Source organism: Lancefieldella parvula DSM 20469, from assembly GCF_000024225.1.
Lineage (GTDB): Bacteria > Actinomycetota > Coriobacteriia > Coriobacteriales > Atopobiaceae > Lancefieldella > Lancefieldella parvula.
The window spans coordinates 634,386-690,184 of record NC_013203.1; the positions used below are offsets into that span (position 1 = coordinate 634,386).

Annotated in this window: 66 protein-coding genes and 6 tRNA genes (2 of these 72 cut by a window edge); 62 read left to right on the forward strand and 10 right to left on the reverse strand. The window is 44.6% G+C overall.

What is annotated here, in order from left to right:
• The 4 genes from APAR_RS02825 to APAR_RS02840 all read right to left on the reverse strand — a co-directional run.
• Positions 1-400, reverse strand: the beginning of a protein-coding gene (locus tag APAR_RS02825; protein ID WP_012808636.1) for a hypothetical protein. It extends 518 nt beyond the left edge of the window; only the first 400 of its 918 coding nucleotides appear in the window; it begins with the start codon at positions 398-400; the stop codon falls past the left edge of the window.
• A gap of 121 nt (positions 401-521) precedes the next feature.
• Positions 522-1,550, reverse strand: a complete 1,029-nt coding sequence (locus APAR_RS07105) for an exonuclease domain-containing protein (protein ID WP_012808637.1) — start codon at positions 1,548-1,550, stop codon at positions 522-524.
• A gap of 45 nt (positions 1,551-1,595) precedes the next feature.
• A complete protein-coding gene (locus tag APAR_RS02835) occupies positions 1,596-1,796 on the reverse strand; it encodes a hypothetical protein (protein WP_012808638.1) in 201 nt (66 codons plus the stop codon).
• A gap of 108 nt (positions 1,797-1,904) precedes the next feature.
• Positions 1,905-2,537, reverse strand: a complete 633-nt coding sequence (locus APAR_RS02840) for a LexA family protein (protein ID WP_012808639.1) — start codon at positions 2,535-2,537, stop codon at positions 1,905-1,907.
• 151 nt (positions 2,538-2,688) lie between these two features.
• Between APAR_RS02840 and APAR_RS02845 the strand changes: the two genes are divergently transcribed.
• The 45 genes from APAR_RS02845 (at position 2,689) to APAR_RS03055 (ending at position 30,639) form a co-directional block, all read left to right on the forward strand.
• The gene (locus APAR_RS02845) at positions 2,689-2,892 is read left to right on the forward strand and encodes a helix-turn-helix domain-containing protein (protein WP_169302135.1); all 204 of its coding nucleotides are present in this window, start codon (positions 2,689-2,691) and stop codon (positions 2,890-2,892) included.
• A gap of 318 nt (positions 2,893-3,210) precedes the next feature.
• Positions 3,211-3,465: a hypothetical protein gene (locus tag APAR_RS02850; RefSeq protein ID WP_041654054.1), complete on the forward strand. Its 255-nt coding sequence runs from the start codon at positions 3,211-3,213 to the stop codon at positions 3,463-3,465.
• Positions 3,466-3,727: 262 nt separating this feature from the next.
• Positions 3,728-4,537 (forward strand): BRO family protein, encoded by an 810-nt coding sequence (locus tag APAR_RS02855; RefSeq protein ID WP_012808642.1) that lies wholly within the window; start codon positions 3,728-3,730, stop codon positions 4,535-4,537.
• 5 nt (positions 4,538-4,542) lie between these two features.
• Entirely contained in the window at positions 4,543-4,728 is a 186-nt protein-coding gene (locus APAR_RS07505; protein ID WP_081433511.1) for a helix-turn-helix domain-containing protein, read from the forward strand.
• Positions 4,729-4,731: 3 nt separating this feature from the next.
• Positions 4,732-4,926, forward strand: a complete 195-nt coding sequence (locus APAR_RS02860; RefSeq protein ID WP_012808643.1) for a hypothetical protein — start codon at positions 4,732-4,734, stop codon at positions 4,924-4,926.
• Positions 4,913-5,284, forward strand: coding sequence for a 4-phosphopantoate--beta-alanine ligase (locus APAR_RS02865; protein ID WP_143714118.1), 372 nt, complete (start codon positions 4,913-4,915; stop codon positions 5,282-5,284). The genes APAR_RS02860 and APAR_RS02865 overlap by 14 nt, the downstream gene beginning before the upstream one ends.
• Complete coding sequence (locus tag APAR_RS02870; protein WP_012808645.1) at positions 5,274-5,774, forward strand: hypothetical protein; 501 nt, start codon at positions 5,274-5,276, stop codon at positions 5,772-5,774. Before APAR_RS02865 ends, APAR_RS02870 begins: the two co-directional genes overlap by 11 nt.
• Positions 5,767-6,096 (forward strand): hypothetical protein, encoded by a 330-nt coding sequence (locus tag APAR_RS02875; RefSeq protein ID WP_012808646.1) that lies wholly within the window; start codon positions 5,767-5,769, stop codon positions 6,094-6,096. Before APAR_RS02870 ends, APAR_RS02875 begins: the two co-directional genes overlap by 8 nt.
• Before the next feature lie 31 nt (positions 6,097-6,127).
• On the forward strand, positions 6,128-6,418 hold the full coding sequence (locus tag APAR_RS07450) for a hypothetical protein (protein ID WP_143714119.1): 291 nt from the start codon (positions 6,128-6,130) through the stop codon (positions 6,416-6,418).
• The gene (locus tag APAR_RS02885; protein ID WP_012808648.1) at positions 6,411-6,953 is read left to right on the forward strand and encodes a class I SAM-dependent methyltransferase; all 543 of its coding nucleotides are present in this window, start codon (positions 6,411-6,413) and stop codon (positions 6,951-6,953) included. Before APAR_RS07450 ends, APAR_RS02885 begins: the two co-directional genes overlap by 8 nt.
• Positions 6,954-6,963: 10 nt before the next feature.
• The gene (locus APAR_RS02890) at positions 6,964-7,155 is read left to right on the forward strand and encodes a hypothetical protein (protein ID WP_012808649.1); all 192 of its coding nucleotides are present in this window, start codon (positions 6,964-6,966) and stop codon (positions 7,153-7,155) included.
• Between the two features lie 168 nt (positions 7,156-7,323).
• Positions 7,324-7,764, forward strand: coding sequence for a DUF4406 domain-containing protein (locus tag APAR_RS02895; protein WP_012808650.1), 441 nt, complete (start codon positions 7,324-7,326; stop codon positions 7,762-7,764).
• Between the two features lie 158 nt (positions 7,765-7,922).
• The gene (locus APAR_RS02900; protein WP_012808651.1) at positions 7,923-8,114 is read left to right on the forward strand and encodes a hypothetical protein; all 192 of its coding nucleotides are present in this window, start codon (positions 7,923-7,925) and stop codon (positions 8,112-8,114) included.
• Complete coding sequence (locus APAR_RS07365; protein ID WP_012808652.1) at positions 8,114-8,290, forward strand: hypothetical protein; 177 nt, start codon at positions 8,114-8,116, stop codon at positions 8,288-8,290. Before APAR_RS02900 ends, APAR_RS07365 begins: the two co-directional genes overlap by 1 nt.
• Positions 8,290-8,517, forward strand: a complete 228-nt coding sequence (locus tag APAR_RS02905; protein WP_012808653.1) for a hypothetical protein — start codon at positions 8,290-8,292, stop codon at positions 8,515-8,517. The genes APAR_RS07365 and APAR_RS02905 overlap by 1 nt, the downstream gene beginning before the upstream one ends.
• Before the next feature lie 20 nt (positions 8,518-8,537).
• A complete protein-coding gene (locus APAR_RS02910; protein WP_245526066.1) occupies positions 8,538-9,689 on the forward strand; it encodes a tyrosine-type recombinase/integrase in 1,152 nt (383 codons plus the stop codon).
• Between the two features lie 165 nt (positions 9,690-9,854).
• On the forward strand, positions 9,855-10,160 hold the full coding sequence (locus tag APAR_RS02915) for a hypothetical protein (protein ID WP_012808655.1): 306 nt from the start codon (positions 9,855-9,857) through the stop codon (positions 10,158-10,160).
• Positions 10,147-10,392, forward strand: coding sequence for a hypothetical protein (locus APAR_RS02920; RefSeq protein ID WP_012808656.1), 246 nt, complete (start codon positions 10,147-10,149; stop codon positions 10,390-10,392). The genes APAR_RS02915 and APAR_RS02920 overlap by 14 nt, the downstream gene beginning before the upstream one ends.
• Positions 10,393-10,401: 9 nt before the next feature.
• Positions 10,402-10,824 (forward strand): single-stranded DNA-binding protein, encoded by a 423-nt coding sequence (locus APAR_RS02925; protein WP_012808657.1) that lies wholly within the window; start codon positions 10,402-10,404, stop codon positions 10,822-10,824.
• A 451-nt stretch (positions 10,825-11,275) separates the two neighbouring features.
• On the forward strand, positions 11,276-11,755 hold the full coding sequence (locus APAR_RS02930) for a hypothetical protein (protein ID WP_012808658.1): 480 nt from the start codon (positions 11,276-11,278) through the stop codon (positions 11,753-11,755).
• 357 nt (positions 11,756-12,112) lie between these two features.
• Positions 12,113-12,295, forward strand: coding sequence for a hypothetical protein (locus APAR_RS02935; protein ID WP_012808660.1), 183 nt, complete (start codon positions 12,113-12,115; stop codon positions 12,293-12,295).
• Positions 12,296-12,426: 131 nt separating this feature from the next.
• Positions 12,427-12,735, forward strand: coding sequence for an HNH endonuclease (locus tag APAR_RS02940; RefSeq protein ID WP_012808661.1), 309 nt, complete (start codon positions 12,427-12,429; stop codon positions 12,733-12,735).
• A 105-nt stretch (positions 12,736-12,840) separates the two neighbouring features.
• Positions 12,841-13,086, forward strand: coding sequence for a hypothetical protein (locus tag APAR_RS02945; protein ID WP_012808662.1), 246 nt, complete (start codon positions 12,841-12,843; stop codon positions 13,084-13,086).
• Positions 13,086-14,576: an ATP-binding protein gene (locus APAR_RS02950; protein ID WP_012808663.1), complete on the forward strand. Its 1,491-nt coding sequence runs from the start codon at positions 13,086-13,088 to the stop codon at positions 14,574-14,576. Before APAR_RS02945 ends, APAR_RS02950 begins: the two co-directional genes overlap by 1 nt.
• Positions 14,573-16,039 carry a phage portal protein gene (locus tag APAR_RS02955; RefSeq protein WP_012808664.1) on the forward strand — a complete coding sequence of 489 codons (1,467 nt, stop codon included), beginning with the start codon at positions 14,573-14,575 and terminating at the stop codon, positions 16,037-16,039. Before APAR_RS02950 ends, APAR_RS02955 begins: the two co-directional genes overlap by 4 nt.
• Positions 16,020-17,204, forward strand: a complete 1,185-nt coding sequence (locus APAR_RS02960) for a VG15 protein (protein WP_012808665.1) — start codon at positions 16,020-16,022, stop codon at positions 17,202-17,204. The genes APAR_RS02955 and APAR_RS02960 overlap by 20 nt, the downstream gene beginning before the upstream one ends.
• A 195-nt stretch (positions 17,205-17,399) precedes the next feature.
• The gene (locus APAR_RS02965) at positions 17,400-17,852 is read left to right on the forward strand and encodes a hypothetical protein (protein ID WP_012808666.1); all 453 of its coding nucleotides are present in this window, start codon (positions 17,400-17,402) and stop codon (positions 17,850-17,852) included.
• Between the two features lie 15 nt (positions 17,853-17,867).
• Entirely contained in the window at positions 17,868-18,752 is an 885-nt protein-coding gene (locus APAR_RS02970; protein ID WP_012808667.1) for a phage major capsid protein, read from the forward strand.
• Between the two features lie 15 nt (positions 18,753-18,767).
• Entirely contained in the window at positions 18,768-19,187 is a 420-nt protein-coding gene (locus APAR_RS07110) for a Gp19/Gp15/Gp42 family protein (protein ID WP_012808668.1), read from the forward strand.
• Entirely contained in the window at positions 19,174-19,512 is a 339-nt protein-coding gene (locus APAR_RS02980; RefSeq protein ID WP_012808669.1) for a hypothetical protein, read from the forward strand. The genes APAR_RS07110 and APAR_RS02980 overlap by 14 nt, the downstream gene beginning before the upstream one ends.
• A complete protein-coding gene (locus tag APAR_RS02985) occupies positions 19,505-19,801 on the forward strand; it encodes a hypothetical protein (RefSeq protein ID WP_012808670.1) in 297 nt (98 codons plus the stop codon). Before APAR_RS02980 ends, APAR_RS02985 begins: the two co-directional genes overlap by 8 nt.
• Positions 19,798-20,148: a hypothetical protein gene (locus tag APAR_RS02990; protein WP_012808671.1), complete on the forward strand. Its 351-nt coding sequence runs from the start codon at positions 19,798-19,800 to the stop codon at positions 20,146-20,148. Before APAR_RS02985 ends, APAR_RS02990 begins: the two co-directional genes overlap by 4 nt.
• An 8-nt stretch (positions 20,149-20,156) precedes the next feature.
• Positions 20,157-20,798 (forward strand): hypothetical protein, encoded by a 642-nt coding sequence (locus APAR_RS02995; RefSeq protein WP_012808672.1) that lies wholly within the window; start codon positions 20,157-20,159, stop codon positions 20,796-20,798.
• Positions 20,799-20,820: 22 nt separating this feature from the next.
• Positions 20,821-21,222 carry a hypothetical protein gene (locus tag APAR_RS03000; protein WP_012808673.1) on the forward strand — a complete coding sequence of 134 codons (402 nt, stop codon included), beginning with the start codon at positions 20,821-20,823 and terminating at the stop codon, positions 21,220-21,222.
• A gap of 131 nt (positions 21,223-21,353) precedes the next feature.
• On the forward strand, positions 21,354-21,596 hold the full coding sequence (locus APAR_RS03005) for a hypothetical protein (protein ID WP_012808674.1): 243 nt from the start codon (positions 21,354-21,356) through the stop codon (positions 21,594-21,596).
• Between the two features lie 10 nt (positions 21,597-21,606).
• The gene (locus tag APAR_RS03010) at positions 21,607-24,486 is read left to right on the forward strand and encodes a tape measure protein (protein ID WP_012808675.1); all 2,880 of its coding nucleotides are present in this window, start codon (positions 21,607-21,609) and stop codon (positions 24,484-24,486) included.
• The gene (locus APAR_RS07115) at positions 24,479-25,309 is read left to right on the forward strand and encodes a hypothetical protein (RefSeq protein WP_012808676.1); all 831 of its coding nucleotides are present in this window, start codon (positions 24,479-24,481) and stop codon (positions 25,307-25,309) included. Before APAR_RS03010 ends, APAR_RS07115 begins: the two co-directional genes overlap by 8 nt.
• Positions 25,297-26,862 carry a hypothetical protein gene (locus APAR_RS07120; protein ID WP_012808677.1) on the forward strand — a complete coding sequence of 522 codons (1,566 nt, stop codon included), beginning with the start codon at positions 25,297-25,299 and terminating at the stop codon, positions 26,860-26,862. Before APAR_RS07115 ends, APAR_RS07120 begins: the two co-directional genes overlap by 13 nt.
• Positions 26,862-27,086 (forward strand): hypothetical protein, encoded by a 225-nt coding sequence (locus APAR_RS03025; RefSeq protein WP_012808678.1) that lies wholly within the window; start codon positions 26,862-26,864, stop codon positions 27,084-27,086. Before APAR_RS07120 ends, APAR_RS03025 begins: the two co-directional genes overlap by 1 nt.
• Position 27,087: 1 nt before the next feature.
• Complete coding sequence (locus APAR_RS07125) at positions 27,088-27,894, forward strand: hypothetical protein (RefSeq protein WP_012808679.1); 807 nt, start codon at positions 27,088-27,090, stop codon at positions 27,892-27,894.
• Between the two features lie 11 nt (positions 27,895-27,905).
• Positions 27,906-28,235 (forward strand): hypothetical protein, encoded by a 330-nt coding sequence (locus APAR_RS03035; protein ID WP_012808680.1) that lies wholly within the window; start codon positions 27,906-27,908, stop codon positions 28,233-28,235.
• A gap of 40 nt (positions 28,236-28,275) precedes the next feature.
• On the forward strand, positions 28,276-28,578 hold the full coding sequence (locus tag APAR_RS03040) for a phage holin (RefSeq protein ID WP_012808681.1): 303 nt from the start codon (positions 28,276-28,278) through the stop codon (positions 28,576-28,578).
• Positions 28,579-28,580: 2 nt separating this feature from the next.
• Positions 28,581-29,633, forward strand: coding sequence for an N-acetylmuramoyl-L-alanine amidase family protein (locus APAR_RS03045; protein WP_012808682.1), 1,053 nt, complete (start codon positions 28,581-28,583; stop codon positions 29,631-29,633).
• 214 nt (positions 29,634-29,847) lie between these two features.
• Positions 29,848-30,159 carry a hypothetical protein gene (locus tag APAR_RS03050; RefSeq protein ID WP_012808683.1) on the forward strand — a complete coding sequence of 104 codons (312 nt, stop codon included), beginning with the start codon at positions 29,848-29,850 and terminating at the stop codon, positions 30,157-30,159.
• A 51-nt stretch (positions 30,160-30,210) separates the two neighbouring features.
• A complete protein-coding gene (locus APAR_RS03055; RefSeq protein ID WP_012808684.1) occupies positions 30,211-30,639 on the forward strand; it encodes a helix-turn-helix domain-containing protein in 429 nt (142 codons plus the stop codon).
• A gap of 357 nt (positions 30,640-30,996) precedes the next feature.
• Here APAR_RS03055 and APAR_RS03060 read toward each other — a convergent pair.
• Positions 30,997-31,073 (reverse strand) — tRNA-Arg (locus tag APAR_RS03060).
• 145 nt (positions 31,074-31,218) lie between these two features.
• Between APAR_RS03060 and APAR_RS03065 the strand changes: the two genes are divergently transcribed.
• From APAR_RS03065 to ptsP, 5 genes are all read left to right on the forward strand, one after another.
• Positions 31,219-32,409 (forward strand): MalY/PatB family protein, encoded by a 1,191-nt coding sequence (locus APAR_RS03065; protein ID WP_012808685.1) that lies wholly within the window; start codon positions 31,219-31,221, stop codon positions 32,407-32,409.
• 232 nt (positions 32,410-32,641) lie between these two features.
• Positions 32,642-32,717: transfer RNA gene (locus APAR_RS03070), tRNA-His, on the forward strand.
• A 15-nt stretch (positions 32,718-32,732) separates the two neighbouring features.
• A tRNA-Lys gene (locus tag APAR_RS03075) sits at positions 32,733-32,808 on the forward strand.
• A 130-nt stretch (positions 32,809-32,938) separates the two neighbouring features.
• Positions 32,939-33,955 (forward strand): 1-phosphofructokinase family hexose kinase, encoded by a 1,017-nt coding sequence (locus tag APAR_RS03080; protein ID WP_012808686.1) that lies wholly within the window; start codon positions 32,939-32,941, stop codon positions 33,953-33,955.
• A 285-nt stretch (positions 33,956-34,240) separates the two neighbouring features.
• The gene (gene ptsP, locus APAR_RS03085; protein WP_012808687.1) at positions 34,241-35,944 is read left to right on the forward strand and encodes a phosphoenolpyruvate--protein phosphotransferase; all 1,704 of its coding nucleotides are present in this window, start codon (positions 34,241-34,243) and stop codon (positions 35,942-35,944) included.
• 133 nt (positions 35,945-36,077) lie between these two features.
• Here the strand turns inward: ptsP and APAR_RS03090 are convergent, their stop codons facing one another.
• Positions 36,078-37,007, reverse strand: a complete 930-nt coding sequence (locus APAR_RS03090) for a diacylglycerol/lipid kinase family protein (protein WP_012808688.1) — start codon at positions 37,005-37,007, stop codon at positions 36,078-36,080.
• A 172-nt stretch (positions 37,008-37,179) separates the two neighbouring features.
• Between APAR_RS03090 and APAR_RS03095 the strand changes: the two genes are divergently transcribed.
• A complete protein-coding gene (locus tag APAR_RS03095; protein WP_012808689.1) occupies positions 37,180-38,034 on the forward strand; it encodes an ABC transporter permease in 855 nt (284 codons plus the stop codon).
• Positions 38,035-38,041: 7 nt separating this feature from the next.
• On the opposite strand, the gene APAR_RS03100 is transcribed toward APAR_RS03095, so the two are convergent.
• Entirely contained in the window at positions 38,042-38,761 is a 720-nt protein-coding gene (locus APAR_RS03100; protein WP_012808690.1) for a GntR family transcriptional regulator, read from the reverse strand.
• A 295-nt stretch (positions 38,762-39,056) separates the two neighbouring features.
• On the opposite strand from APAR_RS03100, the gene APAR_RS03105 reads away from it, so the two are divergent.
• The 6 genes from APAR_RS03105 (at position 39,057) to APAR_RS03130 (ending at position 47,208) form a co-directional block, all read left to right on the forward strand.
• Positions 39,057-40,367, forward strand: a complete 1,311-nt coding sequence (locus tag APAR_RS03105) for an ABC transporter substrate-binding protein (RefSeq protein WP_012808691.1) — start codon at positions 39,057-39,059, stop codon at positions 40,365-40,367.
• Between the two features lie 83 nt (positions 40,368-40,450).
• Positions 40,451-41,305: a carbohydrate ABC transporter permease gene (locus tag APAR_RS03110; protein ID WP_012808692.1), complete on the forward strand. Its 855-nt coding sequence runs from the start codon at positions 40,451-40,453 to the stop codon at positions 41,303-41,305.
• The gene (locus APAR_RS03115) at positions 41,305-42,144 is read left to right on the forward strand and encodes a carbohydrate ABC transporter permease (protein WP_012808693.1); all 840 of its coding nucleotides are present in this window, start codon (positions 41,305-41,307) and stop codon (positions 42,142-42,144) included. Before APAR_RS03110 ends, APAR_RS03115 begins: the two co-directional genes overlap by 1 nt.
• 47 nt (positions 42,145-42,191) lie before the next feature.
• Positions 42,192-43,385, forward strand: a complete 1,194-nt coding sequence (locus APAR_RS03120; RefSeq protein WP_012808694.1) for an ABC transporter ATP-binding protein — start codon at positions 42,192-42,194, stop codon at positions 43,383-43,385.
• Positions 43,386-43,450: 65 nt separating this feature from the next.
• Positions 43,451-44,944 carry a 4-alpha-glucanotransferase gene (gene malQ, locus APAR_RS03125; protein WP_012808695.1) on the forward strand — a complete coding sequence of 498 codons (1,494 nt, stop codon included), beginning with the start codon at positions 43,451-43,453 and terminating at the stop codon, positions 44,942-44,944.
• Positions 44,944-47,208: a glycogen/starch/alpha-glucan phosphorylase gene (locus tag APAR_RS03130; RefSeq protein WP_012808696.1), complete on the forward strand. Its 2,265-nt coding sequence runs from the start codon at positions 44,944-44,946 to the stop codon at positions 47,206-47,208. Before malQ ends, APAR_RS03130 begins: the two co-directional genes overlap by 1 nt.
• A 214-nt stretch (positions 47,209-47,422) precedes the next feature.
• On the opposite strand, the gene APAR_RS03135 is transcribed toward APAR_RS03130, so the two are convergent.
• Positions 47,423-47,498: transfer RNA gene (locus APAR_RS03135), tRNA-Gly, on the reverse strand.
• 23 nt (positions 47,499-47,521) lie between these two features.
• Positions 47,522-47,598: transfer RNA gene (locus APAR_RS03140), tRNA-Pro, on the reverse strand.
• 155 nt (positions 47,599-47,753) lie between these two features.
• Between APAR_RS03140 and gdhA the strand changes: the two genes are divergently transcribed.
• Positions 47,754-49,085 (forward strand): NADP-specific glutamate dehydrogenase, encoded by a 1,332-nt coding sequence (gdhA, locus tag APAR_RS03145; RefSeq protein WP_012808697.1) that lies wholly within the window; start codon positions 47,754-47,756, stop codon positions 49,083-49,085.
• Between the two features lie 229 nt (positions 49,086-49,314).
• Here gdhA and APAR_RS03150 read toward each other — a convergent pair whose 3' ends face one another.
• On the reverse strand, positions 49,315-49,914 hold the full coding sequence (locus APAR_RS03150) for a DNA-3-methyladenine glycosylase (protein WP_012808698.1): 600 nt from the start codon (positions 49,912-49,914) through the stop codon (positions 49,315-49,317).
• A 130-nt stretch (positions 49,915-50,044) separates the two neighbouring features.
• Between APAR_RS03150 and carA the strand changes: the two genes are divergently transcribed.
• The 4 genes from carA to tig form a co-directional block, all read left to right on the forward strand.
• Positions 50,045-51,334, forward strand: a complete 1,290-nt coding sequence (gene carA / locus APAR_RS03155) for a glutamine-hydrolyzing carbamoyl-phosphate synthase small subunit (RefSeq protein WP_425357245.1) — start codon at positions 50,045-50,047, stop codon at positions 51,332-51,334.
• A complete protein-coding gene (carB, locus tag APAR_RS03160; protein WP_012808700.1) occupies positions 51,334-54,555 on the forward strand; it encodes a carbamoyl-phosphate synthase large subunit in 3,222 nt (1,073 codons plus the stop codon). Before carA ends, carB begins: the two co-directional genes overlap by 1 nt.
• 145 nt (positions 54,556-54,700) lie before the next feature.
• Positions 54,701-54,786, forward strand: a tRNA-Leu gene (locus APAR_RS03165).
• A 59-nt stretch (positions 54,787-54,845) separates the two neighbouring features.
• Positions 54,846-55,799, forward strand: the 5' portion of a protein-coding gene (tig, locus tag APAR_RS03170) for a trigger factor (RefSeq protein WP_012808701.1). It continues 471 nt past the right edge of the window; the window shows 954 of its 1,425 coding nt (coding positions 1-954); it begins with the start codon at positions 54,846-54,848; its stop codon lies beyond the right edge, outside the window.

The window sequence follows — 55,799 nt, forward strand, 5'->3', positions numbered from 1 at the left end:
ATGATAAAGCATGCTCAACGCAAAGGATTGCATATGTATCGCCTGTGTTTTCAACAGATAAATAAACGCGTGTTCCAACTAATGCAGCTTGTTCTGCATTAATATTTCCTACATTTTTATTAGTAGATGGCTCATAGATAACACGGTCTTCACCGGCTAGACCAGATTCAATTGATGCGAGAATACTTTTTTCTGAGATGGTATCAATCTTGTGAAATCTTAGAATTTTGACGTTTTCATTTTCTAATTTTGGGATGACCCTAGAATTGAGAAATTTCGAGAAGTGTGTAAGTATGCTTTCTCCATCTAAATCATATATGCTACACACTTCATCAGGGTGTCTTCTTTTGTTGAACATGAATTTGTAAACAACAAGAGTTCTTTCAGCATAAACAACCATCTCTCAAACCCTTTCACAATTCTTTCAAGCTTTTATAAATCGGATTTACTTTTTATTCATTGCTACCACTAAGAGGAAACGTACGCTTTAAGAAACAAATAATTAGCAATAAAGCGACATCTTAGCTTTGTTTTAACATTTCGAGCATTTGTTGCTCACTTATAATTTTGATGCCAGTTCGGTCGGCATACTTCCTAGCTGTTTTAATTTTTGTGGTTTCGTCTCCAGAGCAATCAATCAAATAATTAGTTTTGAGAGTTACTCTTTCGCTCAAGGTTGCCCCATTTGTAATTAGCATTTTTAGAAAATCGCTTTTAGGCATACAGCACGGAACACCTGTCAAGCAAAAGACGGTTCCAGAAAGCTTTGTGCTTTCAGTGTTTTTATCGGTGTATTTCTCAATACATTTTACGTTTTCCGTTGTTGCTATAGAAATTTCTCTCATCTTTTCGTAGATGCCATAAGTCATATAACAGTCCGCGAGAGCCCTGTGAGCTTTGCCATGTTGTTTAACGTTAAGTCTTTTGGCAATATTTATCAGTTTGTATGGTGGCTCTAAGATTTGTCTAGCCAATTTGTATGTGTCATACCAAACATAATCGCATAAAAAGTCGCGTCTAAAGAAATTCTCCTCGAGAACAATCGCGTCATATCTAAGAGAGTTATGACCGATTAGAGGAAATCCTTTAACGAACGTATCAAATTGCGGGATAACTTTATCGAGCGTTGGCGCATTCTTTACCATGTGATTAGTTATATGGTTGATTGCAGTTGCGCCAGATGGTATCTCTCTTGGAGGATGAATGAGCGAACTAAATTCTTCTGTAATTTTTCCGTCTACTACTTTAAGAGCGGCAATTTCAATGATTTCGCAGTAATGGACGTCTAGCCCTGTTGTTTCAAGATCTACTACTACATATGATTCAGGATATTTTGAGACATCAAAATCTGCCCAGCGCGTTCTTTTTAAAGGAACATTACTTGGTTTAGTTTTAACTTTTGGTGCTTGAGGGGATACAGGCAATGGGATATTTTGTGCACCAGCAGGAGGTGTTGGGTAAAAACCATTTGTCGAATTTTGTTTTTTATTGCGCCGCTTTTTGAAAAGTAGGAACACAACTACGAGAAACACTAGATACCAGAAAGCCATACATTCTCCTAAATGGTTTACCGCTAACTCTCGTAATGACTAGTTTTACTTGAATAAATCGAAGATACTAAATGTAAGTTTGTTATAAGCCTTGTTGTAGAGAGCTTTTTTAGGGTCTTTGAAAATACCTGTACCTTTCTTCTCATATCCAGGAATAATGGCTTTTTTGATACTTCGTTTTAGCTTTCCTGTTGTACGAGCTGATATAGAGCGCTTAAGACTTGGCTTTCGCATTCCGAACTTCATGTTCTTTACCCTTTCACAATTCCTTCAAGCTTTTATAAATCGGACTCAATTTTTGTCCGGTGTTACCACTAGAGTAGAACGCATGTTCTTTGAGAATTAAACATTTCTTTAGATTTCAAATCCGAATGGAACTAAATACCAAATAACTTCACCAATAATCGAAATTGGCTGCGTGTCAATCTCATTAAAGTCAAATATTTGTGGTCTAAATGTAGGATCTATGCTGTCTGGGATTAGCTCATAGCCATTCGATAGAGGCTTTACTCGTTTAATAGTTGCATCAAAGCCATTCACACACACTGCATATGCCTTCATAGGCTTAATTTCTTCTTTACATGGGTTAATAAGTGCATAACAACCATTAGGAAGAACACGGTTCATGGACTCACCGACAACTTTTAAAAGAAAAGCTTGCGGATATCTCTCATGAATGTCTGCTGGGATGTCATAAGTCTCATCAACGCTAATCATTTCAATAGGGGTGCCCGCAGCTATTGAGCCTAAGAGTGGAACAGGTGCCATATCAGAAACTTCTGATATCTCTGGACTACTAGACATTCCAAGAAGGTATGCCAGGCTCACATTCAAGATTTCGGACATTTCAATCATCTTATCCATGCGGATGTTAACTTGGTTAGTCTCATATCTTTGAACTGTCTGCTGAGTGGTTCCCATTTTCTCAGCTAATTCAGCTTGCGTAATATTTCTAAGCTTACGTGCTTCAGCAATTTGGTATTTCATTACCGCTCACCTTCAGTTACACGCATTATATTGTCTTCATAATAATTACACACTTTTTGTGTTGTATCAAACACATTTTGTGTGTATTATCAACATCGTTAACACACAGAATATGTGTATTTGAAAGGAGGTGCTTACTATGAGAATGAACATGAAAGCTGAAAGAGCAAGGTGTGGACTGTCTGCAAGTGAAGCTGCTAAAAGAATTGGCGTTTCAACGAACACACTTTTACGCTGGGAGTCTGGCAAGAATACCCCTCTTTCAGAAAATCTTATGAAGCTGGCAAGGCTTTATAACTGCACTCCTGATTACTTACTTGGCATAGGTAATTACCGTACACGAATCACATGTTAAGTAACTAAGCACTTTCACGCACTATGTACCTTGTAAACAAGATAGACGCAAAACGTCCTAGGGAAACTTACAAAAGCTTACTCAAACTTTAAGTTTTACGAGTACCTGGAGAAATAAAGCTTAGCCGTGAATAGTAGCGGTAAAAACGTTGCATGGTCATCGCGTTAACCATGTAGAGTCTTGTGACTCGCTACGTCAAGGGACTTCAGACGTACAGAGCGGGCGTAGACGCTTTGATTCTATGTAAAGTCCTGCAGAAGTTTTGCTCTTTCGTTATTAAAACAAAGAGCTCTATTTTCTATGGAGATCTGAGAAAAAATGCCAATTCCTCAAAATACTGGCTCAGCGTGGTCATACTACTGGGAGCCTAAAGCCACGCATAAGCTCGAACCAGAAAAGGCTAAACCGCCTCACACAACAATATCGCGCATTAAGAAAGCATCACTTATAAAGAGTTGTTTTAACGATGCTTATTACGCCAGGGAAGACAGTGGAAATCTTTGGTTTCTTGGTAGTTTTGAAACGGATCAAGAAGCAAATGAAGCCTTAAAAAGGTGGGCAAAATGTCATTAGAAAAAGTAGCTGCTTTTTGTATAGAACTTAAGTTATCAATTAGAAAACATCCAATCCGTATGCTTTCGTGTTTGGTATCTGTTCTATCACTTATGTTTTCAGTTTATTGTATTTTTGCCTGCTCAAAGATGACAAGCGTCGTTGGCTTGTGCATCGCAGTGTTTGCCCTTTGTTTCGCAGGTCTTATTTATTAACAAGATAAAAGTGCCCTCCTCACGGGGCAACGTGGGAGAGCGTGTCCAAAAAACTTTAAGGAGTTGAAATGGACGATACAAGTATACAGGTTTTTAGTTCGCAACAATTTGGTGAGCTAAGAGCCCTCAAAGATCTTGACGGTGAACCATGGTTTATTGCTCAAGATGTGTGTAGAGCTCTTGGGACTGATGTTAAAGATGTTCGGTCAGTTCTTGAATGTGATGAAGTTTCAAACCTCGATACTATCGAGGTTTATAAAAAGCCTGGACGATCTCCGCTCATTGTGTCTGAAGCTGGTTTATATAATCTTGTGCTCAGAAGTCGTAAGCCAGAAGCAAAGCCTTTTCGGCGCTGGGTCACGCATGAAGTACTTCCGTCAATTCGGCGCTCTGGCGGCTACATCGCCACAGATGGATCAGAAAGCAATGAAGACCTTCTCGCTCGTGCGGTTCTAGTCGCAAATGAAGCAATCCAGCGCAAGGATGCACAACTTAAAGAGCAGCAACGTCAGCTCTATGAGAAGGATACAACCATCATCGAGCAAGGCGCCAAGATTGACGAGCTCGCTCCAAAAGCTGGTATGTATGACACAGTTATTAACGTCAAAGGCACGATGACGATTACAGATGCTGCTCGCTATCTTTCGCAGTATGACCCTCAAATAACCCGCAAACGCCTCTTTGCCCTTCTTCGCGCTGATGGTTTGATTTGCCGTGTTGGCAAAGCTCCAACAAAGAAGGGAATTGAGACGGGAAGATTCGTACAGATCATGAGCACCCGTCGAGATGGTAAGTCTAATGAGCCTTATGCCAGGATGACGCAAAAAGGCTTTGACTGGTGCGTTACCGCTTACTGTACAGCTCCGCTCATTAATTAGCTCTTATGGAGAGCTTGCGAAACACCGAGCTTATAACCGTTGAACAGGCTTCTCAACTATTAGGCATACCAGTTTCCACGATGCGCAAGATGTGCGCAAGAGGGGAGGTGTATGCCAAGAAAGCCGGTAAACGGTGGCTCATTAATAAACGGATTCTCTTAAGCCTCTACGGCTTGCATTCTAAGGAATAACAAATGGACAAAAGAATATTTTTTGTGGCTTTACTGCCTTTGCTTGTGTATTTCACAGCGGACTGCTTGGGCATTTTTGAGCCACATAACGTGGCATATTTAATGGCTTTTAGATATGCCATAGCTGCGTATGGACTTGTTGGAGCTTTAGTCGCATGGCTCAAAGACAAAGAGAAAGAGGTGTGTGATGCTAACTAAACAGGAACGCCGAGAGATTGCAGAGAGAGCTAAAGAGTATAAGAAAGAAGAAGAACAGCTTAGCTGGGACCAATTTTCATACGTTCTTCTAGGCATTCAGAGCTGGAGAAGTGACGATGAGCTTTTAGACCGCATTGTTGAGCTTTGTGAGGCAGTTAATGTTGACGAGCTGGCATTTAGGCCATCAGCGGACGAAATGTACCTGCAGGCTTTGAACGTCAAGCATGAGCGTATTGCTGCATATGTCGAAGCTGATTCGTACGTAAACATAAAACACATTATTAGCTGTATCGAAGACTTTGACGCAGCGATTTCTCACTACAAGCGACTGGTCGAAAGGAGTAACAATGCTAACTAAAGAAGAACGCGAGAAAATCGCTGAAAGGTTTAAGAACCACGATGAAAAATACATTGTTGATTTTTATAGATGCTTATTTGGCACAAACCCTCCAAATGGCGTACCACTTGAGAAAAGTCGTAGAAATACCATAAGCCGTCTAATCGACCTTTGCGACACGTCAAACATGATTGAACTACCGCTCGATAAAGACGGTGAGGTTACCCATATCGGCGATATCGTATATGACGAAAACAACAAAAGATATGAGGTCCGACAACTTACCTTAGACGGCAACAAATGGTTCGTTCTGGCTTTTAGTGGAGATTCATGTGGCGATGGTTATTCTTTCCCAGTAAAATTTACCCACAAAAAACCAGCAACAGTTGCGTTGCTTGCTAGGCAGATTAAAGATGTCTTATACGCTGACGATGATATATCTTACTGTACTTCTTCTGAATTGTTAGATATCGCCGACCAGCTCGAGAGCTTAGGTGATAGCGATGACTAATCGTGAAGAGGTAGCGAAGAAGTGGCGAAAAGTCGGCGAGAGGTTAGACAAAGAACCTCCGATAAGTCTTACGGGTACAGCATGTATAACGCTTTTTGAGCTTTTGGAATCTGCTGGCATACGTGATAACAATTCTTACAGTGATGTGTTTAACCGTCTAGCCAACCTTATCGACCCTACATGTCACGATTTCGGCAGTGAAGAAGGCACTAATGGCGAGAGCTACGACTTTGCATGCTCTGCCTGTGGCTGGTGCGGAGATGTGACTAAGCCTAATTACTGCCCTCACTGTGGCGCAAGGGTGGTGAGTGAGAATGCCTAGCTTAAGCGATCGCAAAGAGACAGCTGCGAGGTTGCGCAGTAAGTTCGCATGTGGTCTAGGTATAACGCCTGGCTCGATAGCATATGTCCTTGGGTATACCGCACCAAAAGGAGCCACATATGACGACGCCGTTCGCGAACTTTTTGAACTTCTCGCCGACCTTGTAAACCCGACATGCGAGCTAAAAATTCAAGATGGTCATGCCTGCTGTGGCAACTGCGGCCATATACTCGCAGGTGAGTACGAGGCGGAAGAAGATTACTGGTATTTCCGCCCGTACTGCCCCGACTGTGGTGCAAAGGTGGTGGGTGAAGATGACTAGCCTACCACCAGCCCTAGACGTGGCCTGCGGGGCACGGAGCTTTTACTTCGACAAGCAAGACGAGCGAGTACTTAAGTGCGACGCAAACCCAAGACATCTCACGCTGTGTGATGGACGCACGCTCGATGTCAGCCCCGATAAGGTTGCCGACTTCCGGAAGCTACCTTTCTCGGATAAAAGCTTCAACCTCGTCATCTTTGATCCGCCGCATTTAGACGTTGGAGCAGGTTGGCAAGTCGATAAGTACGGCAAACTTGATTCCGACAGCTGGCATGAGGACTTAGCCAAAGGCTTTAGCGAGTGTCTACGTGTACTCAAACCATACGGTGTCCTTGTTTTTAAGTGGTACGAGTATCACATTCCGCTCAAGGATGTACTGGCACTTTGTCCGGCAAAGCCAATTATCGGCAACCGCCGCCCTAAAGCGTCTAAGACGCATTGGGTGTTGTTTATGAGAGAACCAGAGACGCAAAAGCAAGCCGCTCTACCGGCAGATGACTATATCGACAATCAAACACTTGCCCTGGCAACGTAAAGGAGGAGTGATGAAAGAGAACGAATACGTCGGTGGTACTAACGGTATCAGTAAGTTTTGGCTCACAAATAAGCCAATCGTTAGATGTCGAGATTGCAAGTTTTGGGCAACAGAACATCACTTTTTCGGCGGTTGCGTTGGCAAAGAATTTAACCCAGACGGCTTTTGTTCATGGGGTGAGAGGAAGAAAGACGATGCGTAGATGTGAAAACTGCGTACATGCAAGATGTCTTATTGCACCCGCTCCAAACATGCCAGATGTATGGGAGTGCAAGGTACGGAATGGCTATATACCGTTGCACCCCGTCTTGCATGCGCTTACATGTCGAGCATATGAAAACAGATACAAACTAAGAATTAAGGAGTAGTAGTGGACAGTGTAGATACAGCTCTTAACCTTATTGAACGTTATGCAAAGTTGGCATATCTGAGTAATGGCGAATTTCTCGGTACTGACATTAGAGATAAGCAAGTGTACTTATCCGGTCCAATTACAGGCGAAAAGAATTATAAAGGCTTGTTCTCATTTGCTAGAGATCTTGTTGAATTTGGTGGTGCTGCGAAGATTTATAGCCCCGCTGTACGGATTCCAGCAAGATTTAGCTGGGAACAGGCAATGAAGCACTGCTTGTCAGAAATTACTGGTTATGACACGGTGGTAATGTTGCCTGAGTGGGAAGCTTCAGATGGTGCTCGACTTGAACATGATGTTGCGCTTGCCTGTGGAATACACGTTGTTGATTTTACCAACAACAAGATTATTTACGGTTTGTACTACGCACTTAAAGAGACCCTTGAAAAATGCTTATAGAAGCTTTGTTAACAGGAAGGAGGCTCATATGAGCACGGTAGATATTATTGTTCTAGTTTTCTGCATTCTCGCTGGTATAGCTTTTGTAATTAGCGATTAAATTACTTATTTATTTTTTAATTCCCTGTTTTTAACAACCAAATAGAAAGGCTTTAACCATGAAGAAGATTCTTCAATGGCTGGGTGTTGCTGTCTTTGCAGTGCTGGTCTTTGTTCCAGGCATCGCACAAGCGCAACCAACCTCAACGCCAGCAACAGATTATTACGGCGCACTGGACAGGTTCCTTGGAGTACTTATTGGCGGTTTTCTTGCGTTCAGCGGAATGTATCTAAACAGAAAGAGGGACTAATGACAACCGAAGCAGAAGATAGAAAGCGTCTCGAAAAGATGACGATGAAGGAAATCAAGGCAGTCGCAAAAGACGAGGGTATTACTCTCGGATACGACGGTTCAAGAAAGGCTAATGCGATTGGCTTAATCCTTGAGTGGAGACGCTTCAAAGGCGTGTATATGAAGAGGTACTAATGAAAAATCGACTACGTATTGCAGACATAAAATTTATTCGTGGCCTGGTTTGTGAGGTATGGCACAGTCAGAGCGATATGCAGCGAGCTCTCATGAACAACGATTTAGCTGCCGTTCTAAAAGAAATTAGCTTTTCAGATAAGCAATTAATAACATTGGTATGCACTCTTAACAAGCTAGTCGAAGACTTCAAAAATGACGAAGAACTGCAAGGCGGTAAACAATGAACCGCTCAATAAAAGTTCGATTGAATTCGAACGGCATTTGGTGCTGTAGGCTTTACTTAGGAAGAAATCTTAACGGCAAAATCATTCAGCCTTATGCAAGCTTTCCTACGGCAAAGACGCAGAAAGAAGCTGAAGAATTAGCCACTATGTGGGCGTCTCATATTACGTCTGACGGCAAAGTTAAAAGCACACAGCTTACCGATTTACTTCTCGAGTATGTTTCTATTAAACGCAGGAATGGCGCGAGCCCTAACACTACAAGGCAGCATGAAGGCTTCATTAGAAACCATATCAATGGAAGGCTTGGTAAAGAGGATGTAAGAAGTATTACATCCTCTTTATTCACTTCATTTGAGCAGGATTTATTGAAGAAGGGTTTGTCTCGAAACAGTGTAATTAACCTGCATCAATTCTTGAGAGGTGCATACAATTACTTTGTTTCAGCTGGCATATGCGACTATAACCCGCTTATTAACGTGGCTAAGCCGTCCAGGGAAGTCCATGAAGCTGTATCCATTGAAGAATGGGGTTTTGCTGGGATAAGTACCCTTATTAATTCCAGGATTACTACAGCCATTCAAGAGGATGAGTTTAATTCCCGTGTTGTTTGTGCCTTTGCTGCTTGGCTGTCTTTAGTAACTGGTATGCGCTGCGGTGAAGTTTGTGCTATTAGATACAGTGATGTAAACATGCTATATAAGCATATCCACGTATCTGGTACCGTCATTGAAGAGTCTTACAGAAAGCCTTATAGACGAGAATCAACCAAGGGTAAGAGATCTAGAAACATAGCCATTACAGACTCGGACATCAGTTTTATTAGTGACTACATGAAGCTTCAGCAAGCTCATATTGCCTTTGTGGAGTCTTCTACACCGTTAATTAGCCTTGATGGCTCTTACATGCGTCCAACGAGCGTTTCGAGGTCATTTACACGCATGAGACGCACTCTCCAGCTACCTCAAGGCATTACCTTCCACTCACTCAGACATACTCACGCGTCTTGGTGTTTGGCAAGTGGCGTTGACTTAAAGACTCTTTCAGAGCGTCTTGGCCACGCAGACCCAGCAACAACTTTGAGGATTTATTCTCATTTGCTGCCTGGACGTGACCGGGGAGCGGCAGAAGCGTTTGGAGACGCGCTTAGGACCATTGAACAAGGAGCGTTCTAAGCGTTCCATGCCTTAAATGCTTGTTGCAATTTGTTGCAATTAGCAATTTTCAATCAAGTTGAATTCGACAAAAAACGTTCATTCAACTTGGAAATTCTTTTTATCCCTTAGTGAGTGCTAGATAAGAAGTAATTATCAGACAATTAGAGAAAGGAAGACCTTAGCATGGCTATTTCTAAAGTCACAAAGGATCTACGCAGGCTTCTTGATGCTCAAAATATTTCTTGGGAAGACCATTCTGGGTTTAGCACTGAACGGACTTGGATTCCGCTAGATAATGGCTTAGTGCTTTGTTGTATGTGCTCTTACTACATCACATCAGATGGTGTTGAACATGGCGTCACATCAGGATTCCCGTTAAAGCTTGAGGTTTCTATTATTTATTCGATAGATGACTATGCGTTCGGTCCTGGAGCGGCTAAAACACCTGAAGAGATTTTGGAGGTGTTGGGCAGATATGGAGAGAAGTAAGTACTGCCAAGAACTGTGTGACGCTTTAGAGCGTTATGGTAAGACCTGGACTGACCGCAGCAACGCTTGTGTTGAGCACATTTATTTCAAGTCTCGTGGTAACTGGGTTTCAGTTCTATACGGTGACGATATTAGAGGCTTCCCGCAGAAGTTTCTTGTATGGGAAATGTCTAATTACTCGTATTCACCTCGTGTGATGGACGTTGAAAAAATCATCGATAAGTATTTTTAGGAGTTCAATATGTCAATTAATCACGTTAATATCTCTGGAAACCTTACAAGAGATCCGGAGCTCCGTTCTACAGCAGGAGGAACAAATATCCTTTCGTTTGGTGTAGCTGTTAATGACCGACGCAAGAATCCGCAAACAGGCAAATGGCAAGATGTTCCTAACTTCATTGACTGCATTGTCTTTGGTCAACGTGCTGAAGCTCTCTCACGCTTTATTTCTAAGGGCGCAAAGGTCTCTATTGATGGCAAACTGCATTACAGCTCTTGGGAAACAAAGGACGGCCAGCATCGTAGCAAACTAGAGGTTGTTGTAGGGGAGATTGAGTTTCTATCCAAGACTCAAACAACAGCTGCCACAGCGCAGGGCCAACCTTCATTCACAGCACCACAGGCGCCAGAAGAAGAGTTTTACGATGCTGACATTCCGTTCTAAAGAATAATTTAATTATTTATTAGTTGAGTAGAGCCTATGCAAAGGGGTCTTGGAGTCATCTGAGACCCCTAAATTAAGAAAACTAGGCTAAAAATTATGTAGATTTTGTTGGTAGCGCTCATTAAAGTTCGTTACGCTCGATACGCTCATTATGAGATTTTCGATGTGCTATACTTACTTCGCTTTTCTATCTAAAAGCGTAACGGTATAGCAGAAAGCAGCTTGCGAATTGCACGCAAAGCAATTTCGCAAAGCGGCGGAGAAAGGCTCGCAAGCGTACCGGTTGCGCACCCTCCTATAAAAATTTAGAGGTTATTCCGCTCAACAATACAATAATGTTTATAAGTTGTAGAAAACTTGTATACATAATGTTGAAAACTCTCTATCAAGCCAGCTAAATCATATAATTTAAATAACTACTCTAACTAAACGTATCTACGTTTGGAGAATTATGGATTACAGTGGTTTGACCGCGTCAGAGTTCTTTCATGGTGTAGCAGAAGCATCAAGAGAAAATACCAGGGCATTACAGCAAATTATGAGCCTTCAAGAGACAGAGGGGGCAAAAGCTCAGTCATATTCAGCTGGTGGAAGTAAAGGCTCTAATCAAGACACGATGGCAAAAGTGGATAAGCGCATAGATCTAGAAGCTCTACTGTCTAAAAGAATGAATGACAATTATGACTATATCAATGATGCTTATACGTTGCTTTATGGTGCGAGCCAGCTTGGTGATGGTGGAATTTGTCAGTTAATGAGTAGCTCTATTTATGCTGACTTACTTCAATGGCGTTATCTTCAATGCCTTACTTGGAGCGATGTCTCTGAAAGACTTCTTACTCCTGTGCGAACGCTACAACAGTTAGAACGTGAAGTCTTTGAGACAATTGATGAGGAGAATTACATCGAGAAATTCTTGAAAAATAAATAATATTTTTTGCCTATTATGCTTGCAATATATATAGTATGTACTATAATAATAGATAGCAACAAGGGGAAAGGAGGTAAGTTGTTTGAAGCATTCCTTGTTACTGTCTTAGCAAACGTAATAAGTCATTTTATTATTCAAAGTTTGCAAAGAAAAAGGACTTCTCAAAGGCCAGGTAAGCATTTTAAGAAGTCCTAGACAGTCTCAAAGGGGGTTACGAAAGTAATCCCCTGCGAGAGATGTATCTAGTATAGAGGGAGGTCAAGATGATTACAATTAGTTTTGTTGGTCTTCTTGTAGCGATTGTTGCTGGTACGATTGTCGGTCAGTTAATAATCTCTTTAATTGAAAAGAGACAGCATGGCAGTAAGTAAAGCTCAAAAGAAAGCTACTGCTGCATACATCAAGCGCTCAGTAAAGATTAAACAGCTTAGGTTTTATCCTGGTGAGTATGAGCTTTATGAGTGGGTTAATAAGCAAGAGAAACAAAATGCTTACATCAAAGAACTCATTCGTAAAGATATGGAGAACTCAAGAAAATAAGTTCTGCATACTCTTGCGTACTCTTGCGCGGTGTTTTGTGATATTATGTACAGTAGCGATTTACGCAACAAAGGAACTAATAAGCGTTCTGGTTATGAGCCAGGGCGCTTTTTTGTTAGGCAGGTGAGCTAATGAGCTACAACATCAGACGCTCATATGCTAGAGATCAGTTGCGAAAGCAGATGATTGCACGAGAAGAACCGTGTCATATTTGCGGTATGCCAATTGATTACTCGCTTCCTGCTGGTGACCCGATGAGCTTTGAGATGGATGAGGTCGTACCTGTCTCAAGGCTGCCTCTTGAACAAAGACGAGCTGCCGCATGCGACCCAGAGAATGTCAAAGCGGCGCACCGCATATGCAACCAGAAGCGCGGTAATCGAATGATGGACGAGCTTAAGGGTAATGCACTACCTATTGTAAGAACGCGTCTGTGGTAGGGGGGTATACCCTCCCACAGCCCCAAAAAGACGCCCCTTGGCATAGTCAGAATATAGCGAACCCTCAAATTTTCCACAGTGAAATAAGCCTGAAAGGAGGTCTCGATGGCCAAAAAACTAGTCACTGTTTGCAGAAAAGGTAGCCGATACGATATCTACAAAGCACTACAGATATCTATGGCAAAGAAGTTAGATGATTGTGAATCTGGTCGTGATTTTGCAGCCATTGTAAAGACATTCGTACAGGTAGTTGACGAAGTCGACGCAATGGAAAAAGAGAAATTATTTGCTGTTAAAAAACCGAGCCCCGTTAAACGAGCTAGAAAGACTTACCTCAAAGAGGTCTCTTAATGCCAAGGCGTAAAAAACGTGTTGGAAATCAAAAACCGACCTTTGAGCGCATTGGAAAATATCATCATTCTGATGCAAAAGCTTGCATAAATATGTTTTCGCATTATGGTTTCAAGCTTGATGAGGCTCAAAAACATGAACTTGAGCTGTATATGGCCAAGGACGCTAAAGGTTCTCCAGCCGCTGAAACTATTGGTGCAGCCAAGCCGCGTCAAAATGGCAAATCGTTTGCTGCCCGACTCTATGGCATTTGGTGTGCGGCCATTTGTGGAATGGATGTTGTCTATTCCGCTCACAACGCTGATACCGTTGATGAGTTCTTTGATATGATCGTGAACCTTTTTACGGACGATGAGACATATCCAGACTTGGCGGAACTTCTCCTCAAGGCTTATAGACAACCTGGAAAGCAGTACTTGCTTTTTGATTGCGGATGTTATAAAAGTGGCAAACGCGCAATTGGAAGGCTAAAGTTTTCAACCCGCACGACCTCAAAGGCACGAGGAGGTACACGCTCACTCATTATTATTGACGAGGCACAGGAGCTTACAGATGCTCAGCTTAATGCAATTTTGCCAACAGTTTCTGCATCTAAAGACGGCTCTCCTCAAGTCATTTACATTGGAACGCCACCAGACCCAACCTGCAGGGGAACAGTATTTAAGCGAATGCATGATACAGCGCATTCTGATGACCCAGGTGAGGCTTGGTGGCTTGAGTGGGCCGCAAAATCGGTTCCGAAAGAGGATACCAGCGATGAAGAAGCACTCGACTTTGCTTATGAGACCAACCCGGCTCTTGGCTCTCGTATTACAGAGCGAGCAGTACTTAATGAATGGCATCAGATGACAAGAGACGGCTTTGCGCGTGAGCGTCTTGGCTGGTGGTCAACACTTGATACATCAGTTGAGTACATCGTTAACGCGAATGACTGGAATGAGTGCATAACAGAAGAGCCTTATGACGATGGTCTTCTCGCTTTTGGAATCAAATATTCACTTGATGGAAAGAAAGTGGCTGTTTCTGCAGCTCTTAAACAGCAAGATATTCCAACGGCTTATGTTGAGCTTGTTGACATTGCAGACGCATACGGCGCTGGTCAAAACCTCGCTCAATGGATCAAGGAACGAGAGAGTCGCATTGCGTGTGTGGTTATTGATGGTCGCTCTGGTGCAACTCAGCTAGCTGAACGCTTGCAAGAGTTGCATTTTCCAAAGCGTGGCATTGTTCTTTGCGATACAAAACAAGCTGTAGCTGCAGCTTCGAGATTTGTTGATGAAGTTGGAGCACATAGCATATGTCACGTCTCCTCTCCAGCACTGGACGAGTCTGTTACGGGCTCGTCCAGGCGTGCAATTGGAAATAACGGTGGTTTTGGATTTGGGGATTCTCCAAAAGCGACGTGTACCGCTGCTGAATCTGCCGCTCTTGCGCTTTATGGCGTTAGGACCACTAAACGAAACCCAGCTAGAAAGCAGGTAGTCTGGTGACGATTGGAATTATTCCTGTCTCAACCGCAACGGCGGTTGGACTGAGAAAAGAAGATAGACAGATAATTTTAGATCTCTGTACTGTTTATTCGAACACTCTTGCACGTAATCGTCTTCGCGATGGATATTACAAGATGCATACCAAGCTAAAACAGCTTGGTATTTCTGTACCGGATAGTTTAAGAAATCTTAAGCAAGCGATTTCATGGCCAGCAAAGGCAGTTGATACACTTGCAAATCGCTCACAGTTTGACGGTTTTACTTGTACAGATGAAGAGGTTTCTAAAGAACTTCAGACCATTGTTCGACAGAATTCTCTTAAGCGTTGTTATCGTAAGGCAGTTAAAGAGCAACTTAAAAGTTCATGTGCCTTTTTGACGGTCACTGCTGGAGATGTTGACGCTGGAGAACCTGCGGTTATCATTTCAGCGTATTCTGCAGTGTCCGCTGCGGCTCTTTGGGACGAACGACTGCATAGAATTCAAGCTGGCATTGTCGTAGTTGATCGTGATAATCGACCGAATCACAGAAATGCTCCAACTTGGATTAATGTCTTTACCGATACCGATATTATTCGTATCCGTAGACCGCTCGACTCAACTCGCTGGGTTGCTGAGTATATCCCACACGGAATGGGTCGCTGTCTTATGGAGCCTTTGGTTTATGAGGCTACGCTTGACCGTCCATTTGGCAAGTCACGTATTACACAAGCTGTTATGGATCTGACTGATGATGCCATGCGCTCGAGTGTACGAGCTGAAGTTGCAGCTGAGTTTATGACGGCACCACAAAAGTATCTCGTTGGTGCTGACCCAGACGCTCTTAATAAGCTTTCAAAATGGGATGCTTATATTGGCTCGATTTTTGCGGTTTCAAAAGACGCTGACGGTGATACTCCAACATTTGGACAGTTGCAACAAGGTTCAATGCAGCCACATATTGACTATATGCGCTCGCTTGCCGCTCGTTTTTCTGCTGAGACAAACGTTCCTATTTCTGAACTCGGAATCATTTCTGATAATCCTAGTTCCGCAGAAGCTATTTATGTAGCAAAGGAACCCTTGGTTATTGACGCACAAAATCTCAATGCCGATAACGGGGATGCTCTTTGTAATGTTGCTCTCATGTCACTTGCAGTAAAGAGAAACGTTTCGTTTGCAGAAGTGTTGACGATTGAGTCAGCGGTTACGGCAAAATGGCACAATCCCGCAATGCCTTCTATTGTTTCCCAAGCTGATTCAATGCTTAAGATTGTCCAAGCGGCCCCTTGGATTGCTAACTCTGACATCTTGCTTGAGGAGCTTGGTTTTACTGATGATCAGATACAGAGGCTTGAAAGTGATAGGGATAGAGCAACAGCTCAAGAGCTTCTTAAGGCACGTTTCGCGGCAAAAGCTACAAAGACTCCAGTTGATAATCAAGACTTACTGGACGGTGTAATTGATGAGGGTAAACAAGGATAGGCTTACTCGATACAGAAAAGAACTTGATTCAGCCGCAGATGATGCGGCTGAATTTATGTATGACTATTACGATGCGCTGAGAGCTGCTAACCCAAACTCTTCGGTTGCAGAGCTTCGCAACATGGCCATTAAGTCAATCAAACAAGCTCTCAATGCGTTCTCGCCTCAAGCGGGAGAGCTGGCAGGAGAGCTTTTTGATGAGATAGTCAGAGCAGAAGGTGTTAAGGCAAAGTTTCGCTATCAACAAACTATTGAGTGTGGTTTAGTTGAGAAAAAAGTTCACTACCTTGCGAAAGATTTAGTTGACGGTAACAACCAGAAGTTTATCGACGCCTGCACTGCACTTACTCGTTTTTATGTTAAGCGTGAAGCGAACATCAATATGCATAGAAGCGCGCTTAGGTCAAAAATTTGGTGGGCGAGAGTTCCATCTGGCGCGGAAACCTGTGGTTTTTGTTTCATGCTTTCAACACGTGGTTTTGATTATGAATCTGAGTTTAGCGCAGGCGGAGCTGGTCATAAGTTTCATCTGCATTGCGATTGCATAATCGTTCCAGGCACAAAGAAAACCACCATCGAAGGATATGATCCTGATGAGATGTACGCTCGCTGGGTTGAGTGTGCTAATACAGTTGGTCTTGAGCCTATTTGGAAGAATCGCTCAGCGATTATTGCTGAATGTGAGACACGAGATTTTAGGTGGCTAAATAGTGGCACAAAGCCAGATATCCACTATATTGAGAATTATGGAGAGAAAAACGAGGTAGTTAGGGATTATAAATTTGCACGAAATAAAGTGGCTTCCCATGAGTACGTAACTGCTCAAAGAATGAGACAGCTTGGGCTTACAGTGGATTTTATCAAGGACCATTATTCAGTGGATTTACCTGATGGGTCACGGGTTATAGTCGGCAGGTGTGATATGACAAACGGGTATGAATTAAAAGCACCAAGAGAGTCTATCTCAGCAAAAAATCTAGTTAGCAACTCTATTGAAAATTCAAGAAACAAAGAAGGTATAAAAAGACTCATTATTGATGTGACTGATAACCCACACGTGTCTATTAATGAAGTCATTCCAATAGCTGTTGATTATTGTAATAAGCACAAAGTGAAATTTACAGTATCAGTACTCGAAGGAAGTACGTTAAAAAATGCTAATTAAAAACTCGCTTAATCCATATCAAATAGAATAAGCGAGTTTTCTTAGTTCAATTATACCCAATTTTATTGATTTAAGCCGCTGAAAAGTGGCTTTTTTCATATACGCAGCCGTTGCGGTAAAGCGGTATTTACCTCGTGACAAGGGAAATGTCACTCGTACACATCCGAGCGGATGGAATCTGTTGAAAGGAAAGAAATGGATTTGAAGGAACCTGTAACCACTCAAGAGCAGCTCGACAAGATCGTAAAAGACAGGCTAGAAAGAGAGCGTGAAAAAGTACGCTCTGAGTTCTCTGATTATGAGGACTTGAAAGCCAGGTCTTTGAAGCTTGATGAGCTCGAAAAGAATGGCTCCGAGGAGCTTAAAAAGGCGCTCGCTGAGGTTGACAACCTTAAAGGTGAATTGCAGACACGCGATAAGGACGCTGAATTGCAGAAGATGCGCAAGCAAGTCGCTAAAGACACAGGGGTACCAGAGGACCTCATTCAAGGCGCAGATGAAGAGAGCATGAAAACGTTTGCAGAAGCAGTAGCTGCGTTCGCCAAAAAGCCTTCTGCTCCAATTATTCCTGAATCAGGTAAACACACACAAGCTGGAGAAACTTCAGCACAGAAATTTGGGCAATTTATGTCTGAAACATTTAACTAATCGAAAGGATTCAATATGGCAAACGGTATTTTAACTACTTCTGCAACGCTCCCAGGAGACCTCTCTTCAGAGATTTTTGCAAATGTCCAGGAGCAGTCTGCTGTTATGCAGCTTGCAACTCCAATTGAGCTTCCTGGACGAGGCATGACAGTTCCAGTTGTAACTGGTGACCCAGAGGCATCTTTTGTCAATGAGGGCGAAGAGATTAAAGTCTCTAATTCCACTCTCGCAGTTAAGGAAATGAAGCCTTATAAGCTCTCTGTTATTGAGCTCTTCTCTAATGAGTTCAAGGACAATTATGAGGCTATCTTCGCAGAGCTTCAGAACCGTCTTCCAGGTGCTATTGGTCGTAAAGTTGACTCCACTATCCTCTATGGCACTACTCCAGGCACTGGCTTTGATACTCTTGCAGATACTGATTCAGTAGACCTTTCTGCTAAGGCTTACGACGGCTTTGTAGATGCACTTGAGAAAGTAGCAACAGCCAACGGCGATCTTAACGGTTGGATTTTGTCCCCTAAGGCACGCACTCTGCTCCTTAAGGCAAAAGACAACCAACAGCGTCCTCTCTTTATTACTAACCCTGCTGTAGAGGGTAAGGATGGCGGTTCTTCTGTTCTCGCTATTCCATCTCTCTTCTCTCGTGCGGCTTACCAGGCAAAGAACCAGGGTAAGACACCTGAGCTTGTCGGTGCTGGTGGAGACTGGACTGGTGCTCGTTTTGGTCTTGTCAAAGACATTACTGTTTCTTTGGCTGATCAGGCGACTATCAATGCTGGTGGTACTCAGATGAACCTCTATCAGCGTGATATGTTTGCTCTGAAGTGCACCTTTATGTTTGGCTTTGTCGTACGTGATAAAAAGCAATTCGTCCGTCTTGCAAACGGTACAGCTGCTTAAGCATAGGAGGCTTATATGGCAGAGACACAAACCTTTGCCACTAAGGCAGACTATGAGGATCGCTATGGGTCTGGTGCTCCAGAGAGGGTTGAGGTTCTTTTGCAAGATGCCTCAGCCCTCTTGCGCTCTAATTTCATTGCATACCACCAGACAGCTTATAAGGCGGGTCTAAACCCTCGCTTTGATGAAAATGTCTGTGCTGTTACTTGCGCCATTGTTGCTCGAGCTATAAATGTTCCTTCTGGTTTTGAGGGAGCTTCTCAGTACAGCCAACAAGCTGGTGTTTATCAATCAACGCTTACCTTTGCTAACCCAACCGCTGACCTCTACATTACACGCTCAGAGCGAGCTCGACTTGGTCTAAGTGGTATCCGTATTGGTTCAATTCAGCCTATGGGTAAGCAGGAGCACGAGGTGGCAGATGGCTCTTATTAAAGGTATTCAAGTTAAGGTTATAAGAACTTCTGTAATTACCGATGACCATGGCAATGAGATTCCTGGTGTTGAAACTTATGAGCAGGTAGACAATGTGCTTCCTGCTCCTGTCTCAACCGCTGACCTCTCAGAGAGCCGTCCAAACGGTGACAAAGTGGATATGATGTTTCATTTCCCAAAGACCTATAAACGTAGTCTTAGAGGAGCGTTTATTGAGCATAGCGGCGTGCGTTTTTCAGTTATTGGAGACCCTCAACCTTATCTTGATAGCTTGACGCCTCTTGATTGGGATAGACCTGTTGAAGCGGTGGTAGTCGATGGCTAATGATTTTGTGGTTACTGATTTAAAGCCTGACTTGGTAGGCATCCGTGAAGTGTTACATACAGCTCCTGTAGCTGAAATGTGTCGTGAAGCGGCTCATATTTGTGCAGCAAAATGTAATGCTTTACTGCCAGAAAAATACCTTAAGCATGGTGCTCGCTTTGACGCTAAATGGGTTAATCGCGAGTACACAGCAGCTGGTCTTGTGTACTGTTCTGGTTCTGAGAATGGTAAATGGGCAGGTCGAGCAAATGCAAAACTTAATATTCTTAAGAAAGGATGTAATGGATGAATTACGACGTCCTTTCTGAGCTTACTAAGTATATAAGTCAAAAGCTCAACGTTCCCGCTTCAACAAGAGTTCCTGCTCGTGAGCCGAAAGAGTTTGTTACCGTTACACGAACTGGAGGAAGCGCGACGATTGGTTGGGATACGGCTAATCTTGCAGTGCAAGCTTGGAGTACCACAGACGCTGCTGCTTATAAGCTCGCTTTGGCAGTGAGGCTTCTTTTGTTTGAGTGTTGGCAAGAGCTTGATAAGGTTATCAAGGTTGAGATTCAAAGTATTTATGACTTCCCAGACCCGGATTCAAAGAAATATCGATACCAATTAGACGTGTATGTGACTACACGTCTTTAGGAGGAATTATGGCTGATACAAATGCTATTTATAATTCAAACTACGTTGGCGCTGCAAAAGGCCGCCCTGGTGGCTATGCAGCTGTAGTTGATGCAAGTGTTGACATTAAATCTCTTCTTGATGTCAAGAAAACCATTAAGGATTTGATTGCTGCTAATCCTGGCAAGATTAAGTCTTTAGGCTATATCTCAGAAGACGGCGTTGAGTTCTCTCTCGACCTCTCTTCAGAGGATAAGAACGACTGGGGCGGAAATGCCATTAGCTCCTCAATTTCAAAGTATTCAGAGGCAGCAAAGGTTACATTCCTTGAGTCTGCTGAGACTGTTTTGAGGGTTATTTACGGTGATGACAACGTCAAGGTTGAGACAGACGGTTCTATTACCGTTCGTCATAATCCACGCTTTACCGCTCCTCGCATCTACATTTTTGACGCTGTCATTAATGAGACTACGGTAAAGCGTTCAATTATTCCTATTGGACGCATTTTTGAGCGCGATACCGTAAAGCAGAACAGCTCTGACTTCCTTGGATACACTCCAACTATTAAGTGCATGCCAGCTGAAGTCTTTGACGGTGATACCTACCGCGATGTCTTCTATGACACTACTAAGGCTGCTGTAACTCCTGCAGCACCAAGTCAACAGCACTAATTAGGTCTTGAAAGGATTCAATATGGATGTATCTAATATGTCTGCTGAACAGCTTAGAGAGCTGGCTGAACAAAAGGAAAAATCACGTGCAAATCTTGAGGCGAAGTATCTTGACTTTGTTCCTGGAAAAATAGAACGCGCTCCTTATGAACGTGTAATTGAATTTGAGGATGAAGAGTATGTCGTTGATATGCGTCGTACTAAGTCTCGTGAGTTTATGCGCCACATGGCTCGTGTTAGTGACGCAGAGCAAAATAGCCCAGAAGCACTTTCTCCTGTACTTGCTCTCTACGACTATCTTTTTGGTGGTGATTGTGACAATCATGTTGTTGATGTTGTAACTAAAAAGCTTGGTTACGATGACGCAGAAGAGATCTTGCGTATTGAGTCCGCTTTATTGGAGAAACTTGACGCAAAAAACTAGCACCGCTTGCCCCCATTCTTTGTGATGACGAAAAGAGGGGCAAGCTAGAGGCTGATTTCCAACAGTACTATCAACTTAAGGTACAGACGCTCATTGATTCTTACGAGTTTGAGCGTCTGTATTTCTTAGTCATGAACCTTCCTAGAGGTTCAAGGACAGTTCGTGATACAGATCCAAGAAACGACTGGTCTAATAGCGATTATTTACTTGCTTTGGCAGTCGACAATCTCTCATATCTAAGGTATGAGCAAGCTGGTGGCAAAGGAAGAAAGCCTGACGCAGTTAAGCGTCCAGAACCTAAGACAGAAGTACATAAAAAGCACCTCAATGTCTCTGAAAAGCGCATTGAGGAGCTTTTATTTAATTCACGTTAGGAGGTGAGAAATGGCTGGAACAGTAGTAAGAGGCTCTGTTCTGCTTACTCCTAAGTTCGACAACCTCGGAGCTAATGTAAAGCGTGCTTTAGGTAGTGGCTATAAGTCAGCGGTATCTGTGCATACAAATGCTGGACGGCAAGCGGCGCAAAACTATGCAGGCGGCTTTGGTGGTGCAACCGGAGCCATTATGGGAGTCGTTTCGAGCATTACTACACGCGCCCTAGATGCTATTTCTGGCTCAATTGCATCAGCAGTAAATCGTGTAGATACGATTGCAAACTTTCCAAAAATTATGTCATCTATTGGCTACTCAGCTGATGATGCGCGAGCAACTATTCAGCGTCTTTCAGACGGTATTGATGGACTTCCGACATCTCTTGATGCCATTGTTGGCTCTGTACAGAAGATTGCTCCTGTATCTGGCTCGCTTGCTACGGCAACAGATGTTGCTTTGGCATTTAACAACGCTCTTTTGGCTGGTGGCAAGAGTCAAGAGGTAATGAATTCTGCTTTTGAGCAGTATTCTCAGATGCTTTCAACTGGCAGAGTTGACATGCAGTCATGGAAGATTCTCGCGCAAGCCATGCCAGGACAGCTGAATCAAATTGCCAAAGCTCTATTAGGCGCTAATGCAAATCAAGCAGACCTCTACAAGGCTATGCAAAGCGGCACAATTACATTTGACCAATTCAACGCTGCAATTGTAAGCCTTAACAATGAGGGTCTTCCTGGGTATGCCTCATTTGCGGAACAAGCAAAAATCTCAACAGAATCAATTGGCACTGCCTGGACAAATGTACAGAACCGCATTAATAAGGCAGTTGCAAAAATCATTGATCACATTGGTCAAGCTAACATTGCCGGCGCAATCAACAACTTCTCAAGTAGTTTTTCTGGCATCGCTGATACGATAATTACCTATCTTGATCCTGTCATTTCCACTGTTGGTTCGTTTATGAACCAGCTTCAAAATAACGGGGCAATCACATCGTTTGGCAATACTTTAAATGCTCTAAAAGACGTATTTGATAGCACTATCGGACTTATTGGCGACCTCGTAACAACGTTTACTGGTCTCGATAACTCAGAGAATGCTTCACGTAGCGCAGCAGATTTGCTTAAGGCCGCTGTTGATGGTGTTAAATCTGCCATAGAGTTTGCACGAGACGCAGTTCAAGGCTTAAGAGACAATCTTACGGTTGTGGCGCCTGTCATCGTTGCTGTAGCCACCGCCTTGATTGCTTATGAGACGATTAAAGCGGTACGCTCAATAGCAGATGACTTTGGACTTTTAAAAAGTGCTGCTTCACTTGCCTTTGATGCTATCAAGGGCGGAGAAGGCGCCCTATCAACGCTTTCTATTTTTGGTGAACTTGCCGGCGAAGGCGGAGTACTTGCAAGTATCTTCGGAACGATTTCAACAGCTATTAGTGGTGTTGGAACAAGCCTTCTTGCACTCGTAGGATCTATCCCTGTTATTGGTTGGATTGTTATTGCAATTACCGCGGTTGTTGCGGTTATAACGTGGCTTTGGAATACAAATGAGGACTTCAGAAACGCTGTAATCAACATCTGGAACACTATTTGTAGTGCTGTTAGTGGTGCTGTAAGTGCTATTGGAGAGTTCTTAGGTGGTGTTTTAGGCGGCATTGTTGAGGGAGCTAAGGCTGTTTGGAGCGGTCTTTCTGGTGCCGTTATAAGTGCCTGGGATGGCATAGTTACTTTCTTTACTGTCGACTTACCTAATACGTTTAATCAGTTTGTGTCATTTTTATCTGGTATTCCTGCTGCAATCGGAGCATTTTTTGAGGCATTGCCAGGACGTATTTTGTATGGATTGACGTTTGCGATTGTTTTTGTTGTTGCGTTTTTTGCGAGTGTCGGCGCCAAGATTAGTGAATTTGGAGCAACTGTTATTCAGCGGCTTATTTCATTCTTTACCGTTGATATTCCAAACGCAATTTTAAGCTTTGTACAGTCTGTTACAACGTTTTTTACGGTCGATGTACCTAATGCCTTTAATCAATTTGTGACATTTGTGCAAGAGTTACCTGGAAGAATTCAAGAAGCACTCGCCGAAATGCTCGTTAATGTTGTCTTATGGGCGCTCGACGTGTATACGCAAGCTTGTGAGGCTGGCTCTAATTTCTTAAGTGGTGTTAGTCAATTCTTCTCGCAACTACCAGGTCAGATTTGGTCGTGGCTTATGGGAGCTATAGCGTCTGTTTCAAGCTTTGTCTCAAATATTGCTTCACAGGCGGTATCAGCTGGTAATGGCTTTTTAAATGGAATCTCTAGTGGCTTTAATTCAGCAATAAGCTTTATCAGTAGTATTCCAGGACAAATTACTAGCTTTTTTGCTGGCTGTGGAAGCTGGCTTATTAACTCTGGTCGTGCACTTCTAGATGGTTTTGCACAAGGTATTAGAAACGCTGTAAGTACTGTTACAAACGCTGCGTCCGATGCACTTAGTGCCGTTCGTAAGCTTTTTCCATTCTCGCCTGCGAAGAAGGGACCATTCTCAGGTCATGGCTACACGACATATTCTGGTCGTGCTCTTATGCGTGACTTCGCAAAGGGAATCAAGGGAAGTTCATCGCTTGCTGAGACAGAGGCAATGAGTGCACTGTCAAGTGTGCATGACGTCTTTAACAACGCTCGTCCTTTGAGCTTTTCAGCAGTTGCTGACGCTAATACAAACGGTATTTATCGTGCGGCTTTTGAGCTTGACTCAAGGCAGCAACGTGCTAATGCAACAACACTTGCAGACATCTATGACTTTATGCGCAACGGTGAGCTTGGACAGGTTATTGATGAGAATTCTAATAACATCGGTGACCGAGACTTTGCGAGAGCGGTTCAAAAGGCGGTGAGAACAAATGCATAAGCTGAAATACGTTTCTTCCCGCGGTAATATCTTTGAGCTTGATGTGCCAGAAGCCTCAATTGGTACTGGCACATCTCTTCGAGGTTATAAACCTGGTTACACACTAGGGACGCGTTCTGTCTCTGGCATTTCGTCAAATGCTCAAGAAGTTCCGTTAGACCTCTTTGTAGAGGGTTTTGAGCTAGCAGAAAAAATGTCTCAAGAGTTTGAGTTTGACTTCAATAAACAGCAACCTGGTGAGCTTGTATTCAACAATGAATGGCGGCAAAGAGCTTACATTGCTAAGAGTGATGTTCAATCAGTCTTTCATGATCAAGCAAGCGTTGCTCTAACCGCTATATTGCTCGATGGAGCCTGGCATAAAAGCCATGTAAAAAGTTTTGACATTGTGCGAGATGAGGCTCAAAGCGACTGGCTTAACCTGCCAACAAATACACCTTATAACTTAGGTATCACAAGACCTCCTAAGCAACTTGAGATACAGGCACTCTCAGAGTGTCCCGTCAAGTTGGTTATCTACGGTGCAGCACTTCAGCCACGTATTGTGATTGGTGATAATACCTATTCATTTACGCTTACTGTTCCTGCTGGAGGCCGTCTTGTTGTTGACGGAACAAAAGCGAGAAAAGCAATCACACTTGTAACCGAAACGGGAGATGTCTCAGACCGCTTTGACGTGGGAAATCGCGGAAGCGGTAAAGGTAGCGGTAATTATTGCTTTGAACCACTTAAAACTGGCTATCAAAACATCTCATGGGACGGCACTTTTGGCTTTGATATTGAGTGGTGGGAAACAAGAGGAGGTCTTCCATGGAACTCCTAACCGTTTCTCAACCAGATGGCACAGATATTGGCGGTACGGAAGACTACGTACTTGATTTGTCGTTCGGTGATACAGGCAACACGCTTGAAGTGTTTGCTCCTTCAATGCCAATTAAAGATGGTTGTTTAGTGTCTATTGATGGCACTGAATATGGCGGCATTATTGATATTGCCTCTGATTCTTTAGACGGTGGCATTGCAACGACTACCTGGAGCGGGCGTACCTGGCACGGTATGCTCGCTTCTAAAATTTTGGTACCGAGCACTGATTACATCAATATCTCAGATAAAGCACAAACGGCAATTGAGAGCATTATTGCTTTAGCAGATCTAGCGACAGTATTTGAAGCTAAATCTGGTCAGTCAGAGGCAATTATTAAGTGCCAGCTACCTCGTTTTTGTGACGCTTACACAGCACTAAGACATCTTGCGAGTGCCGCTGGCTCACGTCTTAGAGTTCAACGTACAGACGGAAAAACGCTCATTTGGTTAGAGCCTCTTACAGACAATAGACTCGATTCTGACGCTCTGGATTACAAATCTAAGACGTCATATCATCCTGTAAACCACTTAGTGTGTGCTGGTAAAGGTGAGCTTGCAAACCGTACGGTAATTCATCTTTATGCTGACAAAGCTGGTCGCATTTCAAAGACACAAAGTTTGTTTGGCCAAGATGAAGTGTCAATGCTCTATAACTATAACAATATTGAAGATGACGAACTTGAGAAAGAGGGAACGAAGAAGCTTAAAGAGCTGCAAGATCAATCATCTATTGATGTAACTGTTCATGATGGATTGAATCTCTTTATTGATGATGTAGTCGTTGCTGAAAATCAAGACACGGGAAGGCGAACACAAGCAACCATTGGTAAAAAGATTGTCAAGGCTGCAAGTGGAGTTTTAAGTGTTAGCTATGAGGTAACCGATCCAAATCAAACAAACGGCTCTCAAGGCGTTTCTTTTGAATCTTCTGGCGTTTCACAAAGCGGCGGTACTACTTATGTTGCTGGCTCTGGCATTCGCATTGTTGGCAATCGCATTTCGGCGGTTATGTCCGATGAGAAAATTGTCGATATGGAAGCGCATATTGCAGTTGCTCAAACTGCTGCAGTCACCGCTCAAGGTGAGGCTCACGAGGCACGAGCAATTGGCAATGATGCTCTTACTTCTGCTAATTCGAGCGTTAAATACGTTACTTCTACTAGTCCAATTGTGGTGTCTAAGACAGGATCTAATGTTTCTTTAAGTCTACAGGACTCTGGCGCTAAGGCTGGCTCATATGGTCTATCTGAATCAATTATGGCTGGTAATAACGCTAATTTTGCAATTCCATATTTTACTGTTGATGAATTTGGACGCATTACCTCGATTTCTCAATCAGTGGTGACACTTCAAATTAGCGGTGGCGGAGCAAATCAAGGTGGAGGATTCTTAGCGGCCCACCCAATCGGCACAATCTATGAAACAACTAAATCATTTAATCCCTCGAGCCTTGGCGGTACATGGAAACGTTTGCCGTCACTTGACGGTTTTAAGTGGGAAAGGACGGCGTAATGGCTAAAGAACAAGGTGCTAGATATACCTGTGATAGATGCGGCAAATCTGAGTTTGTCATTCCAAGTAATACTTACTCAACCTCTCAATGGCATGACATTAAGAGGCAATCACAGCGAGGAGAGGAAAGCCGTACGTATTGTGATACGTGCTACAAAGCTTATTTAGAGCTCCTTGCAAAGCATGATGCCTCATTCAAAGAGTTTGAAAGCAAGGTGAGCTGATATGGCAGTTACATGTGTTGATGGTCAAGGTACAGCACCTCACATTACTGGTGCAGATAAAGGACGTTTGCACGCTGGTGTTTTTGGTGAGAAGAGTGTCGTTCTTGCGGTTGGTAAGCGCTTAGAAGCAACACAAGAAGGCGCCAACCGAGTAACTATTGCGACAGGTGATGCCATTATTCATGGAAGACAGGTAAGTGTAACTGCTCCAGAGCAAATCACGATCACTTCAGGTACACAAGGACAGAATCGTAACGATTTTATTTGTCTTAAGTATGAACGTGATTTACATGGTATTGAGTCAGCAAAACTTGAGGTGTTACGAGGTATTCCAACAACAGGTGAAGCCAAAGACCCGCTTGTACCCGCTGGAAACGTTTTAAGTGGTGACGCTCAAGATTACTTTCCAATCTACCGAGTAAAGCTAAATGGTGTTGTAGCGTCTAAGCCAGAACAACTTTTTATAGTTGCTGACACGCTTTATCAAGAGAATAGCGATCTTAAGCATTGGACTACTTTGCAGGATGACGGAACGTGTCGTGTTCGTTACTGCATCCGCAGCGGAGTGATGTATCTCGATTGTTACCTTGTAGCGGGCATGGCTACATATAAATCCACGGAACAAATGCCAGACAATCTTTTACCTGCAATCGAGGGGTATTACCCTCTAGGCACACAGACAGGCAATAACACGGCAAAGATTTGGGTCGGTGCGGCTGGTGGCGGTGACGGTCATATTTACTTCTATAACTGGTCTAGCGGTTATGCGACTGGAATAATTCCACTTTTACCCAAGAGCATGGAGTAGAAGGTGACAGCATGAACCCACTAACATTCGAGCAAATAATCGCTATTGTCTCATTTCTTGGAATGATGGTTTCGCTCATCAATGGTGCACGTGCAATGACCAGAGCAAGCAACGAAGACGCTATGCGACTTGTGCGCATTGAAGAAGGCATCAAGCAGCTCAAGGGGGACGCAGAAGACAATCAGAAAGCGTTCGCTGCGTACATGGCTCGCACCGATGAAGTCATCTCTAGTGTCAAAGATACGATCGCTCAACATGATACCCGTCTAGCCGTGGTTGAGGATGTGACCCGCACACAGGCGGGGAGGCTCGAGCGTCTGGAGAAGGCGCATACCCATTAGGTAATTATTGGAAGTTAAAAATCGTTTAAGGAGAAAAGCAATGATTAACTGGAAAGTACGTCTACACAATCCCGCTTGGTGGTTGGGAATGGCAGGTATTGTTATGAGTCCAATCCTGGCATATCTTGGACTGGCTTATTCTGACTTGACTACATGGGGCAGTCTTGCTGATGTGTTCGTGAAGTTCATCAGCAACCCTTATCTCATCGGTACTGTGGTTGTAGCGGTCCTTGGTGCTATCGGCGTCACGGTTGACCCAACAACCAAGGGACTAAGCGATTCTGCACGTGCAATGACATACGAAAAACCAAGCACGAGCCCTTTAGACACCGAGGAGAAATAACAATGGCTGACTTTTCAGGCGAGATTACCGCTGACGCGTATATTCCAACGTCAGCTTATTCAGCTGGGCGAGACGGTCATTTCGTGCAGTATATCGTGGTACATCATGAAGCTGCCATAGGCTTAGACGGTGCGGCCATTACTGCCATGTGGGACAGGATGCAGGCACAGTCTGCGCACTATTCTGTGGATGGTGCAGGCACTATCACTCAGCACGTACTGGAGAGCAATACCGCATGGGCGTGTGGTCGTTGGACTGCTAATTGCGAGAGCATCTCGATTGAGCACGCGAACAACTCCTCATCGCCCTGGACTGTCTCTGAAGCTACCTTAGAGAGCGGTGCGCACCTTGTTGCTGCGTTGCTCATTAAGTACGGGCTCGGATACCCGCGTTGGGGTGGCAATGTTCGTCCACACAAACAGATCGTGGCAACCGCTTGTCCTGGCGAGCTTGCTGGCTCTCAGAACACTCACTATATGGAGCGTGTATGTTACTGGTACGAGGTCATGACAGGCAAACGATCAACTTCTGAGATTGGTTGGCATACCGACGGCAAGGGCAGCTGGTGGTATCAGACGGGCGAGTCATCGAGTGAATACGCGGTCGGCTGGTACCGTGTGGGTATGAAGTGGTATTACTTCAATGAGAAAGGCTGGATGTTAACCGGTTGGGTTCACACCGATGACGGACACGGTTCAGACAAGCTTTGGTGGTACTTCAATGACGACGGTTCGCTTTTTTCCGATGACTGGTTGGAGTACAACGGCAACTGGTATTTGCTAGCGTCTGATGGTCACATGGCTACCGGCTGGGTAGAAGATAAAGATAGAGATAAGTGGTACTATCTTGACGAAACAGGGCGCATGATTACTGGCTGGTTGAAGCTCGACAATGACTGGTTCTATCTGCGTTCCGATGGCTCACGAGTTGAGGACTGCTTGTATGAAGTCGGAGCAGATAACATCTGTGCCTTCGATAAGAAAGGTAAGCTTCTCACAGGCGACATTACAGTCACAACCAACGACGACGGTTACATCGCAGGAATTAAGGCTTAGTGTTATACTGTAACTGTTGATTTTTGGGAGCAAGCTCTCCTTCCTCAAACAAACCCCTCTCGCTGCAACGAGAGGGGTTCTTTTTTATGTGTATCGAATTGTGATGGAATTATGAAGAGGTATTTCTATCTTGCATTAGTCCTATAACAGGACTATGTTATATATCAACAGAGGGGGACACAAGGTCGAACCTCAACCCAGAAAGGGGAATGAAATGAAATTCACTAAGACTTCCGCAAAGCAGCTTACCGAATTCATGGCAATCATGGACAAGGATGGATGCGTTCCATCCAGTGAGTGGGTCAGCGGCAACTATGCAACCAAGCACGCAAAGGCACTCCCACCATTTGTTACAAGGTTTGAGCGCAAAGAGTATAGCAAGACCAACCTTCCAAAGAATGGCACACCAGAGCGTACCGCTTACTGGTACTTCAAAGAGAACACTCGCCGTCGTGTGGTTCTTGTACTCGATAAAGAAGCAGCGATGAACTTCTTCTTTGAAGCAGCAAAGGGCAAGGAGTTCTAAGAAAGCAAGACAGCCCCTCGAAAGAGGGGCTTACTCTTAGAGAGGATACACATGAGAACAAAGCAAGAATTCAAGGCTTTACGAGAACAGACAGGAATCACGCAGGACTATCTGGCACAAGCTCTTGGAGTTCGTGAGAGGTCTGTAAGACGCTGGGAAAGCATCACAGAGGAAGGTTACAACGCTCCACAAGACGCGTGGGACATTCTTGATGATGCTTTGAAGTTGCAGCGTCAAGTAGTCTCTGCAGCCTTAGGGCAGGTTGAGGAAGCTGCTCAAGAGGTTGGCAGCTATCCAGCCAGTGTGAAGCTGGTCTACTGGTCTACCCAAGTAGAATACGATGAGCACCATTGCATAGACGATGGCGGAGACTGGCGACAGGCTAACGCAACCGCACGCATTGTCTCGTATGCGCTCCATGAACGAGGAATCGAGACTGATTGGATCAGCGGAGCGGACAACTTAGTTCCAAAGCAATAAATGCAACAATTCGCCCTCATCTAGTGGTAGATGAGGGCGTTTTTTATGGGTAAATACTCCAGCTTGCAATTTGCGTGGCTTAAAACGCCTTACAACAAGCCGTTTAACTGGTTATTTGTAAAGCTGATTTTTACCGGTTTAATCTTTGAAGTATTTCAATACGGTTAAATGTACCGTTTTTCTATCTAATATCATTATTTGAATATATCGAGGTAAATGGCCTGTCTAAATAGTTAAAACTTTTATTCGAACAGGTATTCGTTTTTTAATTTGGTTTGCAGAGGGGGTGCAAAAAGGGTGCACTTGTAAAAAAATTTAACAAAAAAGGTAGACGGCAAGCCATCTACCTTGGGTTTTTGGTGCCTCCTGCGCGATTCGAACGCGCGACCTGCGGTTTAGAAGACCGACGCTCTATCCAGCTGAGCTAAGGAGACGTATTGCGTCGTTCATTATAGCAATAAGGATTGCAAATTCATTGCGCTATCAAAGATTTTCTCGTCAGAGAATAACAAATGAAATGAAAAGTAGTTACACTAAAAGCGGCTACACTGATTATGGGCTTACGGAAACGGAGACAGTATGTCTTACGATTTTGAATCTCGCGTTAATCGAGCTGGTACTGGTTCTAGAAAATGGAACGTCATGTATGACGTTAATCCAGATGTAGCTCCTGGTATTCCACCTTTTTCTGTTGCTGATATGGAATACCATACAGCTCCAGAGATTGTTGAGGGCCTTAAGGAATATATCAACGATGCAATTCTTGGTTATTCCACGCCAACTAATCAGATGAAGCAGGCTGTGTGCAAGTGGATGAAGACTCGTCATGACTGGGATGTAAAGCCAGAGTGGCTGCTCAACTCTTCTGGCGTGGTGCCTGCGCTTTTTGCATCTGTTACTGAGTTTACCAAGCCAGATGAGGGTGTCATTTTGTTCACGCCTGTCTATCGTCCATTCTACATGGCAGTAGAGGAGAATAACCGTGCGCTGGTAGAGTGTCCGCTCGTCTTGTCAGAGGGTCCTCACTACGATATTGACTTTGATTTGTTTGAGAAGCTTGCTGCTGAGCCAAAGAATACCATGGTCATTTTGTGTTCACCTCACAATCCAAGTGGCCGTGTGTGGACCAAAGAGGAGCTTACGCGTATTGCAGAGATTGCGGTTAAGCATAACCTCATTGTGGTTGCCGACGAGATCCATCATGACCTTATCATGCCAGGCTCCTCGCATAGCGTTTTTGAAACGCTCTCTGATGCGGTTGCAGCACGTACTATTACCTGCACGTCTCCATCAAAGAGTTTCAACCTGGCCGGCACACAGTTCAGCAACATTATTGTGAGCAACCCAGAACTGCGTGAGCGCCTTGAGAAGCGCTTGCAGGCCCGAGAGACTACTTCATGCAATCCAATCAGCTTCAAGGCCTGTGAGCTGGCTTACAGTAAGGGCGGAGCATGGCTGGACGCATGTATCAAGGCCGTTGATGCCAACCAGAGGCTGCTCCTGGACTTCTTTACCACTAAGCATCCTCGCGTGAAGCTTGCGCCAATCACGGGAACCTACCTTCAGTGGCTCGACTTCAGAGATCTTGGCCTTACGTCAGAAGAGCTTAATCACCTCTTGCAGTTTGAGGCCCAGGTATTTTTCACCGACGGCGTCTTCTTCGGCGAGGCCGCCCAGGGTTTCAAGCGCTGGAATTTGGCAGCCCCTCGCGTCGAGATTGAAGAGGCGTTGGATCGCCTGGACGTAGCGCTCACGGCTCACGGATTCTAAGTGAGGTCTGCGCTTTCTGACTCTTCATATCTTCATATAGCTGACCTTATGGCACATATACTCAGGTGTCGAGAAGCTCGTTTTTCTCCGCATTTTGTTTGGCGAGAAGTCCGTCGAGCTGGAAAATTTCAAAGAAAATCAAAAAAAGAGTTTGAAAATCTGCGTTTCTCACTTGCATCTTTTTCTGATTCTGTAATAATGATTTAGCCGCGTTTCATGAGGTGGCTAAATGGTGGGAGTAGCTCAGTTGGCAGAGCGACGGACTGTGGCTCCGTAGGTCGAGGGTTCGAGCCCCTTTTCCCACCCCATTTGAAACGTTAATTGGATCGTTAGCTCAGCTGGTAGAGCAGGGGACTCTTAATCCCAAGGTCCAGGGTTCGAACCCCTGACGATCCACCATTTGAATTTCAGACCTCGACTCGTGTCGGGGTTTTTATTTTTTGTGTGTCGCTAGTTTCTAATTGTTTGTTGTGAGTGATTGCGTCATACTAAAGTCTCCATGATTATATTGTAGTTCGGAGGACTTGCCGTGATTTACACAATGACGCTTAATCCCGCGCTTGACTATGTCATGCATCCAAACACATTGGACATGGGCTTTACCAACCGTTCTTCGTCAGAAGAGTTGCACTGCGGTGGTAATGGAATTAACGTCTCTACACTCTTAAAAGAGCTTGACAAGGTCACCGTTGCCATGGGCATTGTTGGTGGCTTTACTGGTGAATACCTGCTAAGCGATTTGCAGAGACAGGGAATTCCAAGTAACTTTGTTAAGTTGGATTCTGGTTTTACTCGTATTAATGTCAAACTTAACGGCATTGTTATGACTATGGTCAACGGCAATGGTCCACGCATTCCAGAAAAAAAGGTTGATGAGCTTCTGGAGCGTATGGATGTTGTTGGCTCAGGTGACACTCTAGTTCTTACCGGATCTATTCCAAGCTCGCTTCCAGAAGATATCTATACTCGTCTTATGGCTCAGCTTGCAGGTCGCGGTATTCAGTTTGTTGTTGACGCTCCTGGTCAGCTGCTTATGGAGGCCATTAAGGCTCAGCCATTCTTGATTAAGCCTAACAATCATGAGGTTGGCCGTATCTTTGACGCTAATCCAGAGACTCCAGAAGAGTGCATTCCATTTGCTAAGAAGCTTCAGGATGGCGGTGCTCGTAACGTTATCGTTTCTTGTGGTGGTGCAGGTTCTTTGCTTCTGGACGAGTACGGTGCTGAGCATATTGTTCCAACTGCTAAGATTCGCCTTGTTAACGCAACTGGTGCTGGTGACTCTATGGTAGCTGGCTTCTTGGCAAAGACCACTGCTGGCTACGATTATGACACTGCGCTTATTTACGCTTCTGCCTGCGGTACTGCAACTGCTGCAAGTAAGGGAATTGCAAAACGCGCAACCATCGATCGTGTTGTCACTGCTCTCTACAAGAAGATGGGTCGAGAAATGCCTGCATCTATTGCTGAAGAGATTCAGCTTGCTCGTCATAAAGAGGAGGCTCGCGAAGGTAAGTCTTCTTGGCTTGCAGATTCTGACCAGTAATCACAGATAGAACGTGTAGTTTTCTTGATAAGAAAACCTCAGATGATGCACTCGTACTGCGAGAAACGTACATAATATTTTTACTATTGTGAACCTATAAACACTTGGCAGAAAAGATTTTTTTGCCAAGTGTTTTTTATTGAAATTTATTTAAAGATACTCGTAACGTAACAGGTTAAAAAAATGTTACTCTGTAAAAAGATAGTTTGTTTCTGTGACTGTTGTCCTATTTGGATAGGCTTGCAGAATTTATACACCGCTAAGCGGACAATGATAGGAGCAAGTATGTTTGAGGGAGTCAATGCGTCTAACGGAATCGGCATCGGTGCTGCTCAGGTTGCTGTAGATCCAGATCTTACTTTTACTCCGCACACTGTTGAAGACACTGCTGCAGAGAAGGCTCGTTACGCAGAGGCTGTAACTAAGTTCATCGCACAGACTAATGCGCAAATTGAGCGTATGACTAAGACGGTGGGTGAGGAAGCTGCTGCAATTATGGGTGCTCACATTGAGTTTGCAGAGGATGAGGGCATCAAAGAGGCCGTTAACAGCGCTATTGACGGTGGTACCTGTGTTGAGCAGGCTGTAAGCGACGCATATGACATGTATTACAACATGTTCCTTGGCATGGAGGATGAACTCTTCCGTGAGCGCGCAGCAGACGTTGCAGACGTAAAGACTGGTCTTCTCGCTGATCTTCTTGGCAAAGAGGTTGTTGACCTCTCTACGCTTCCAGAGAACTCCGTCATTGTCTGCCGTGAGCTGACTCCTTCAATGACCGCAGATATTGATAAGGACCACGTTGCAGGTATTGTTACCGAGACTGGTGGTCGTACTTCTCACTCCGCAATCATTGCTCGTGCTCTTGAGATCCCTGCAGTTCTTTCTGTTCCTAACATCACTTCTGAGGTTGCAACTGGCAACGCTATTGTTGTCGACGGCACTAACGGCAAGGTTGTTGTTAATCCTTCTGAGGCTGAGCTTGCTGAGTACAAGGCTCAGGCTGAGGCTTACGCTGCAGAGAAGGCTGCTCTTGAGGCTTATCGCGGTAAGGAGACCGTAACTGCTGACGGCATTAAGGTTCTGCTTGTTGCTAATATCGGTAATCCAGATGACGCTAACGGCGCAGTTGACGCTGATGCTGAGGGTATCGGTCTTTTCCGCTCCGAGTTCCTGTTCATGGATGCAAAGGAGCTGCCAAGCGAGGAAGAGCAGTTTGCTGCTTATCAGAAGGTTGCTCTGCGCATGAAGGATAAGCCAGTCATCATCCGTACTCTTGATGTCGGTGGTGATAAAGAGATTCCTTATCTCAACATGAAGGCTGAGGAGAATCCATTCATGGGCTTCCGCGCTATTCGCTACTGCCTTAACAATGCTGAGCAGTACAAGGTTCAGCTCCGCGCCCTTCTCCGTGCATCTGCATTTGGTGACATCAAGATTATGCTTCCTCTTGTCACTACTGTTGACGAGGTTCGTCAGGCAAAAGCTCTTGTTGAGGAGTGCAAGGGTGAGCTTGACGCTAAGGGTGTAGCATACAACAAAGATATTGAGGTAGGCACCATGATCGAGACTCCATCTGCATCTCTGATTGCAGATAAGCTGGCTCGTGAGTGCGATTTCTTCTCCATTGGTACCAATGACCTTATTGGCTACACCATGTGCGCCGACCGTGGCAATGATCGCGTTGCATATCTCTACGAGGTCTATCAGCCATCCGTCCTCCGTTCCCTCAAGTACCTCATTGGTGAGGGTAACAAAAAGAAGATTATGGTTGGCATGTGCGGTGAGGCAGCTGCAGATCCACTGCTCATCCCAGTCCTTCTTTCCTTTGGCCTGGATGAGTTCTCCGTCTCTGCTCCATCTGTCCTGCGTACCCGCAAGACCATTGCAGCTTGGACAAAGGCTGAGGCAGACGAGCTTACTGCTCGTGTCATGGAGCTTGATACCGCAGCTGAGGTTAAGGCTCTGCTTGAGCGTGAAGCTCGCTAAGTTTTTAGTTCATATAATACAAATTCAAGGGCATCTACATTGGCAGGTGCCCTTGTTTTATGTGCGTTAAACCTTTTGTCGAGAAGATCGGTCTTCTCGCAATATAACGCGCGTCATGCGAGCACGTTACGCACTAGGGAACAACCACGGAAAGCGCGTCGGGGATGACCTCAATGACAAATTGCTCTGCAAAAGGAAGTTCTTCGCCATCAACCTGAACAGGAACCGGCTTGTGGAAAGTTACCACTGCTTGTTTGAGATGACGTTCTTCAATGATACGGGAGTTGATGTGTTTGCCAGACTTTGCTAGACCAAACAAGGCTAGCAGGTGGGGGATATTAGGGACTTTGGTGTTATAACAAACGGTGAGCAGACCATCATCTGGCTGGGCATGTGGGCAAACTTTAAAGCCACCGCCGTATGTAGGTCCAACTTGGAAGGCCATGATAAGAGCTTGGAGGTCAATGTCCTTCTCGCCATCAAACGAGACGGTGCAGGGATAACCCTTGCTACCTGCAGACATGAACTTAAGGCCCGAGGTAAAGAAGAGTGCTTCGCCTTCAGTTGATGAGTTGTTTGCACGTCGCTTTGTGGTATCGATTGCAATAGCTGCGTCAAGTCCAAATGACATAGTTTCCATAAAGTAGACGTCGTTGATGCGACCAATCTCTAGTTGCTTAATCTTGCCGCGAACTAGCTGCGCAAAAGCGCCTTCTGGATCGTTGATTTTCATGCCCAGTGTGCGCGCATAATCGTTTCCAGAGCCCATAGGGATAATGCCAAGCGCTGGGCGTGTTTCTGGCGATAAGGTCATGAGACCATTAACCACCTCATGGATAACGCCATCTCCGCCAAGTGTGACAACCGTGTCAAAATCTGCAGCTTCTGAGGCCATAACACGAGCGTCTCCCATAGCTGTGGTGAGCTTGAGCTCGTATCCATCCGTTGCGGCTGAATAGCTGGTAAGGAAGTGTCGAGCAAATTCCGCACCTGCAGCGCCTTTACCACTATGAGCAGCGGGATTAGCTATGATAAGTGTGCGTCCAAGAGGGGATTGAGACATTTTGCACCATTTCTATAAGTACTGCCGTTGAGCGGTTGTTACTAAGTAGTTCTGCCACTATACATATAAACAAAATAGTGGAGAAAACAGTTCAACAACGTTTCAAGTTTAAACGGCTTTGTCTGTCTGTGCTAGGATAAACCATACAGAAATTGGTAGAAAAGGATAGCGCGTGAGCGAGTCTTCAACACAAACTAATAATGCGCAGGGTGCAAGTACAAGTCTCGTGGCTGTTTCTGCTCGAGATGCATGGTACCCAACGCATCAGCGTGATCAGTTCATTTTGCGTCAGCTGGTAAGTAAAGACTTCAAACTCAAGTATCGCCGTTCTATCTTGGGTGTTGTATGGTCGGTTTTAAACCCACTTTTGATGATGGCAGTTATGGCAGTTGTCTTTTCTACTTTTTTGGGAAACCGCGCTGAAGATGTTGTGAACTATCCTCTGTATCTAATTCTTGGTAATACGGCATTTCAGCTGATGAATGATGCGACTACTATGGGAATGCGCTCAATTATTGATGCATCCAGCCTGCTGAAGAAAGTTCGCATCAATCGCGTTGTTTTTCCTGTTCAGAAAGTACTTTTTGCAGTTGTAAACTATCTTTTCTCGCTTATTGCTGTTGGCATTGTTATGCTTGTCTTCCGTATCCCACTGACGATCTACGCACTGCTGACACCTGTTGCTTTGCTGCTCTTGACTGGTTTTTGTATTGGCCTTGCAATGCTTCTTTCGGCTCTTGCGGTCTTTTTTAGAGATGTCATTCATTTGTGGAGTGTTGTGACTACCGCATGGATGTATGGCACACCATTGTTTTACTCCGTTAACATTATGTCACCTTGGATGCTTCAGATTGAGCGCTTTAATCCAATGTTCCACTTTGTGACATTTATTAGAGACTGTCTCCTTTTTCAGAAGTTCCCTGCAACAAGCACAATTTTAGGTTGTCTTGTTTCTGCAGTTCTTGCCTTAGTTATCGGCTACACTGTTTTCCACAAACTAGAGAAGAAATTTATTCTGCACATTTAACGCCAGGTTATCTTTTTGAAATAACCTTATAGCAGAATGTTTCTGGGTGACTGCGAGTTTGCGTAAAGCCAAACATAACGCCTCTTGAGTTAAAAGAATGACTTTCTACCACTGCAACGCAATTAAAAGATCCAAGTTCCAAATGTTGGCGGTCTTCTTCAGTTGCCAGCTCAACACTGATTGTTCTTTTGCTTTTTAAAATTTTCATATGAAGTGTGTTTTCTAGATAAGCAAAAATAGATGTTGCTGCATCTTCAATGGTTAAATTCCCTGCAGCAGACGCCAAAAGGTAGTCGTTATCTATCTGGCGAGAAGATCCATTGAGCTTGCGGATTCGAACTATATGTATAAGTTCTTCGCCCGCTTTAAAACCAGTTTGATGAGAAATATCGTCTGTACACGGTATATGCTCAAAGACAATGACGTTTGTATCAGGTACAAGATTATTTCTATGGGCATATTCTTGAAAGGACTCGAGTCCTTCTAGTGAGCCAATAACCTCACTTGGTTTTTTCTGCCAAATAACGCGGACACCTCTACCATGAATTGGTTGAAGGAAGGCTTCGTCTGATAGGAGAGTAAGCGCCCGTCGGACGGTGTTTCTAGAGCAGGAATATATTTTGGTGAGCTCCATTTCAGTAGGTAAAAAGGACTCATATGCGTATGTTCCGTCTAAGATCTTATTTTTCAAATTTTGATAAATCGTATCAAACCGTACACTTGGCATATTTTTCCTTAACAAACTACTGAAGGTTAGAGTTATGTGTTCAAATCACTCTTGATTAGATAGTATCTTTATAAAAATGGAACGAACATAAAATAGTTCCCTTCATACCATTTACCGATATTTTTATACCGTTCAGAAGTGAGTTGTTCAAACAACTTGATAGTACAAATATACTTTTCTTTGTTAGACATAAGCTAAATTGTTTTGACAGTGTATCAAAGCAGAGCTTATGAGAATCATGAGAAGAGACGTCAACCTAGCAAAGAGTTAGGAGCGCTCTCTAAGGAGGAGTCTTATGTCCGGTATCAATCGTAGGCAGTTTGTCACCTTAAGTGCATCAGCTCTTTGCTCACTGGGTCTTGTTGCTTGTGGAGGAAATAACAACCAAAAGCAGGGAGGATCTGATTCAGCAAAAGGTTCAGTTTATTTTCTAAACTTCAAGCCTGAGGCTGATCAGCAGTGGAAAGATCTTGCAGCTAAGTATACTGAGGAAACTAAGGTTCCAGTAAAGGTAGTAACTGCTGCTTCTGATACCTATGCACAGACATTCCAGTCTGAGATTAACAAGGACGCTTCTGTAGCACCAACACTGTTCCAGACAAATGGACCTTCCGGTCTTATTGGTGTAAAGGATTACTGTATTGATCTTAAGGGCGCCAAGATTCTAGATGAGCTCACAAATGATGCTCTTAAGCTTCAGGAGGATGGCGTTGTCTATGGCGTTGACTATGTAGAGGAAGACTACGGCATTATCTACAACAAGAAGTTGCTTGAGAAGGCAGGCTATAAGGGAGATGACATCAAGGACTTTGCTTCTCTGAAGAAGGTTGTTGAGGATATTCAGTCTCGCAAAGCAGAACTTGGTGTAAAGGGAGCATTTACCAGTGCTGGTCTTGATTCAAGTTCCGACTGGCGCTTTACCACTCACTTGGCTAACCTCCCTCTTTACTATGAGTTCAAAGACACTGGAAAGCCAGATGCTAAAGAGATTAAAGGAACCTATTTGCCTAACTACAAGCAAATTTTTGATCTCTATATTAACAATGCTACTTGTAGTCCTACTGAGCTTGCTGGTAAAACGGGCGATGACGCTGTTGCAGAGTTTGTTAACGGCGAGGCTGTCTTCTATCAGAATGGTACTTGGGCATACAATGACATCAAGGGACTTGGTGACGATGCTCTTGGCATGATTCCAATTTATATTGGTGTTAAGGGTGAAGAGAAGCAGGGTATGTGCTCTGGCGGTGAGAATTATTGGTGCGTTAGCTCAAAGGCGGACGACGCTTCCCAGAAGGCAACACTTGATTTTATGTACTGGTGTGTAACTTCTGATACTGCTACTACAGCAATTGCAGAAGATATGGGCCTTACTATTCCATTCAAGAATGCAAAAGCAACTAAGAATGCTCTTGCAAACATTGCAGCTGAGTACGCAAAGAAGGGCAATGAGTCCGTAGCTTGGGACTTCATTTACATTCCTTCACAGGAGTGGAAGAACAACGTTTCCAGCGCACTTAAGGGTTATGCAGCAGGAACAGAGGACTGGGATGCCGTAAAGTCTGCATTCGTTGATGGTTGGAAGACTGAAAAAGAGGCCAACGCATAGTGGCCCTTCTAGTAATGCTTTGATTGGTGAGAGACGAGAAGAGAGATCTCTCTTCTCGTCTCTTGTTATAGGAGGGTATTTCTATGGCAAAGATGTTGAAGCGGTGGTGGCCATTATTTGTTCTGCCTACAGCGCTATCTTTTTTGTTTGGCTTTCTGATTCCGTTTGTACAGGGATTTTATCTTTCATTTTGTAAATTTATTACCATTAGCGATGCTAAACCAGTTGGTCTAGATAATTATGTGGCAGCTTTTTCTGATCCACAGTTTGCCCATGCTTTTTTGTATACCGCATTATTTGCACTAGTCTCAACAGTTCTTATTAATGTGTTGGCGCTTGCAATTGCACTTGCCTTAACTAGAAAGAATCTTAAGGGCACCAATTCATTTAGGACTGTCTTTTTTATGCCAAACCTTATTGGCGGCATTGTCTTGGGTTATATCTGGAATATTTTGATTAACTGTATACTCTCTATTGTAGGTGAGCAGCTTCTTGCACTTAATAGTACTGCTGGATTCTGGGGAATGATTATTCTTACCCTGTGGCAGCAAGTTGGTTACATGATGATTATTTATATTGCTGGCTTGCAGTCTATTCCAAGTGATTATCTTGAAGCAGCACGAGTTGATGGAGCAAATGCTTGGCAGACGCTTTGGAAGGTAAAAATTCCAAACCTTATGTCTACCATTACTATTTGTCTTTTTTTGACGGTAACAAATGGCTTTAAATTATTTGATCAGAACTTGGCGCTTACTGCAGGTGAGCCTAAGCATACAACTGAAATGCTTGCCCTTAATATTTACAATACCTTCTATGCTCGACAGGGAGCAAAGTGGATGGGTATTGGTCAGGCTAAAGCTGTTATTTTCTGCATTTTAGTTATTTGTATAGTCATGATTCAGCTGAGAGCCACCAGGTCAAAGGAGGTGCAGCAATAATGAAACGCGAAAAAATTATTAATAGAGTTTTAGCCGTATTTTTTACCATTCTTTCTCTTGCATGGATTTATCCAATGGTTATGATTTTGATGAATTCATTTAAGCAAGAAACAACTATTACTACATCTACAGCGTTTGATTTAGTAACTTCAGAAAACTCTGCAGGTTTTGCTAACTACATTGCTGCTTTAGAGAAGCAAGGCTTTTTAGCGGCCTTTGGCTATTCCTTGGTAATTACCGTTACATCTGTAGTACTGATTTTGGTTTGCTGCTCAATGTGTGCATGGTTTATTGTTCGTGTAAAAGATCGCATGAGCAACATTCTGTATTACCTGTTTGTTTTCTCGATGGTAGTGCCTTTCCAGATGCTTATGTTTACGCTATCCAATATGGCAAATACGCTTGGATTTAATACTCCTTTCAATATTTGCTTCATTTACTTGGGTTTTGGTGCTGGATTAGCAGTATTTATGTTTGCTGGATTTGTTAAGACTATTCCGCTTGAGATTGAGGAAGCCGCTACTATTGATGGCTGTAATCCACTCCAGACGTTCTTCCATGTTGTCTTGCCTATTATGAAACCAACATACATTTCTGTTGGTATTCTCGAAACCATGTGGGTTTGGAATGACTATTTGCTTCCATATCTTGTATTGGATAGAACCAAATATCAAACCATTCCAATTTTGATTCAGTACTTTAGAGGTGGATATGGACACGTAGAGATGGGTCCAATGTTTGCCTGCATCATGATGGTTATTATCCCAATCGTCATTATGTATTTGTTGTGCCAGCGTTACATCATTAATGGTGTTATTTCTGGTGCTGTAAAAGGCTAAATCTCAATTTATTGCACAAGCTATAGGCATTTCTGAAAGGTTTTATCATGGCAGAAATCGTTTTAAAGAATATAAAAAAGATTTACCCAAATGAGAAAAAGCGCAAGTCTCTCTTTGGTAAGAAAACTGAGCAGAAAAAGAGCAATCTTGAGGTGACTGAAGAAGGCGTTGTTGCCGTTCAAGATTTCAATCTCACTATTAAGGAGCACGAGTTTGTAGTGCTCGTTGGCCCTTCAGGTTGTGGCAAATCTACTACGTTGCGTATGATTGCAGGTCTAGAAGATATTTCTGCCGGTGAGCTTTATATTGATGGAAAGCTTGTTAATGACGTTGCGCCAAAAGATCGAGATATTGCAATGGTCTTCCAAAGCTATGCTTTGTATCCAAATATGACCGTTTATGACAACATGGCGTTTACTCTTAAGCTTAAAAAGGTTGACCCACAAGTTATTGACGAGAAGGTCCGTGCAGCTGCAGAGACATTAGGCATTACGGCATATCTTGATCGTAAGCCAAAGGCTCTTTCTGGTGGTCAGCGTCAGCGTGTTGCAATTGGTCGCGCAATTGTCCGCGATCCAAAAGTCTTTTTGATGGATGAGCCGCTCTCAAATCTTGACGCAAAACTGAGAAATCAGATGCGTACAGAGATTATTAAGCTTCGTCAGAAAGTTAATGGAACCTTTGTCTATGTTACACACGATCAAACAGAGGCAATGACCTTAGGTGACCGTATTGTTATCATGAAGGATGGTTTTGTCCAGCAAATCGGAACTCCACAAGAAGTGTTTAACAGACCTGCAAATCTGTTTGTTGCTGGTTTTATTGGTATGCCGCAAATGAATTTCTTTGACGCGCACCTTATTCGCGTGGACAATGAGTTCCATGTAGAGACTGAAAACATGTCATTTGAAATTTCTCCTGAGATGGCCAATTTGTTAGCACAGTCTTGGGTTGCTTCACCAGCAACAGACGTTATTGTTGGCATCAGACCTGAGCAGATTTATCTGACTGAACCAAATCAAATTGGTGCCTTTAAGGGAAATCTTGAGGTAAGCGAACTTATGGGCTCTACAGTTCACCTTCATGTTCACACTGATGATGGTAACTTTGTCCTTATCGTGCCAGCAACTGAACTTGCAAAACGTAACCTCAAAATTGGTGATGAGATGTGGTTTAAATTTGAAGATAATGCTGTTCATCTCTTTGACAAGAATACGCAAGATAATCTAGTTAAGTATTAAAGTTTGTTGTACTGGCTTATCTTGAAAGAGATAAGCCAGTACTCTTTTTTGTGAAAGAGGCAATTATGGGACGAGCAAGCGGAGTACTTATGGCCGTTTCTTCTCTTCCAAATTCATATGGGATTGGTACGTTTGGCAAAGAAGCTTACGATTTTATTGATTTTCTCGTTAGGACAAAACAAAGGTATTGGCAAGTTTTACCTCTTACCACTACAAGTTATGGTGACTCTCCTTATCAGTCTTTCTCTGCAGCAGCAGGAAGCCCTTACTATATTGATTTAAAAGATCTTGAGAGACTTGGCTATTTAAAGTCGGATGACTTTGAAGATATTTTCTTTGGAACAAGCAAGACTTGTGTTGATTATGGAGCACTTTTTGTAAACCATCGTCGCTTACTTAATCGTGCGTTTGATAGGTTTATGCAGGATATACCTAATGATTTTGAAAAGTTCTGTCGTGATCAGGCGGAGTGGCTTGATCCTTATGCGGAGTTCATGTCATTAAAGGAAGAATTTGGACACAAAGCTTATTGGGAGTGGCCAAATCTTTACCAACAAAGAAATGAAACTACTGCAAAAGAAATTAAGAAACTTCAGAAGTCAGTTTTGTACCACAAGATGACTCAGTATTTCTTTTTTACTCAATGGGCAAAGGTTAAGTCTTACGCCAATAAAAGGGGAGTGCTCATAATTGGTGATCTTCCCATTTATGTTTCACGAGATTCTGTTGAGATGTGGGCACAGCCAGAACTGTTTAAGATAAATGAAACAGGACGACCTATTGCAGTCGCAGGGACTCCTCCTGATCACTTTTCTTCTACCGGTCAATATTGGGGAAATCCCATTTATAACTGGGAGTATATGAAGAAGTCTCACTATTCATGGTGGGTTTGGCGAGTGAAGACAAATCTTGAAATGTTTGATGTACTTCGAATCGATCATTTTAGAGGCTTTGAGGCGTATTGGGAAATTCCTTACGGAGCTACAGATGCTCGAGAAGGCAAATGGATGAAAGGTCCAGATTTGGAGCTGTTTAAGGAGCTAGAAAAGCAGCTTGGGAAGCTTCCGATTATTGCGGAGGATCTGGGTCTGTTTACACCAGAGCTTATTGCCATGCGAGAAAAAACTGGTTTCCCAGGAATGAAAATCCTGCAATACGGATTTGACGGAAAGTATGATTCTAGAGATCTTCCTCATAACTACACCGCAAATACCATTGCTTACGTGGGAACGCATGATAATCCAACTGCTCGCGGTTGGTACGAGACGCTGGCTACCGATAGAGAGCGTGAACAGGCAGATATCTACCTTCACCGTTCAAAAGATGAGCCGATTGGAGAGGCGCTTTCACGTGGAATTGCAGCTTCTGTGAGCGATACTTGTATTCACACCATGCAAGATCTTCTTGGCTTAGATGATTCGGCACGTATGAATGTCCCGGCTACGGTCGGTGGTAACTGGTGCTGGCGCATGAAGCAGGGGGCAATTACGCGTCATACAGAGGATTTCTTAAGAACTATTACTGAGATGTATTTCAGGGTGTATATAGAGGAGAAGTAATGAACTTAGACACCTTATCTCTTCAACAATTTGGTCAACCACTGTCTGATATTACTGACAGTCAAGTTTTTGAATTACTGCTTCAAGTGGTTAAGAGTAAGTCAGACGCTCTACCGTTAAACAATGGTAAGAAGAGACTTTATTACATTTCTGCAGAGTTTCTCATTGGAAAACTGCTTTCAAACAATCTCATTAATTTGGGTATTTATAACGACGTAAAAGAGCAGCTTTCTAAAGCTGGTCATTCGCTAGAAGACGTCGAAGAGCTTGAAGTTGAGCCTTCACTCGGAAACGGCGGCCTTGGTCGATTGGCAGCATGTTTCATTGACTCTATGTCAACACTTGGTTTACCAGGTGATGGTGTAGGGCTTATGTATCATTTTGGCCTCTTTCATCAGAAGTTTTTAAATAGGCAACAAACTACTGTTCCGGATGCTTGGGTTTCTGATGATAAATGGCTTGAAGATGAAAAAACGTCATTTACCGTGGAATTTAGGGATTTTTCAGTAACGTCTGAACTTTATTCCATTGATGTATTGGGATATTGTCGAGAAAAGAAAAACAGACTTCGTTTGTTTGATCTGCAAACTATTGATGAATCATTAGTTTCTGATGACGCAATTGATTTTGATAAGACTGCCTTAAAAAAGAATCTAACGTTATTTTTGTATCCTGACGACTCAGATGAAGATGGTCAGCTTCTTCGCGTGTATCAGCAATATTTTATGGTTTCTAATGCTGCGCAGCTGATTGTTAAAGAGGCAGTTGAGCGCGGTAGCAATGTTCATGATCTGGCTGATTATGTTGTTATTCAGATTAACGACACGCATCCTACAATGGTAATTCCAGAGCTCATTCGTATTTTGACCGAGAAATACGGGATTTCGTTTGAAGAGTCTGTAGATATTGTTTCTTCACTTGTCGCATACACAAATCATACGATTTTGGCTGAGGCTCTTGAGAAGTGGCCTCTTAAATTTATCGAGAAAGTTTCTCCAAAGATTGCTTCGATTATTAAAAAGCTTGATGAACATATTCGTAGTACTATCTCTGATCCAAGTGTACAAATCATCATTGATAATAAAGTTCACATGGCTAACCTTGCCATTCATTACGGTTTTAGTATCAATGGTGTTGCGGCACTTCATACTAAGATTTTGGAGGAGACAGAGCTTAAACCGTTCTTTGATTTGTATCCAGAAAAGTTCTCTAATAAGACCAATGGAATTACCTTCCGTCGCTGGTTAATGGGTTGTAACCCTGAACTTGCCGAGTATCTTGATGTGTTGTTAGGTGATAGTTGGAGAGCATCTGCTCATCTTGAAGAACTTTTAGCATATCGAGATAACGATGAGGTCCTTAATAAACTTCAGGAGATAAAACAAGCGGCTAAAGATAGAATGAGCAGGTTTTTGCAGGATAATCAAAATGCAAAAGTTATCAATGATTCCATTATTGATGTTCAGGTAAAGCGTTTCCACGAATATAAACGTCAGCAAATGCTATTGCTTTATTTGATTTGGAAATATTTCGATATCAAGTCCGGCCATTTACCAAAGCATCCTATTACTGTCATTTTTGGTGGAAAGGCTGCACCGGCATACGTAGCCGCTCAAGATATCATTCATGCGATTCTTGTTCTTTCATCTTTGATTGCTAACGATGCAGATGTTTCACCATATCTTCAGGTGATAATGATTGAAAACTACAACGTTACTGCCGCTGAACACGTTATTCCGGCAGCTGAAATTTCAGAGCAGATTTCACTGGCTTCTAAGGAAGCTTCTGGAACTTCCAACATGAAGTTCATGCTTAACGGTGCTGTTACCGTTTGTACAGTTGACGGCGCCAATGTAGAGATTGCCGATTTGGTAGGCGAGAAAAACATTTACACGTTTGGTGCATCAAGTGATGAGGTTGTAAATCTCTACGAGTGCAAGGGTTACAAAGTACAAGAGTTTTATGAGAAACCTGAGATTAAACCGCTTGTTGATTTCTTAATAAGTCCAGAGTTTATTTCTCTTGGAAATGAGGAACGCCTAGAGCGTCTTCACAAAAATTTGTGTTCAGAAGACTGGTTTATGACGCTTCTTGATTTGGAAGTATATATTGCAACAAAAGAGCGCGTGTTCGATGATTACGAGGATAGAAGAAGCTGGCTTCAGAAATCTCTTGTAAATATTGCCATGGCGGGAACGTTCTCGTCGGATAGAACCATTGCTGAATACAATGATGAGATTTGGCATCTCACTCCTGACAAGTAAAACAAGTAATCTAAATGCGTTTTAATTTGTTTTGGCGCCACGGTTTGTGTTTCGTTTGATAGAACACAGACCGTGGCAATTCGTTTTTTGATTTCATTTTTGATGTTGAAATTTAGATTCAGATTACCGCTTAGGTAGTAAAGCCACGAGAAAATCGTACGTGTATCATCGCACGTTATATGAAAATAGAAAAGTAATGAAACTAGGGAATTAATGGAGCGGCGGACGGGACTCGAACCCGCAACAGTCAGCTTGGAAGGCTGATGCTCTACCAATTGAACTACCGCCGCAAGGGTAAAGCAAAAAGAAAAAATGGTCGGGGTGACTGGATTCGAACCAGCGACCCACTGCTCCCAAAGCAGTTGCGCTACCAAGCTGCGCTACACCCCGAGCCGAAAGAAAAGTATAGGTGACAAATAGCCTAAGAGCAAGAAGAAATTGTAATCTTTTTGAACTAATTTTTCGGTGATTATATTTTTCTATTTTGTTATGTAATCGAAACAATAGATGACTATGCTATTCGTAACCACTTCGAAAGGGGTTTCATGAGCTATTCATCTAAAGTAATCGCGCAGCTCGAAGAGCGTTATGCAGATCAGCCTGAGTTTATCCAGGCAGCAAAAGAAGTTCTTACAACTATTCAGCCTGCACTTGACGCACACCCAGAGTTTGAGAAGGCTGCTCTGCTTGAGCGTCTTGTTGAGCCTGAGCGTACTGTTATGTTCCGTGTTCCATGGATTGATGACGCTGGCAACGTTCAAGTTAATCGTGGATATCGTATTGAGTTCAACTCTGCAATTGGACCTTACAAGGGTGGGCTTCGTCTCCATCCAACAGTTAACCTCTCAATCTTGAAGTTTCTTGGTTTTGAGCAGATTTTTAAGAACTCACTAACTACACTTCCAATGGGTGGTGGCAAGGGCGGCTCTGACTTTAACCCAAAGGGCAAGTCCGACCGCGAGATTATGGCGTTCTGCCAGTCATTCATGACCGAGCTTGCTCGCCACATTGGTCCTAACACCGATGTTCCAGCTGGTGACATTGGTACTGGCGCACGTGAGATTGGCTACATGTTTGGTCAGTACAAGCGCCTCCGCAATGAGTGGACTGGCGTCTTGACCGGCAAGGGCCTAACCTTTGGTGGGTCTCTTGCTCGCACCGAGGCTACCGGCTACGGCGCGGTTTACTTCCTCACTCATATGCTTGCCGAGAAGAACGATTCTCTTGCAGGTAAAACGGTTTGCATCTCTGGCTCTGGAAACGTTGCTACCTACGCTGCTCAGAAGGCGCAGCAACTGGGAGCAACCGTAGTAACTGTTTCTGACTCCTCAGGTTATGTCTATGACCCAGATGGTATTGATGTTGAGCTATTGAAAGACGTCAAGGAGGTCCGTCGCGCACGTATCATGGAGTACGCTGATGCACGTTCTTCCGCAACCTTCTTCCCAGGTGAGCGTCCTTGGGGCCAGAAGTGTGACATCGCCATGCCATGCGCAACTCAGAACGAGCTTGAGCTCGCTGATGTGCAGAAGCTTGTCGCCAACGGCACTAAGTACGTTGTTGAGGGTGCTAACATGCCTACTACTCTTGAGGCAACCAACTACCTTATTGAGAAGGGCGTCTTCTTCGCACCTGGTAAGGCTGCCAACGCGGGTGGCGTTGCTGTCTCCGGCCTTGAGATGTCTCAGAACGCCGAACATCTTTCCTGGACGTTTGAGGAGGTAGACTCCAAGTTGCAAGGAATCATGGAGAGCATCTACACCGCTGCTTCAGAGGCCGCTGCGACGTATGGACATCCTGGCAACCTAGTCTTTGGTGCAAACATTGCAGGCTTCCTCAAGGTCGCAAATGCAATGATGGCTCAGGGCGTTTGCTAGTTCATATATCACTTGGCGAGAAACCCGATGTTGCAGCACTCGATTGAGTCAACTGCACTGTCGGTTTAGTTTCACCTTAAGATTCAAAAGGGTCTTGGTCTCCCAAGGCCCTTTTTGGTCGTTTATTGTGTTGCCTATTAATTGCGCTTTTCTGTGCGCCCTGTGTATCCTACGTGCTTTACGTGTCTGTCACATCTGATGCGCTTTACGTACTTGACGCAATTGTGCTTTACGACTTTGAAACAAACGTATTGCCCTCGATGAAAAAGCGCTTCAGAGCATCAGCGTTTTTGCTGATGCCTACGCGAGGTGAGCGATCAATTGTTTCACCTGGTAACAGGGGAGCAAAGTCCAGAATAAGCGGCTCAACCTTTAGGTCATGCCTGTATAACCCCTTGTCAACGCCAAGCGCCGCACATACTTTACCTGGTCCGTTAGTGAGGTCGCGCAGCTTGAGCGGGTGCTTATGCGCATGACCCGCTTCGCGGAGTATGCGCATAACCTCAATACCCTCAAGAGGCTCAACAGCACGCACTAGACATCCGCTGCCAAAACCTTCAGATCCGCACACCACATTGCAGCAGTGATGCATACCGTATGAAACGTACACATACAGATGACCTGCAGGTCCAAACATAGCAGCGTTGCGCTCGCTGAATCCTCCAAACGCATGACTTGCAGGATCGTCTTGGTCGTAGGCTTCGGTCTCCACAATTCTTGCCACAAGTTTGTGTTTCTCGCCATTAAGCGTAATTGTCCTCGTTAGAGTGCATCCCAGCAGAAGTGGCGCAACTACATCTGAGGGATTCTCTAGAAAATCTGGAAACATGCCATCTCCTTTATTGGTTATGCGTTACAATACTACCAACCTTTAAGGACGGTGCGAGACACCGGCAAGGCCCCATAGCGTTGAGCGCGCATGTTCGCTGTTGAGCCTCCACAAGGAGTGCTCTTTTTTTATGGCTCGGCATGCTCGTACGCAGATCGGAGGATATATGAATCCACTGGCAAGTGCTACCTCGCAGCCTCGAGCGCTGCTTGTTCTCGAAGATGGAACAACCTTTGAGGGGAGGTGCTGCGGTGCTAGCGGAGAGACCTTCGGCGAGATTGTTTTTAACACGTCTATGACGGGCTATCAGGAGATTATCTCCGATCCAAGTTACGCCGGCCAGATTGTCACGCTGACCTATCCTCAGGTAGGCAACTACGGCATTGATCCTGCGGTTATGCAGCGAGACACCCTGCACCTACGCGGTTTTGTGGTGCACGATATGTGCTATGAACCAAGCAACTGGACTTCCAAGCAGAGTCTGCCTGAGTTCCTACAGGAAAACGGCATTGTTACCATTGAGGGTATTGACACTCGCGCGTTGACCATGCACTTGCGTGACTTCGGTGCACAAAAGGCAGCCATTTCCACCGAGGACTTGGATTCCGCCCACCTGCTTGCACGTGTCCAGGCGTCGCCTCATATCTCCGAGCACAACTTTGTCCCCGACGTTTCCGTTACCGCTCCTTACGTGGTCCCTGCTACCTCCAAGAAGCGCTTCAACGTTGTCGCTTACGACTGTGGCGAGAAGAACGGTATTCTCCAGGGTCTTGCGGCAAACGGCTGCGAGGTCACGGTTGTACCGTGGAATACACCTGCAGAGGACGCCTTGGCTTACAACCCAGACGGCATCTTCTTCTCCAATGGTCCTGGTGATCCAGAGCAGGTTGATGCTACGCAGGAGGCTGCTCGCGGCGTTCTGGGTAAGGTTCCTGTCTTTGGTATCTGCTTGGGTAATCAGATGCTCTCTATTGTTGCAGGTGCAGATATCGAGAAACTCAAATTTGGACACCACGGTGGCAATGAACCAGTTATGAATCTTCTGACAGGCAAGGTTGAGATTACTGCTCAGAATCACAACTACGGGCTGGTGTTCCCAAGTTTGGGCAAGCTTATTGCAGAGGAGTCCGGTGGAATCTCCGAGCATTTTGACAACCTCTGTGAGTGGTCTGCAAGGCACATTGCTCCTGTTGTGCAGACAAAGGAGTTTGGCCGCGTCCGACTCACACACGTTAACCTTAATGACGGAACTCCAGAGGGCATTCAGTTCCTGGATATCCCTGCATTCTCCGTCCAGTATCATCCTGAGGCAAACCCAGGACCTCACGATTCATCCTACTTGTTCAAGGCATTTGCACGTTTGATGGAAAGACAGTCTGACTATCTTGCCATCGACGTTCGTGAGGGGAGGCGCTTCTAATGCCAAAGCGTACTGATATCAAAAAGATTTTGGTTATCGGTTCTGGTCCAATTGTTATTGGTCAGGCTTGTGAGTTTGACTATTCCGGCACACAGGCTTGCCGCGCCCTTCGCAAAGAGGGTTTTGAGGTTGTTTTGGTCAACTCAAATCCAGCAACCATCATGACTGACCCAGAAACTGCAGATAGAACGTACGTTGAGCCAATCACTGTTGAGTCCGTTACTCGTGTCATCGAGCGCGAGCGTCCCGATGCACTTTTGCCAAATATGGGCGGTCAGACTGCTTTGAACTGCACCATTGGTCTTGGCGAGGCAGGTGTTCTTGACAAGTACAATATCGAGGTTATCGGCTGCAACCTGGATTCTATCCGTACCGGTGAAGACCGCGAGCTCTTTAGCGAGGCGGTCCAGGACATTGGCCTGGAGGTTGCTCGCGCAGACATTGCTCATTCTATGGAAGACGCTCAGCGCATTGTTGCCGATTTGGGATATCCTGTGGTCATTCGTCCAAGCTTTACTCTTGGTGGCGCTGGCGGCGGTATCGCGCACACTCCAGAAGAGCTCGTAGAGATTGTGGAGCAAGGCCTCTTGCTTTCTCCTGAGCACGAGGTGCTGGTAGAGGAGTCCATCGAGGGCTGGAAAGAGATTGAGATGGAGGTTATGCGCGATACCACAGGTAACGGTATTGTTGTTTGCTCCATCGAAAATCTTGATCCTATGGGTGTCCACACCGGAGACTCTATCACCGTTGCTCCAGCTCAGACGCTTACCGATAAGGAGCTCCAGAACCTCCGTGATTACTCCATTGCTATTCTCGAGCGTGTAGGTGTTGCCTGCGGTGGTTCCAACGTTCAGTTTGCGGTCAATCCAACTAATGGCCGCGTCATCGTTATTGAGATGAATCCTCGCGTTAGCCGTTCTTCCGCGCTTGCTTCCAAGGCAACCGGTTTCCCAATTGCAAAGATGGCTGCGCTGCTCTCTGTTGGTTATACGCTTGATGAGATTACCAACGACATCACCAAGGCAACTCCAGCAGCTTTTGAGCCTTCTATAGACTACTGCGTGGTTAAGGTCCCTCGCTTTGCCTTCGTCAAGTTCAAGGGCACCAGCCGCGTTCTGACAACCCGTATGAAGTCGGTTGGCGAGGTCATGGCTATGGGCAGAACCTTTGAGGAGGCCCTGCAGAAGGCGCTTCGTTCTTTGGAGCAAGATCGCGCCGGTCTGGGTGCTGATGGTCACGATGCCTTTGACGAGAAGAACTTTGATGAGCTGGTCAGCAGACCAACACCAGAGCGTATTTTCTATGTTGCTGAAGCTCTGCGTAGAAACTGGAGCGTTGAGCGCATCCACGATATGACCGGTATTGATCCTTGGTACCTGCATCGTATGGCTGGCATCATTAACGCCGAGAAACACATCAAGAAACTGGGGCTTTCTGGTCTGACTACCCAAAATATGCTTGCTGCAAAACAGCTGGGCTTTTCGGATGAGCAGCTTGCGTACCTTACTGGTACCAAGGCAGACGTTGTCCGTGCCGTTAGGGAAGTGCTGGGTGTGCGCCCACAGATTAAGACTGTAGATACCTGCGCAGGTGAGTTTGGTGCAACTACGCAGTACCACTATGTCACTTACGAGAAGGGCAACGCTACAGAGTACGTTAAGGCTGAAAAGCCACGCGTCATGATCCTCTCCGCAGGTCCTAATCGCATTGGTCAAGGTATTGAGTTTGACTACTGCTGCGTACATGCTTCGTATGCTCTTCGTGAGCAGGGCTATGAGACTGTCATGGTCAATTGCAATCCAGAAACCGTATCCACAGACTACGACACCTCTGACCGTCTGTATTTCCAGCCTTTGACTTTTGAAGATGTCATGGACGTCATTGAGGTTGAGAAGCCAGAAGGCGTTATTGTCACCCTTGGTGGACAGACCCCAATTAAGCTTGCGCGCGCTCTGAAGGATGCCGGCGTTCCTATCATGGGTACCCAGCCAGAGGCTATTGACCTGGCAGAGGACCGAGACCGCTTCGCAGCCCTTCTAGACCGCCTCAACATTGCCTGCCCGCCATCGGCAGTTGCATCAACTATGGACGAGGCAAGAGATGCCGCTCGCCGCATTGGTTACCCATTGATAGTCCGCCCAAGCTATGTTCTTGGTGGTCGTGGTATGGCTATTGTCTACGATGACTCTGACTTGGTTACTTACATGAAGTCCGCTACACACGTCACACCAGATCGTCCGGTCTACTTGGATGCCTTCCTTGAGGACGCTATTGAGCTGGACGTTGATGCTCTTTGCGACACCGAAGAGTGCTACGTAGGTTCTGTCCTGGAGCACATTGAGGAGTGTGGCATTCACTCTGGCGACTCTGCTTGCTGCTGGCCGCCCTTCTCGCTCTCTGAAAAGATTGTTGGCCAGATTAGAGCTATCACCAAAAAATTGGCGCTTGCCTGCGACATCCGAGGTTTGCTGAATATCCAGTACGCTGTTCGTGACGAACATGTCTTTGTCATCGAGCTCAATCCTCGAGCTTCTAGAACTGTGCCTTTCTCGTCTAAGGCAACTGGCGTCTCCCTGGCTAAGTTTGCATCTCGTATCATGGCTGGCGAGAAAATCAGTGAGCTTAAAGCACAAGGTCTGCTCCCTGATGAGAATCGTAGCGTTGACTACTATGCGGTTAAAGAGGCGGTTATGCCTTGGTCCAGGTTTCCTGGCGCCGACTCAATCCTTGGTCCTGAGATGAAGTCTACTGGTGAGGTCATGGGCATTGCTCGTACCTTCCCAGCAGCGTATGCAAAGACTCGTGAGGCAGTTGAAAATAAGCTTCCTGAGCAGGGCTCAGTCTTTATCAGTGTGTGCGACCGCGATAAGCGTGCCATTGCTCCTGTTGCTATGGCTCTAGAGAACCTTGGTTACGGCATCTACACTACGGGTGGTACAGCAAAAACGCTGCGTGCGGCTGGTATCAACTGTACTACTGTCAATCGTATTTCCGATGGTCATCCAAACGTCGTTGACCTTATGCGCGATAAGACCGTCAGCTTTATTATCAATACGCCTCACGGTCACGAGGCCCACAGTGATGGCACCAAGATGCGTGCAGAGGCTGTCAGCCAGGGTATTACCTGCGTTACTGCAATGTCTGCAGCAACTGCTCTTATCCAAGCACTCGCGGCAGCAAGAAAGAGTAAGCCAGAGACCTTTGCTCTGCAAGATCTTTAAAGCGAGCTTGGAGTATTAGCGTTTTATCTGAACTAAGACCGGTCTTAAAAAAGGCCGGTTTTTTCGTGAGAGAAGTGTTTAGAATGCGAAGTTCTCCTAGTGAAGAGCGCAAAAGTTTGTTATTATTGCAAGGCTGCATAAATATGCGGGCGTGGCGGAACTGGCAGACGCGCTAGATTTAGGTTCTAGTGGACTAAGTCCGTGGGGGTTCGATTCCCTCCGCCCGCACCATGCAGAAATTTGGTTAAGAGCTGGTACGCCAGCATTTTTTACGAGACACTGGAGGAACGTTGAACATCACCGTTACCGCAGATAAGCCAGTTGACGAGAAACTCACCGTCAAGGTTACAGTTCCTGCTGCAGAGGTAGACGCTGCCATTAAGCAGGCTTACAAGGACATTGCAAACAAGTATTCCTTCCAGGGTTTCCGCAAGGGTCGCGCACCTCGTCCTGTTATTGATGGCATTGTTGGCCGCGAGGCAGTTCTTGCTCAGGCAACCAATGATCTTCTCGGCGCAGCAGAGCCACAGCTCCTTGAGGAGCTTGATCTTGTTCCAGTTGGTCGTGGTGATTACAACCAGGATGCAGACCTTCCTGTTGAGGGTCAGGATTACTCTTATGAGGTAGTCTTTAACGTTCGTCCTGAGGCTAAGCTTGACTCTTACGATGCACCTGCAATTAACATGCCACCAAATGAGGCAACTGAGGCAGAGATTGATCATCAGATTAAGCAACTTCTCTCTTATCAGGCTAAGTTTGAGAACACCAAGGAGAAGCGCGCTGTTAAAGAGGGCGACACCATTGGTGTAGACATCAAGAACATTGAGGGTGCTGCTCACATGGAGGGCGAGGACCGCGTTCTTACCCTTAATGGCACCCAGGCTCCAAAGGAGCTTGAGGAGGCACTCATCGGCATGAAGCCAGGTGAGGAGAAAGAGGTTAAGTGGACTCACAGCCATACTCACGGCGATGAGGTTCACTCTCACGATTACGATATCAACGTCAAAGTTGTTGCTCACAAGAAGTCCGTCACCCCAGAGTTGACTGACGAGCTTGCAAAGAACACCTTTGGTTATGACACTGTCGAGAAACTCCGTGAGGCTGTTAAGTCTGAGATTGAGTCCGATAAGAAGAACTCTCTTCCAACCCTTAAAGAGGACCGCGTTGTTGAGGCAGTTGGTAAACGCCTTCAGCTTGACGAGGTTCCAGAAGAGTACAAGAACGAGGTCTTCAACGAGATTGCT

Excerpts from the sequence above, each read along its gene's own strand:
- APAR_RS02995 (WP_012808672.1), top strand. The coding sequence starts at position 20,157 with ATGGCTGATACAAATGCTATTTATAATTCAAACTACGTTGGCGCTGCA.
- APAR_RS03045 (WP_012808682.1), top strand. The coding sequence starts at position 28,581 with ATGGCTGACTTTTCAGGCGAGATTACCGCTGACGCGTATATTCCAACG.
- APAR_RS02950 (WP_012808663.1), top strand. The coding sequence starts at position 13,086 with ATGCCAAGGCGTAAAAAACGTGTTGGAAATCAAAAACCGACCTTTGAG.
- carB (WP_012808700.1), top strand. The coding sequence starts at position 51,334 with ATGCCAAAGCGTACTGATATCAAAAAGATTTTGGTTATCGGTTCTGGT.
- APAR_RS07505 (WP_081433511.1), top strand. The coding sequence starts at position 4,543 with ATGGAGAGCTTGCGAAACACCGAGCTTATAACCGTTGAACAGGCTTCT.
- APAR_RS03055 (WP_012808684.1), top strand. The coding sequence starts at position 30,211 with ATGAGAACAAAGCAAGAATTCAAGGCTTTACGAGAACAGACAGGAATC.
- APAR_RS02935 (WP_012808660.1), top strand. The coding sequence starts at position 12,113 with ATGGCAGTAAGTAAAGCTCAAAAGAAAGCTACTGCTGCATACATCAAG.
- APAR_RS02905 (WP_012808653.1), top strand. The coding sequence starts at position 8,290 with ATGAAAAATCGACTACGTATTGCAGACATAAAATTTATTCGTGGCCTG.
- APAR_RS03100 (WP_012808690.1), bottom strand. The coding sequence starts at position 38,761 with ATGCCAAGTGTACGGTTTGATACGATTTATCAAAATTTGAAAAATAAG.
- APAR_RS02945 (WP_012808662.1), top strand. The coding sequence starts at position 12,841 with ATGGCCAAAAAACTAGTCACTGTTTGCAGAAAAGGTAGCCGATACGAT.
- APAR_RS03025 (WP_012808678.1), top strand. The coding sequence starts at position 26,862 with ATGGCTAAAGAACAAGGTGCTAGATATACCTGTGATAGATGCGGCAAA.
- APAR_RS02840 (WP_012808639.1), bottom strand. The coding sequence starts at position 2,537 with ATGAAATACCAAATTGCTGAAGCACGTAAGCTTAGAAATATTACGCAA.
- ptsP (WP_012808687.1), top strand. The coding sequence starts at position 34,241 with ATGTTTGAGGGAGTCAATGCGTCTAACGGAATCGGCATCGGTGCTGCT.
- APAR_RS02875 (WP_012808646.1), top strand. The coding sequence starts at position 5,767 with ATGACTAATCGTGAAGAGGTAGCGAAGAAGTGGCGAAAAGTCGGCGAG.
- APAR_RS02990 (WP_012808671.1), top strand. The coding sequence starts at position 19,798 with ATGAATTACGACGTCCTTTCTGAGCTTACTAAGTATATAAGTCAAAAG.
- APAR_RS02835 (WP_012808638.1), bottom strand. The coding sequence starts at position 1,796 with ATGAAGTTCGGAATGCGAAAGCCAAGTCTTAAGCGCTCTATATCAGCT.
- malQ (WP_012808695.1), top strand. The coding sequence starts at position 43,451 with ATGGGACGAGCAAGCGGAGTACTTATGGCCGTTTCTTCTCTTCCAAAT.
- APAR_RS02850 (WP_041654054.1), top strand. The coding sequence starts at position 3,211 with ATGCCAATTCCTCAAAATACTGGCTCAGCGTGGTCATACTACTGGGAG.
- APAR_RS02900 (WP_012808651.1), top strand. The coding sequence starts at position 7,923 with ATGAAGAAGATTCTTCAATGGCTGGGTGTTGCTGTCTTTGCAGTGCTG.
- APAR_RS03010 (WP_012808675.1), top strand. The coding sequence starts at position 21,607 with ATGGCTGGAACAGTAGTAAGAGGCTCTGTTCTGCTTACTCCTAAGTTC.
- APAR_RS03005 (WP_012808674.1), top strand. The coding sequence starts at position 21,354 with ATGAACCTTCCTAGAGGTTCAAGGACAGTTCGTGATACAGATCCAAGA.
- APAR_RS07115 (WP_012808676.1), top strand. The coding sequence starts at position 24,479 with ATGCATAAGCTGAAATACGTTTCTTCCCGCGGTAATATCTTTGAGCTT.
- APAR_RS02860 (WP_012808643.1), top strand. The coding sequence starts at position 4,732 with ATGGACAAAAGAATATTTTTTGTGGCTTTACTGCCTTTGCTTGTGTAT.
- APAR_RS02940 (WP_012808661.1), top strand. The coding sequence starts at position 12,427 with ATGAGCTACAACATCAGACGCTCATATGCTAGAGATCAGTTGCGAAAG.
- APAR_RS02920 (WP_012808656.1), top strand. The coding sequence starts at position 10,147 with ATGGAGAGAAGTAAGTACTGCCAAGAACTGTGTGACGCTTTAGAGCGT.
- APAR_RS02845 (WP_169302135.1), top strand. The coding sequence starts at position 2,689 with ATGAAAGCTGAAAGAGCAAGGTGTGGACTGTCTGCAAGTGAAGCTGCT.
- APAR_RS03130 (WP_012808696.1), top strand. The coding sequence starts at position 44,944 with ATGAACTTAGACACCTTATCTCTTCAACAATTTGGTCAACCACTGTCT.
- APAR_RS07365 (WP_012808652.1), top strand. The coding sequence starts at position 8,114 with ATGACAACCGAAGCAGAAGATAGAAAGCGTCTCGAAAAGATGACGATG.
- APAR_RS02980 (WP_012808669.1), top strand. The coding sequence starts at position 19,174 with ATGGCTCTTATTAAAGGTATTCAAGTTAAGGTTATAAGAACTTCTGTA.
- APAR_RS07105 (WP_012808637.1), bottom strand. The coding sequence starts at position 1,550 with ATGGCTTTCTGGTATCTAGTGTTTCTCGTAGTTGTGTTCCTACTTTTC.
- APAR_RS07125 (WP_012808679.1), top strand. The coding sequence starts at position 27,088 with ATGGCAGTTACATGTGTTGATGGTCAAGGTACAGCACCTCACATTACT.
- APAR_RS02915 (WP_012808655.1), top strand. The coding sequence starts at position 9,855 with ATGGCTATTTCTAAAGTCACAAAGGATCTACGCAGGCTTCTTGATGCT.
- APAR_RS02970 (WP_012808667.1), top strand. The coding sequence starts at position 17,868 with ATGGCAAACGGTATTTTAACTACTTCTGCAACGCTCCCAGGAGACCTC.
- APAR_RS03000 (WP_012808673.1), top strand. The coding sequence starts at position 20,821 with ATGGATGTATCTAATATGTCTGCTGAACAGCTTAGAGAGCTGGCTGAA.
- carA (WP_425357245.1), top strand. The coding sequence starts at position 50,045 with ATGGCTCGGCATGCTCGTACGCAGATCGGAGGATATATGAATCCACTG.
- APAR_RS02885 (WP_012808648.1), top strand. The coding sequence starts at position 6,411 with ATGACTAGCCTACCACCAGCCCTAGACGTGGCCTGCGGGGCACGGAGC.
- APAR_RS02930 (WP_012808658.1), top strand. The coding sequence starts at position 11,276 with ATGGATTACAGTGGTTTGACCGCGTCAGAGTTCTTTCATGGTGTAGCA.
- APAR_RS02890 (WP_012808649.1), top strand. The coding sequence starts at position 6,964 with ATGAAAGAGAACGAATACGTCGGTGGTACTAACGGTATCAGTAAGTTT.
- APAR_RS03120 (WP_012808694.1), top strand. The coding sequence starts at position 42,192 with ATGGCAGAAATCGTTTTAAAGAATATAAAAAAGATTTACCCAAATGAG.
- APAR_RS03090 (WP_012808688.1), bottom strand. The coding sequence starts at position 37,007 with ATGTCTCAATCCCCTCTTGGACGCACACTTATCATAGCTAATCCCGCT.
- APAR_RS03150 (WP_012808698.1), bottom strand. The coding sequence starts at position 49,914 with ATGTTTCCAGATTTTCTAGAGAATCCCTCAGATGTAGTTGCGCCACTT.
- APAR_RS02925 (WP_012808657.1), top strand. The coding sequence starts at position 10,402 with ATGTCAATTAATCACGTTAATATCTCTGGAAACCTTACAAGAGATCCG.
- APAR_RS03040 (WP_012808681.1), top strand. The coding sequence starts at position 28,276 with ATGATTAACTGGAAAGTACGTCTACACAATCCCGCTTGGTGGTTGGGA.
- APAR_RS02985 (WP_012808670.1), top strand. The coding sequence starts at position 19,505 with ATGGCTAATGATTTTGTGGTTACTGATTTAAAGCCTGACTTGGTAGGC.
- gdhA (WP_012808697.1), top strand. The coding sequence starts at position 47,754 with ATGAGCTATTCATCTAAAGTAATCGCGCAGCTCGAAGAGCGTTATGCA.
- APAR_RS03105 (WP_012808691.1), top strand. The coding sequence starts at position 39,057 with ATGTCCGGTATCAATCGTAGGCAGTTTGTCACCTTAAGTGCATCAGCT.
- APAR_RS03115 (WP_012808693.1), top strand. The coding sequence starts at position 41,305 with ATGAAACGCGAAAAAATTATTAATAGAGTTTTAGCCGTATTTTTTACC.
- APAR_RS03110 (WP_012808692.1), top strand. The coding sequence starts at position 40,451 with ATGGCAAAGATGTTGAAGCGGTGGTGGCCATTATTTGTTCTGCCTACA.
- APAR_RS03065 (WP_012808685.1), top strand. The coding sequence starts at position 31,219 with ATGTCTTACGATTTTGAATCTCGCGTTAATCGAGCTGGTACTGGTTCT.
- APAR_RS02855 (WP_012808642.1), top strand. The coding sequence starts at position 3,728 with ATGGACGATACAAGTATACAGGTTTTTAGTTCGCAACAATTTGGTGAG.
- APAR_RS02870 (WP_012808645.1), top strand. The coding sequence starts at position 5,274 with ATGCTAACTAAAGAAGAACGCGAGAAAATCGCTGAAAGGTTTAAGAAC.
- APAR_RS02960 (WP_012808665.1), top strand. The coding sequence starts at position 16,020 with ATGAGGGTAAACAAGGATAGGCTTACTCGATACAGAAAAGAACTTGAT.
- APAR_RS07110 (WP_012808668.1), top strand. The coding sequence starts at position 18,768 with ATGGCAGAGACACAAACCTTTGCCACTAAGGCAGACTATGAGGATCGC.
- APAR_RS03050 (WP_012808683.1), top strand. The coding sequence starts at position 29,848 with ATGAAATTCACTAAGACTTCCGCAAAGCAGCTTACCGAATTCATGGCA.
- APAR_RS03035 (WP_012808680.1), top strand. The coding sequence starts at position 27,906 with ATGAACCCACTAACATTCGAGCAAATAATCGCTATTGTCTCATTTCTT.
- APAR_RS07120 (WP_012808677.1), top strand. The coding sequence starts at position 25,297 with ATGGAACTCCTAACCGTTTCTCAACCAGATGGCACAGATATTGGCGGT.
- APAR_RS02965 (WP_012808666.1), top strand. The coding sequence starts at position 17,400 with ATGGATTTGAAGGAACCTGTAACCACTCAAGAGCAGCTCGACAAGATC.